General features: G+C 58.0%; 39 protein-coding genes and 1 pseudogene. 18 read left to right on the top strand and 22 right to left on the bottom strand.

Translation table 11 applies throughout. The features are described 5' to 3' along the window. Positions 1–32: 32 nt before the first annotated feature. The 12 genes from BF99_RS0110310 to yjgA form a co-directional block, all read right to left on the bottom strand. A complete protein-coding gene (locus BF99_RS0110310; RefSeq protein WP_025770800.1) occupies positions 33–1,286 on the bottom strand; it encodes an MFS transporter in 1,254 nt (417 codons plus the stop codon). Between the two features lie 48 nt (positions 1,287–1,334). Further along, complete coding sequence (locus BF99_RS0110305) at positions 1,335–2,312, bottom strand: pyridoxal-phosphate dependent enzyme (protein ID WP_025770799.1); 978 nt, start codon at positions 2,310–2,312, stop codon at positions 1,335–1,337. A gap of 153 nt (positions 2,313–2,465) precedes the next feature. Further along, on the bottom strand, positions 2,466–3,551 hold the full coding sequence (truD, locus tag BF99_RS0110295; protein WP_197019103.1) for a tRNA pseudouridine(13) synthase TruD: 1,086 nt from the start codon (positions 3,549–3,551) through the stop codon (positions 2,466–2,468). Between the two features lie 84 nt (positions 3,552–3,635). Continuing rightward, the gene (gene ispF, locus BF99_RS0110290; protein ID WP_025770796.1) at positions 3,636–4,112 is read right to left on the bottom strand and encodes a 2-C-methyl-D-erythritol 2,4-cyclodiphosphate synthase; all 477 of its coding nucleotides are present in this window, start codon (positions 4,110–4,112) and stop codon (positions 3,636–3,638) included. Between the two features lie 134 nt (positions 4,113–4,246). Continuing rightward, the gene (gene ispD, locus BF99_RS0110285) at positions 4,247–5,032 is read right to left on the bottom strand and encodes a 2-C-methyl-D-erythritol 4-phosphate cytidylyltransferase (RefSeq protein WP_025770795.1); all 786 of its coding nucleotides are present in this window, start codon (positions 5,030–5,032) and stop codon (positions 4,247–4,249) included. Then, a complete protein-coding gene (locus BF99_RS0110280) occupies positions 5,025–5,312 on the bottom strand; it encodes a septum formation initiator family protein (RefSeq protein ID WP_025770794.1) in 288 nt (95 codons plus the stop codon). The genes ispD and BF99_RS0110280 overlap by 8 nt, the downstream gene beginning before the upstream one ends. A 70-nt stretch (positions 5,313–5,382) precedes the next feature. Next, positions 5,383–6,771 (bottom strand): phosphopyruvate hydratase, encoded by a 1,389-nt coding sequence (eno, locus tag BF99_RS0110275; RefSeq protein ID WP_025770793.1) that lies wholly within the window; start codon positions 6,769–6,771, stop codon positions 5,383–5,385. 165 nt (positions 6,772–6,936) lie between these two features. Continuing rightward, positions 6,937–7,818 carry a 3-deoxy-8-phosphooctulonate synthase gene (gene kdsA, locus BF99_RS0110270; RefSeq protein ID WP_025770792.1) on the bottom strand — a complete coding sequence of 294 codons (882 nt, stop codon included), beginning with the start codon at positions 7,816–7,818 and terminating at the stop codon, positions 6,937–6,939. Next, a complete protein-coding gene (locus BF99_RS0110265) occupies positions 7,815–9,608 on the bottom strand; it encodes a CTP synthase (RefSeq protein WP_025770791.1) in 1,794 nt (597 codons plus the stop codon). The genes kdsA and BF99_RS0110265 overlap by 4 nt, the downstream gene beginning before the upstream one ends. Positions 9,609–9,711: 103 nt before the next feature. Continuing rightward, positions 9,712–10,989 carry a metal-dependent hydrolase family protein gene (locus BF99_RS0110260; RefSeq protein ID WP_025770790.1) on the bottom strand — a complete coding sequence of 426 codons (1,278 nt, stop codon included), beginning with the start codon at positions 10,987–10,989 and terminating at the stop codon, positions 9,712–9,714. A gap of 331 nt (positions 10,990–11,320) precedes the next feature. Further along, positions 11,321–11,938, bottom strand: a complete 618-nt coding sequence (locus BF99_RS0110250; RefSeq protein ID WP_025770789.1) for a GNAT family N-acetyltransferase — start codon at positions 11,936–11,938, stop codon at positions 11,321–11,323. Between the two features lie 394 nt (positions 11,939–12,332). Further along, a complete protein-coding gene (gene yjgA, locus BF99_RS20700) occupies positions 12,333–12,947 on the bottom strand; it encodes a ribosome biogenesis factor YjgA (RefSeq protein ID WP_025770787.1) in 615 nt (204 codons plus the stop codon). Between the two features lie 174 nt (positions 12,948–13,121). On the opposite strand from yjgA, the gene pepN reads away from it, so the two are divergent. After that, positions 13,122–15,833: an aminopeptidase N gene (gene pepN, locus BF99_RS0110230; protein WP_025770786.1), complete on the top strand. Its 2,712-nt coding sequence runs from the start codon at positions 13,122–13,124 to the stop codon at positions 15,831–15,833. Positions 15,834–15,974: 141 nt separating this feature from the next. After that, a complete protein-coding gene (locus BF99_RS0110225) occupies positions 15,975–16,268 on the top strand; it encodes a hypothetical protein (RefSeq protein ID WP_025770785.1) in 294 nt (97 codons plus the stop codon). 952 nt (positions 16,269–17,220) lie between these two features. Here the strand turns inward: BF99_RS0110225 and BF99_RS0110205 are convergent. The 7 genes from BF99_RS0110205 to BF99_RS0110165 form a co-directional block, all read right to left on the bottom strand. Then, positions 17,221–18,585 carry a glutamine synthetase family protein gene (locus BF99_RS0110205; RefSeq protein ID WP_025770784.1) on the bottom strand — a complete coding sequence of 455 codons (1,365 nt, stop codon included), beginning with the start codon at positions 18,583–18,585 and terminating at the stop codon, positions 17,221–17,223. 284 nt (positions 18,586–18,869) lie between these two features. Next, positions 18,870–19,919, bottom strand: coding sequence for a TRAP transporter substrate-binding protein DctP (dctP, locus tag BF99_RS0110190; protein ID WP_025770783.1), 1,050 nt, complete (start codon positions 19,917–19,919; stop codon positions 18,870–18,872). Positions 19,920–20,014: 95 nt separating this feature from the next. Continuing rightward, entirely contained in the window at positions 20,015–21,340 is a 1,326-nt protein-coding gene (locus BF99_RS0110185) for a TRAP transporter large permease (RefSeq protein WP_025770782.1), read from the bottom strand. Then, positions 21,337–21,912, bottom strand: coding sequence for a TRAP transporter small permease subunit (locus BF99_RS0110180; RefSeq protein ID WP_197019102.1), 576 nt, complete (start codon positions 21,910–21,912; stop codon positions 21,337–21,339). Before BF99_RS0110180 ends, BF99_RS0110185 begins: the two co-directional genes overlap by 4 nt. Before the next feature lie 5 nt (positions 21,913–21,917). Further along, a complete protein-coding gene (locus BF99_RS0110175; protein ID WP_038098024.1) occupies positions 21,918–22,733 on the bottom strand; it encodes an N-formylglutamate amidohydrolase in 816 nt (271 codons plus the stop codon). 140 nt (positions 22,734–22,873) lie between these two features. Continuing rightward, positions 22,874–23,749, bottom strand: coding sequence for a phytanoyl-CoA dioxygenase family protein (locus BF99_RS0110170; RefSeq protein WP_025770779.1), 876 nt, complete (start codon positions 23,747–23,749; stop codon positions 22,874–22,876). Positions 23,750–23,847: 98 nt separating this feature from the next. Continuing rightward, entirely contained in the window at positions 23,848–24,738 is an 891-nt protein-coding gene (locus BF99_RS0110165; RefSeq protein ID WP_025770778.1) for an HpcH/HpaI aldolase/citrate lyase family protein, read from the bottom strand. A gap of 588 nt (positions 24,739–25,326) precedes the next feature. Between BF99_RS0110165 and BF99_RS0110155 the strand changes: the two genes are divergently transcribed. From BF99_RS0110155 to BF99_RS23755, 5 genes and pseudogenes are all read left to right on the top strand, one after another. Continuing rightward, positions 25,327–26,553, top strand: a complete 1,227-nt coding sequence (locus tag BF99_RS0110155) for an AAA family ATPase (RefSeq protein ID WP_025770777.1) — start codon at positions 25,327–25,329, stop codon at positions 26,551–26,553. 176 nt (positions 26,554–26,729) lie between these two features. Next, positions 26,730–28,211, top strand: a complete 1,482-nt coding sequence (locus tag BF99_RS0110150) for an N-acyl-D-amino-acid deacylase family protein (protein WP_025770776.1) — start codon at positions 26,730–26,732, stop codon at positions 28,209–28,211. Between the two features lie 94 nt (positions 28,212–28,305). Next, positions 28,306–29,415, top strand: a complete 1,110-nt coding sequence (locus tag BF99_RS0110145; RefSeq protein ID WP_025770775.1) for an MrcB family domain-containing protein — start codon at positions 28,306–28,308, stop codon at positions 29,413–29,415. Between the two features lie 567 nt (positions 29,416–29,982). Then, positions 29,983–30,315 (top strand): annotated as a pseudogene (locus BF99_RS24000) (AlbA family DNA-binding domain-containing protein); the annotation flags it as partial. 282 nt (positions 30,316–30,597) lie between these two features. Beyond that, positions 30,598–31,758, top strand: a complete 1,161-nt coding sequence (locus BF99_RS23755) for a Fic family protein (protein WP_231471360.1) — start codon at positions 30,598–30,600, stop codon at positions 31,756–31,758. A 164-nt stretch (positions 31,759–31,922) separates the two neighbouring features. Here BF99_RS23755 and BF99_RS0110130 read toward each other — a convergent pair whose 3' ends face one another. Continuing rightward, positions 31,923–32,144 (bottom strand): CoA transferase, encoded by a 222-nt coding sequence (locus tag BF99_RS0110130; protein ID WP_025770773.1) that lies wholly within the window; start codon positions 32,142–32,144, stop codon positions 31,923–31,925. Positions 32,145–32,325: 181 nt separating this feature from the next. Here BF99_RS0110130 and BF99_RS0110120 point away from each other — a divergent pair, with 181 nt between their 5' ends. Continuing rightward, on the top strand, positions 32,326–33,324 hold the full coding sequence (locus tag BF99_RS0110120; RefSeq protein ID WP_025770772.1) for an AAA family ATPase: 999 nt from the start codon (positions 32,326–32,328) through the stop codon (positions 33,322–33,324). A gap of 12 nt (positions 33,325–33,336) precedes the next feature. Further along, the gene (locus BF99_RS0110110; protein WP_038098022.1) at positions 33,337–35,985 is read left to right on the top strand and encodes a S8 family peptidase; all 2,649 of its coding nucleotides are present in this window, start codon (positions 33,337–33,339) and stop codon (positions 35,983–35,985) included. A gap of 30 nt (positions 35,986–36,015) precedes the next feature. Here BF99_RS0110110 and BF99_RS0110105 read toward each other — a convergent pair whose 3' ends face one another. Beyond that, positions 36,016–37,221, bottom strand: coding sequence for a CaiB/BaiF CoA transferase family protein (locus tag BF99_RS0110105; protein ID WP_025770769.1), 1,206 nt, complete (start codon positions 37,219–37,221; stop codon positions 36,016–36,018). 781 nt (positions 37,222–38,002) lie between these two features. Between BF99_RS0110105 and BF99_RS0110085 the strand changes: the two genes are divergently transcribed. The 9 genes from BF99_RS0110085 to BF99_RS0110040 all read left to right on the top strand — a co-directional run bounded on the left by BF99_RS0110085 (position 38,003) and on the right by BF99_RS0110040 (position 48,310). Next, positions 38,003–39,067 carry an AbrB family transcriptional regulator gene (locus tag BF99_RS0110085; RefSeq protein WP_025770766.1) on the top strand — a complete coding sequence of 355 codons (1,065 nt, stop codon included), beginning with the start codon at positions 38,003–38,005 and terminating at the stop codon, positions 39,065–39,067. A 164-nt stretch (positions 39,068–39,231) separates the two neighbouring features. Continuing rightward, on the top strand, positions 39,232–40,401 hold the full coding sequence (locus BF99_RS0110080; RefSeq protein WP_025770765.1) for a mechanosensitive ion channel family protein: 1,170 nt from the start codon (positions 39,232–39,234) through the stop codon (positions 40,399–40,401). Between the two features lie 111 nt (positions 40,402–40,512). Further along, the gene (gene leuS / locus BF99_RS0110075) at positions 40,513–43,164 is read left to right on the top strand and encodes a leucine--tRNA ligase (RefSeq protein ID WP_025770764.1); all 2,652 of its coding nucleotides are present in this window, start codon (positions 40,513–40,515) and stop codon (positions 43,162–43,164) included. A gap of 27 nt (positions 43,165–43,191) precedes the next feature. Further along, the gene (locus tag BF99_RS0110070) at positions 43,192–43,800 is read left to right on the top strand and encodes an LPS-assembly lipoprotein LptE (RefSeq protein WP_025770763.1); all 609 of its coding nucleotides are present in this window, start codon (positions 43,192–43,194) and stop codon (positions 43,798–43,800) included. After that, positions 43,787–44,974, top strand: coding sequence for a DNA polymerase III subunit delta (gene holA, locus BF99_RS20690; protein WP_025770762.1), 1,188 nt, complete (start codon positions 43,787–43,789; stop codon positions 44,972–44,974). Before BF99_RS0110070 ends, holA begins: the two co-directional genes overlap by 14 nt. 260 nt (positions 44,975–45,234) lie before the next feature. Next, positions 45,235–46,473 carry a glutamate-5-semialdehyde dehydrogenase gene (locus BF99_RS0110055; RefSeq protein ID WP_051482871.1) on the top strand — a complete coding sequence of 413 codons (1,239 nt, stop codon included), beginning with the start codon at positions 45,235–45,237 and terminating at the stop codon, positions 46,471–46,473. Between the two features lie 11 nt (positions 46,474–46,484). Beyond that, complete coding sequence (gene nadD, locus BF99_RS0110050) at positions 46,485–47,159, top strand: nicotinate-nucleotide adenylyltransferase (protein WP_025770760.1); 675 nt, start codon at positions 46,485–46,487, stop codon at positions 47,157–47,159. Then, positions 47,143–47,577, top strand: coding sequence for a ribosome silencing factor (rsfS, locus tag BF99_RS0110045; RefSeq protein WP_081759208.1), 435 nt, complete (start codon positions 47,143–47,145; stop codon positions 47,575–47,577). Before nadD ends, rsfS begins: the two co-directional genes overlap by 17 nt. Positions 47,578–47,635: 58 nt before the next feature. Next, on the top strand, positions 47,636–48,310 hold the full coding sequence (locus BF99_RS0110040; RefSeq protein WP_025770758.1) for a Maf family protein: 675 nt from the start codon (positions 47,636–47,638) through the stop codon (positions 48,308–48,310). A gap of 115 nt (positions 48,311–48,425) precedes the next feature. On the opposite strand, the gene BF99_RS23390 is transcribed toward BF99_RS0110040, so the two are convergent. Beyond that, positions 48,426–52,761 (bottom strand): hypothetical protein (locus BF99_RS23390; RefSeq protein ID WP_025770757.1); only part of this gene is annotated, 4,336 nt, incomplete at its 5' end.

The raw sequence follows: 52,761 nt of genomic DNA, 5'->3' as shown, positions 1-52,761 counted from the left end.
CACTATTCGATATAATTCCCTTTCGAAAGGCTTCAAGTCGCGCGAGGGGTGTGGGACTCGCGCGCTTCGGGCGAGACTGACGATTGTGCGGGGAGGACGATTCTCCCCTTGTTCGGCAGCAACAATACCGCGATGAAGATCATGCCGGCGGCGATCGACATCACCGCAAAAAGGGTGCCGAAGCCCTTGGTGGCATGGATCCAAGCGATCAGCGGCAGGGTCGTGGCCATCACCGAGAAATTCACGATATAGCGAATCGAGTAGGCCCGGCTTCGCCACTCGCTGCGAGCGATACGTCCGATCAAAACATCGTTGATCGGGATTTGCCCGAAGACCGCCAACATGAAGGCGGTCGACACGAGCAACGCCATCGGGCCGGTGAGATTGATCATCAGCAAAAGAAAGAGGGCTTGGGTGGCGGCCACGAAGGCGAAGATGGTACGCACGGAGTGGCGATCCAAGAGATAACCGATCACCAGCTGGGCGAAGGAGGCCACGGCGAAAATCACGAAGGCGTAGGTTCCGATCTCGGTGGCGGAGGCGACGAAGCCTTCGAGCCTCTCTTCGAGGATTTCGGGCAGGGCGAAGGTGCCGCTTTGATAGTTGAGACCGCCGATGGCGGTGGTGAAAACGATGATCGCAAAGACCCGCACCAAGGTCTTGGGGTCGATGGCAATGGACTCGGCTTGGGCGGCGGGCTTGGAAATGCCCTCTCGGAGATCGGATCGGTCTTGCTTGGGCTTGCGCAAAAAGATCCCGTAGGCGACTCCGATGGCGATGGTGATGATCCCGGGCACGACGAAAGCGCTGCGCCAGCCGGCATTGTCGATGAGAAATCCGGTGATCAGCGCCGCGCACGCCACCCCGAGATTGCCGAACACGCCGTTGATCGCAAGCGGGATCCCGGTATGCCGGCGCCCTTGCACCACCATCGCCAACCCCACCGGATGGTAGATCGCGGCGAAGACCCCGATAGCGAAAAGCCCGCCGGCGATCTGCAAGGGAGTTTGGGCCAAGGCGGTGGCGATCGAGCTCGCCCCGATGCCGACGAAAAAGATCACCATCATCCCTTCCCGGCTCCACTTATCCGCGATCCAGCCCACCGGTATCGAGGCCAGGCCGAAGGCGGCGAAACCCGGGGTCGCCAAGGGAATCAACTCCGAATACTCCATCCCCCACTCTCGGGAAAGGCGCAAGGCGGCGACGGTTGCGAAGATCAACATGAAAAAATGATCGAGGAAATGCCCGATATTGAGGAAGAGAAAATGAATGCGGTCGCGGTTCATTATTCGCCTCGAATCGCTCTTTCGACTTGGTAAGGGGCGGGCGGGGGATCAAGACATCGATGGCGCCGATGGCGACCATGGCAGGGCATCGAGATCGACATTGCCCCCGCTCAAGATCACCCCGATGCATCGGCCGCGCAAGTCATCCCGGCGCGCCGACAGCGCGGCCAGAGCCACCGCACTCGAGGGCTCGACGACGATCTTCATCCGCTCCCATAAAAAGCGCATGGCCTCGATGATCGCCGCTTCGGAGACGGTCACGATCTCATCGACCCGATCGTGGATGATCGAAAAGGGGATCTCGCCGATCCCGGCGCGCAGCCCGTCGGCGACGGTCGATACCGAAGCCGAAGGATCGACGATCCGTCTGCCGGCGGCGAAGGATCGAGCGGCATCGTCGGCCTGCTCCGGCTCCGCCCCCCAAACCGATATCCGCGGGCTTGCAATCGAGGCCGCAAGCGCCGTCCCCGCCAATAATCCACCGCCTCCGACCGGGGCCACCAATCGATCCAGATTCGGCACCTGCTCCATGAACTCCAAGGTCGCGGTGGCCTGCCCGGCGACGACCTTGGCATCGTCGTAGGGATGCACCACAATGCGCCCCTCGTCCTCGACCATGCGGGCGATGGCCTCCTCCCGGGCCGCCTGGGTCGGGGCGCATTCGATCACCTTCGCCCCATAAGCCTGTACCGCCGCGCGCTTGGCTCGATTGGCGTTGGCGGGCATGACGACCTTGGCGTCGGTCCTTGCCATTCCCGCAGCCAGGGCCACCGCGGCCCCGTGATTCCCCGATGAATGGGTGACGACACCGCGGGCCAAGGCTTGTCGATCGAGACCCAATATCGCATTGAGCGCTCCTCGAAACTTGAAGGCCCCGCCCTTTTGAAAATTCTCGCATTTGAAATGCACCTTGGCCCCTACCCACGCATCGACGCTGCGACAATCGAGCACCGGGGTTCGATGGGCTTTGGCCGAAAGACGAGAGGCGGCGATCCGCACGTCTTCGATGGTCGGCGATTCGTTCAATGATCTTCACCTTGGAGGTTGACAAAGCGTTCGGCCCGAGAGCGCCGTTCCGAGAGCGCATCGCAAAGACAGGCTCGAACGTCGATTATCCACAGGTTCCGGCCTGCAAGCGACGATCGGCGCCATGGCGCTCTTATATCGCCGGGGATCCGATCAAAGATGGCCGGGGCCTTGCACCTTTCGGCCTCTAAAGGCTTCGAGAGCGAAAAGGGACCCGATGAGGACGGTGGCATAACTACCCGGAGGCAAATCGAAAGAAAGATGCGCCCGATCGCCTTCCAAACGCACTTCGAGATTCCGGGCGAAGACCCGCAAAGCCCGGCGAGCCTGATCGACCCGCTCTCGCTCCAAGCCTCGGCAAAGGGCCCAAGAATCGGCGACGATGCGATCCTCGACTTTTAGGGCCTTGCCTTGGACAAGCCGCCGCCCCCTTCCCCATAAAGGACCGGTGGGATGGATCTCTCCGGCTGAAAAGCGCTCGATCATCGATTCGTCGATCTCCGGCGCCGAGAAAACGCTTTTTCGCCCTTCGAGCATCATCACATCCCCGGGCAGCAGATCATCGGCACCCTCGGTGCGCGCTGCAAGCACCCGATTGAAAACGAAGGACCGGGCGGCGGATAGGGCAAGGGAACGCCGGAAGCGATCTTTGATGCGCCGACGGCGGATCAGCAGATCTTCGGCCAAGCGCAGATTGGATCCATCGATTCCGAAGCGCTGAGCGCCGAAATAGTTCGCCATCCCCCGTTGCCGCAACCCTTCCAAGCGCCGCTGAAAGCGATCCTCGTTTTCGATGAGAACCTTGCGCAGCACGATCTCGAAGCGATTGCCGAGCAAGGCTCCCCGCCGGAGTTTGCGCGAATGCGATGTCGCCTCCAGTACCGACAAGGCATCCGATTGCAGCCGCTCCCACGCCGGATGGGGACGATTGGCAAGGTCTACGCTGAACCACTGCGTCGCCACCGACACCCGATCTTTCATGCCCGCAAATCCGACCGCCGAAGGGGGCACCCCCGCCAATCGGGCCAGCGCATCGGCGACCTCGATGGTATCGAGGCGACGCTTTTCGATCTTCAACCACGCATGGGATCCGCTTCCTTGCGCTGTGAATTTCGGGATCTCGACGACCCGAAAATCCTGCGCATCGTCGGATAGCCGAGCCCTTGCCGGGGGCGGTTCGCCCGCGATCGATCGCCCGAAAGAAAACGAGGGGTCGGTGCTCGGCATGAGGGATTGCATCTTTCGCATCGCCTCTTTCGGTGGGCGAGGGAACGGGGAATCAAGACCTGCGGATCGAGAGGAACGATCGATGGGAATCGACACTCAAGAACGAGCCCGGATCAGGACCACCGCATGCGCTGCGATCCCCTCTTCCCTCCCGGCAAAACCCATTCCCTCAGTGGTCGTGGCCTTGATATTGAGGGCGGATTCCGAGATCCCCAGATCCGCTGCGAGCCGGCGACGCATCTTTGGCAAATAAGGCGATAACCTGGGCACTTGGGCGATCAATGTGGCATCGACATTGGCCGCCTCCCACCCGAGATCGCTCAGCATGGCGACCGTCCGGCGCAGCAAGATCCGGCTGTCGATATTTTCGAACCGACTATCGCTATCGGGAAAATGCCGACCGATATCGCCTTGTCCCGCCGCCCCGAGCAAGGCATCGCATAGGGCATGGATCAGGACATCGCCATCGGAATGCGCAGCCAATCCTCGATCGAATTCGATGGCCACGCCGCCGAGGGTGAGGTCGGTCTGCGCCGAGAAGCGATGGGCATCGTAGCCGTGGCCGATTCGAATGGCAGTGGTCGATTGCATGGCGCGCAAGGTCGAATGGAGATGTTCGAATGACGAGAATCGAATGACGAAGATCGAATGGCAAGGATCGAATAGGGAGACGGCGGATTCGCTCGAGGCTTTTCGCTCTCACTCACTTAAGAAGGGCTCGTCTTCGATGCTTGCAGCAGCGCGGCGCAAAGGGCGAGATCATCGGGCCATGTGATCTTGGGGTTCGGAGCCAGAGCCCGAACCAGTAACGGATTCGCTCCGGCGAGTTCCATCGCCGTCGCTTCGTCATTGATCTCCTTCCCCGCCGCCAAGGCCCGATGGTAAGCGCGGTACAAGGCATCCATGGGAAAGACCTGCGGGGTCAGTGCGCACCATAGCCGGCTTCGATCCACCGTGGCCTCTATCCTCGACGCCCGAGTCAAGCTCTTGGTCTTTCGATGGGGAAGTGCGCTTCGCTTGAGGGTATCGCGCACCGGCTCGGCGAGCACCGCACCGCTCGGATGGTTTCGGGCGGCTTCCACCACGCGCTCGATATCGCCCAAGGACACGCAAGGGCGCACCGCATCGTGCACCATCACCGGATCGTCGGGGGCGCCGAGGGAGCGAAGACGCTCCAACGCCGCCATCACCGAATGCGCCCGCTCCGCTCCTCCATCGACCCGCATCAACCGCCCCGCCGTCGGTGGTTCGATGGATTGCGCCATCGCTTCGAAATCGGGATCGCAAGCGGCGGTGGCCACCGCGATTCCTGCAAGGCCGGGGGTTTCGAGCAGGCGGGAGAGAACCCAGGCGATGACCGGCCGACCGGCCAGAGGAAGATACTGCTTGCGCTTTTCTCCCCCGAAGCGATCCCCGCTCCCCGCCGCCGGAACGATCGCCCAAACTCGCTGCGCCGCCCCGGACACGCTCGGCCTTTTCGAAGGATCACTCATCCACGATTCGATAGAAGATCTCGCCTCGACGGATCATCCCGAAATCGTGGCGGGCCCGCTCTTCCACCGCATCGGATCCTTCTTTGAGCTCGTGGACCTCGACCGAAAGCCGCCGATTGCGCTCATCGAGCCTGTCGTTCTCCTCTTCCCCTTGGGCAAGCGCAAGTTCGAGGCGATGCAGCTCGCGCATTCCGTCATCGGCAACCCACAGGCGATACTGCAACGCCCCGGTCAATGCCAGCAAGGCAACGATGATCGTCCGAAAAAGAAACATCGACATCGGTGATGGATCCCCCAAAGCCCTTTTTTTGCAAAACCGGCATCGGCAAGATTTGAAATATCCGTATCGTTCAGCGCATTTCAAGCGCCCCCCGAGGGGCGAATGCCGCCATGCGGGGATAGTACGCGCCTTCGGCTTTCGCAAGATCCTCTTCGATACGAATGAGGCGATTGTATTTCGCCACCCGATCCGAGCGGGAAAGCGATCCGGTCTTGATCTGCCCGGCGGCGGTGGCCACGGCAAGGTCGGCGATGACGGTATCCTCGGTCTCCCCCGAGCGATGCGAGATGATCACCGTGTAGCCCCCCGAACGAGCGGTCTCGATGGCCTTCAAGGTCTCGCTCAACGTCCCGATCTGATTGAGCTTGATCAGGACCGAATTGGCGATGCCCTCTTCAATCCCCCGAGCGATGGTGGCGGGACAGGTGACGAAAAGATCGTCTCCGACCAACTGAATCCGATCCCCCAAGCGATTCGAAAGAATTCCCCAACCCTCCTTGTCATCCTCGGCCATGCCGTCCTCGATCGAGACGATCGGATAGTTTTTCGCCAGATTTTCGAGCCAAGCGGCGAATTCCCCGGCGTCGAGGATTCGACCCTCGCCTCGAAGGTGGTAACGCCCCTCCTCGTAGAACTCGGAGGCGGCGACATCCAATGCCAGATGGACATCGCTCCCGGCGGCGTACCCCGCTTGCTCGATGGCTTCGAGGATCAGCTCGATCGCCTCTTGAGAGGATGCGAGCGCCGGCGCAAAGCCACCCTCGTCCCCGACGGCGGTGGTCAGACCGCGCTGCGTCAAAGCCGCTTTGAGCGTTTGAAAAACCTCCGCCCCGCAACGAACCGCTTCTCGCAGATCGGCAGCGGCCACGGGCACGATCATGAACTCTTGAATATCGAGAGGGTTGTCGGCGTGGGCGCCGCCGTTGAGGACATTCATCATCGGCACCGGCATCGTCTTGGGATTCGAGGCGGTGCCCGCAGATTCGCTATCGCCTTCGCTATCGCCCCGGGATTCAGGCGATCGATCATCCGATCCATGGCGCGCAAGCGAGCGATAAAGGGGCAGGCCCTCGACTTCGGCCGCAGCTTTTGCGCAAGCAAGGGAGACCGCAAGGATCGCATTGGCGCCGAGAACGCTCTTATTGGGACTGCCGTCGATCTCGCACATCCGCTCGTCGATCAGCGCCTGATCGAAAACATCCATGCCACCAAGGGCCGGGAGGATCGTTTCGCGGATATTGGCAACCGCTTTCAGCAGTCCTCGCTTTTGATAACGCGCCGGATCCCCGTCTCGCAACTCCAACGCCTCTCGCCGACCGGTGGAGGCGCCGGAAGGCACCGCCGCCCGACCGCGAAATTCGACGCCGGCGGCATCTTGCACGAGCACGTCGGCTTCCAAGGCGGGATGACCGCGCGAATCGAGAATCTCGCGCGCCACGATATCACGGATGATGCTCACTTTGACAAGGACTCCTTTGAAAGGGAATTTTGAAATGCAGCGACGAGAACGCCCCATTCCCGACTCGGGCGGAATCGATGGTTCGAAAAGGACATTCAAGAAAAAGCATCCGAGAAACAATCAGTCCGGGATGCAAGTATCTCGATGAAAAAAATCACGGCCATATCACCGGCAGCCTTCTGCCTGCAGCCTTCGAGGGCGCAAATCATCCTCGGGCCGAGAGCGGGATTTGACCACCTCGTCGATGGCGATCAAGGATTCGAGCAAGGCTTCCATCCGATCCAAGGGCCAAGCGTTGGGGCCGTCGCTCAAGGCGCGATCGGGATCGGGGTGGGTTTCCATGAAGAGACCGGCCACTCCGGCGGCGACCGCAGCGCGCGCCAACAAGGGCACGAATTCGCGCTGCCCCCCGGAGCGCGTTCCCTCGCCGCCGGGCATCTGCACCGAATGGGTGGCATCGAAAATCACCGGGCAGCCGGTATCTCGCATCACCGCCAACGCCCGCATATCGGAGATCAGGTAGTTATAGCCGAAACAGACCCCACGCTCGCAGACCATGATTCGCCCGTTGCCGACCGCCTTGGCCTTGGCCACCACCTGCTGCATATCCGAGGGTGCAAGAAACTGACCCTTCTTGATATTGACCGGCTTGTTACAGCGGGCGGTGCGCTGGATGAAATCGGTCTGACGACATAGAAAAGCCGGGGTCTGGAGCACATCGACCACCGCCGCCACCTCGTCGAGCGGGGTATCTTCGTGGACATCGGTGATCACCGGCAATCCCATCTCGGTTCTCACCCGCTCGAGGATCCGAAGCCCGGCTTCGATTCCCAAACCACGGAAACTCTCGTGCGAACTGCGATTGGCCTTGTCGAATGAGGATTTATAGACGAGATCGATGCCTTGACGCTCGGCGATACGGGCCAAGGTCGCAGCGCTTTCCAAGGCCAAGGATTCCGATTCGATCACGCAAGGCCCGGCGATCAGGAAGATCCTTCGATCGTTGCCGACCTCGAAGGGACCGATATCGACGAGGCGATCGTTCATCGATCCGAACTCGTTCGCCGCTTAGGGGTCATCGATCGCATCTTTGGCTTTGGCTTGGGCTTCGGCGGGCTTCTGTGGGCGCCGGCGCTCGACTTCTCTTCGGCTTCGGATGGCGTCTTGGCGATACCTCGCCCGTCGCCCGGATCTTTCTCGACATGAGCGCTGCGAGCGGCTCGATAAACGTTCGCAGCCTCGACGAAGCCGCGAAAGAGCGGATGACCGTCTCTCGGGGTGGATCGAAATTCGGGGTGGAACTGACAGCCGATGAACCACGGATGATCCGGCAGCTCGACCACCTCCACGAGGGTGCCGTCGGTGGTTTTGCCCGCAATCCTCAATCCCGCATCCTGCAGGAGATCCATATAGGTATTGTTGAACTCATAACGGTGGCGATGGCGTTCGCTGATGATATCCTGCTCGTAGAGGGAGCGAATCCTCGATTTGCGCCGCAGCCGCACCCGCTGCGAACCCAAGCGCATCGTCCCTCCGAGATCCGATTCCCCGTCCCGGCGCTCGACCGTGCCGTCTTTCCCCGTCCATTCGGTGACCAGCGCGATCACCGGATATTCGGTATCGGGGTCGAACTCGGTGCTGTTGGCGCCTTCGAGCCCCGCCCGGTGGCGGGCGTATTCGATCACCGCCACCTGCATCCCGAGGCAGATCCCCAGATAAGGCAGATCGTTCTCTCGAGCGTAGCGGGCGGCGAGGATCATGCCCTCGATCCCGCGCTCACCGAAACCGCCGGGCACCAAAATCGCATCCATCCCCGCCAGACAATCCGTTCCTTTTCGCCCGACGCGCTCGGAATTCACATAGCGGATATCCACCCGAGTGCCGGTATGAATGCCGGCGTGAATCAAAGCCTCGCTGAGCGATTTATAGGATTCGGGAAGATCCGTGTACTTCCCCACCAAGGCGATGCGTACCTGTCGTTTCGTATTTTCCAGCCCCGCCACCACCGCATCCCATTCGGTGAGATCGCTCGCTGCGGTCTCGAGCCCGAACTGTCCCGCCACCAGATCGTCGAGCCCTTGCTCGTGCAGCATGCGAGGAATGCGATAGATACTGTCGGCGTCGACGCAGTTGATCACCGCCCGCTCCGAGACATTGGTGAACAGGGCGATCTTGCCGCGCTCCGCCTCCGGCAAGGGTTGGACGGAACGACAAAGAAGAATATCCGGCTGGATGCCGATCGAGCGCAGCTCCTTGACCGAATGCTGGGTGGGTTTGGTCTTGAGTTCGCCGGCGGCATCGACCCAAGGAACGAGGGTGAGGTGGATGAAGAGCGATTGCCGCTCGCCGAGTTCGATCCGCATCTGGCGAATCGCCTCCAAGAACGGCAGGGATTCGATATCGCCCACCGTCCCCCCGATCTCGACCAGACAGACCTGCGAATCCCCCGCCCCTTGCCGAATGCAGGCCTTGATCTCGTCGGTGATATGCGGGATCACCTGCACGGTATTGCCCAAATACTCGCCCCGCCGCTCCTTGCGCAGCACGTTCCAGTAAATCTGGCCGGTGGTGAAGTTATTTCCCCGGCTCATGCGCGGACGAATGAAACGCTCGTAATGACCGAGATCGAGGTCGGTCTCCGCTCCGTCCTCGGTAACGAATACCTCGCCGTGTTGGAGAGGATTCATCGTCCCGGGGTCGACGTTGATATAGGGATCGAGCTTGACGAGGGTGATGCGAAGCCCTCGCGCCTCCAAGATGGCGGCAAGAGAAGCCGAGGCGATCCCCTTGCCGAGTGATGAAACGACGCCGCCGGTGATGAAGATGAAACGTGACATCTTTATAAGAACCCGCCTTGGAAGGTCGCGAACCGACCTCTCGGACGGGAGCGAAGATTAACAAAACTCGCCGACAACGGCAAGCCAAGACCCGAACGACGAGTCAGGAGGGAACGATCCCGAGCATGGATTGCCCGGGGGCGCGAGGGTCTTTGTAGCGAACACCGTCTTTCATGACCATGACGATCTTGTCGGGGTGTTGCAAGAGGCCGACATCCACCGTCGGATCGCCGTCGATCAGCAATAGATCCGCAAGATAGCCGACCTCGATGCGACCGATCCGATCCGCCATGCCCATCAATTCCGCACCCACCGACGTAGCGCAACGCAAGGCCTCAGTAGGCGAATAGCCGAAATAGTTGACGAAATGCTCGATATCGCGCGCATTTTGCCCCATGGGAGTGAGGGCGAAACCGTAGTCCCCCCCGATCACCACCCGCAGACCGCGCTTGCGGATCTCTTGATAGGTCGCAACGCAGGCATCGAATTTGCGCGGTAAGTGAAAAGCCTCCACATCCGCCTTCGACATCCCGTAGGCCTCTCCTTCTTTGACGCAGTTATGCACCAAGCCGAAGGCGGGGCCGACGAAGCAGGTTTGCTTCGCACTCTCGAGCATATCCAATGCCTCCTCGTCGGCGAAATCGCAGTGGTAGATGCAATCGATGCCGTATTTCACCGCCATCTTCACGCTTTGAGACGAGCGGGCATGGGCCACGGAGGTCTTGCCGAAACGCCGAGCGACCTGAACGAAGGCCTCTAGCTCGTCATCCTCGATCGGGGTGATCTCGGCGCGGGCATGGGCCACGAATTCATCTCCGGAGATATTGATCTTGAGATTGTCGACGCCGTCGCGAACGCATTCTCGAGCCACCCGACGCATTTCCGAGACGCCATCGGCGACAAGACCGAAACTCTCCTGATAAAGATGTCGTTTTCGCTCGTCCCCCAAGCCTGCGGTCACGGTGATCTCGGGGCTTGCAGCGCGGATGCGAGGACCGACGATGATCCCGGAGTCGACGGCGTTTCGCGCGGCGACCCCGAGCAGAGGCTTGGCGGAGGCGGCTTCGAAGATCGAAGTGAATCCGTGATCGAGCAACAGTTTCAGATTGCGCGCATAAAGCAGTGCATGCTCTTCGGGGCCGATCGCCCCCAGATCCGGTGGGCTGACGATGCCGGTGAAGCTGGGATGGCAATGGCCTTCCACCATGCCCGGCATCAAGGTCATTCCGGTACCGTCGATACGATCCGGCGGCAACTCGTTCGGTGTCGACTTGCCTTTATGAATCGCTTCGATGGAATCGCCCTCGACGACCACCGTCGCATCGAAAGGCCGCTCCACATCCGCATCCCAAACCTTGGCGCCGACGATTGCCAAACCCATGGTTTTTCCTCCTTATCCATTCATCGAACCGGATTGGATCGAATCGGATCGAATCGAACCGGATCGAGTTCGAACGAGCCCGTCGACGAATCCTCGCCGCCGAAACCCTCGCTTGTTTTTTCGATTGTCGGATGGTTATACGAGATCCCCCGCGCGAATATCCCGAGCCGAGGATGCGCAAGATCGCCGATATTCTAAACAGAGTATGAAAGGATTGCTCGTCGAACGCACATCGCCGTTCAAGCCGCTCGATCCGCCAACCGACGAGGGCGGGTATCCATCCATCGGCATCGTTATTCCAAAGGACCTACCCCGAGGGATTGACAAGACTTCAAATATTCTGCGTACCTTTCATCGATCGTCGGATGTCTTTTTGCATCGTCGACAATCCGGAAAAACCAAGGATGCTTGCAAGCCATGCAAGATCCACCCTCTTGATAACGACGAAGCCTTGGCGCCGATAAAGCCGGTAGGCTCCTTCGTTGGCATCGACGACATCGAGCCGGATAGTTCCATAGCCTCGGGTTTCGGCGTAGGCGGATAGCTCTTCGAGCAACCCGGTGCCGATTCCCTGCCCTTGCATGGCGGGATCGACCGCAATGCCGTCCATCAGCAATTCCCGGGGGTTCGGTTTGCGCTCGAAAAAGGCGAAGACCGAGATCGCCCTAAGCATCCCGATCCAACCCAGATGACGACGAAGGATCGACACGGTGATACCGCTCGTTAAGGATCCTCCACGGTGATGGAAGCCCGCCAACCCGACGACCCGGCCTCGATACATGGCGGCGATCGCCCGAGAAGGGTCGAAGCCCTCGGCCAGCACGGCGAGCCGTTGCGCCTTGTCGGGGATCGCGACCGCTATCTTTTCGCCGAAGGCAGCATCGTAAACCCACGCCGAGCGCTGCCGATCCTCGTCGGCGAATCCGATTCGATAACAAATGTTCGCCACCTTTTTCCATGCTCCCTCGTTCGTAAAGCTCCCGATAAAGGGCTTGCCTTGCCCACCCGATTCCCTTGTGGCAAATCGATATGAAACTATCCATGACGACACCTGTAAAGAGATACGATCTTTGATACGATCTTTTCGACATCGAGCGTCTCATCCACTCGCTTAGATCGCCGCCGACGAGCGTCGATATTCATACTCTCCGGCCGATGGATCGACAGGATCGGCTTGTTCGAACGATCCCTGTAAAAGTATAAGAATTCGCTATCGAATCTCTCCATATAAATCCGTTATATGAACGATAGCCGGCAGATATCGACAACCGACTCGAAAGCATCGCTCTATCGATCATCTCATCGATCTATCATGGCCGTTTGATCCAAGTCACCAGTTTGGGTCAGGTCTCCAAGCCGGATCGCACGAGAAAGCGAAAGAGCCGTCTTCGATGTTTATCACCTCCCTTTCGAGCGGCGACTTCTTGTTCGACTTCCTGTTCGACACCCTGTTCCACATCCTGCCCGATCTCTTCTTGTCCGGCCGCTTCGGCTTTTCGCTCCCGGCGAGCGGCGAGGATCAGCTGTCGTAGATGCTGCATATCGATATCCTGGCTGCGCTCATGCAGATCCGAGAGGGCTTCGTCGCCCTCGAGCAGCGCTTGGAGCAAGCGCTCGAGGCGAAGATGGCGCGCTCTTTCCCGCCAGCCGGGATTGCGCACCTCCTCCAAGGCTTGGGCCACCGATTCCTCATCCCCCTCCCGCAGCAAACGACCGATATAGCGAATCTGCCGCCGACGGGCGATGCGCACCAGACCTTGGGCATCGGCGATCGCCGCCTTGAGCGCCGGCCATAGCGGCAGGCGCGCAAGATTCGCCGCCGAAAGGTCGATCAGCGCCTCGCCCAAGGCCTGCGAGCGATGCGCATCTCGCTTGCGTTGCGATTTCGACGGCGTCGATGATGGCACGGGCGATGGCACCGACGAGTCGGCGGCGGGTCGGATCGCTTTACGAGGCATCGACGTTCAATCGCATCGAAAAAGGGTCGAAAGCCCGGCACGCTGCGCAACGCAAAGCGTACGACATCCGCCCACCCGGCGCCTCGCTCATCGATGAAGCGCCGGCTGAAAGGAGAAACGGTATCCGCAATATAATCATCGTTCTTTATTTCCCCATCCCGAGAGACCTTGACCATGGATTTCGTCGCCGAGACCAACGATTCCGCCGAGCCTGCGAAAGCGACCGGCACCAGACTCGAAGATTACACCCCGCCGCCCTTTCTCGTCGATACGGTATCGCTCGATTTCGCCTTGGATGATGAATGCACGCAGGTGCACTCGTCGATGAGCATCCGACGCAATCCCGCTGCCGCTCGCCATGCGGATTTGGTGCTCGACGGAAAGCGGCTGAAAACCCTGTCGGTGCACCTCGATGGGCAAGCCCTTGCCGACAATCGCATCGCGATCGGAGAAGAAACGCTGACCGTGCACGATGTCCCCGATACTTTCACCCTCGCCACATCGGTGGAAATCCAACCCGGGAGCAATAAATCCCTCGAAGGACTTTATGCATCATCGGGCAATCTATGCACCCAATGCGAGGCCGAGGGCTTTCGTCGCATCACTTGGTTCTTGGATCGACCGGATGTCATGGCCCGCTATCGAACGCGGCTAATCGCGGATGCAAATCGCTATCCGATATTGCTATCGAACGGAAACGATGTCGAGCGCGGCACCTTGGATGATGGCCGCCATTTCACCGTCTGGGAAGATCCCTTCCCCAAGCCATGTTACCTCTTCGCGCTGGTGGCGGGGCGACTCGAATGTATCGAGGATCGTTTCAAGACCCGATCGGGACGCGATATCACGCTTCGCATCTATGTACAAAAGCATAATATCGATCGCTGCGATCATGCGATGGATTCCCTCAAACGCGCAATGCGCTGGGACGAGGAAGTATGGGATCTGGAATACGATCTCGATACTTTCATGATCGTCGCCGTGGACGATTTCAATATGGGGGCGATGGAAAACAAAGGCCTCAATATTTTCAATTCCCACTATATTTTGGCGCGCCCCGATACCGCCACCGACCGGGATTTCGCGGCCATCGAAAGCGTGGTCGCCCATGAATACTTTCATAACTGGACCGGCAATCGCGTTACCTGTAGAGACTGGTTTCAGCTCAGCCTCAAAGAGGGATTGACGGTTTTTCGAGATCAGGAATTTTCCGCCGATATGTCATCCCGAGCGGTAAAGAGAATCAAAGATGTGCATATCATGCGCAACCATCAATTCGCCGAGGATGCAGGTCCGATGGCGCATCCGGTGCAGCCCGATGAATATCAAGAGATCGGCAATTTCTATACCTTGACGATCTACCATAAAGGCGCCGAAGTCATCCGCATGATGCACGCGCTGATCGGCCAAGAGGCCTTCAAAGCCGGGATGCGTCTTTATTTTCAACGACACGATGGTCAAGCGGTCACCATCGACGACTTCGTGAGATCGATGGAGGATGCCTCCGGCACGGATCTGAGGCAATTTCGGCGCTGGTATCGCCAAGCCGGAACCCCGACCCTCGATATCCGCACCCGTCATGACGAGGCGCGCTCGGAATATCGCATCGAAGTGCATCAGCACACCCCTGCAACCCCGGGGCAGCCGGAAAAATCCCCGCAACATCTACCGCTGCGCATCGCCCTTTTTGCAAAGGACGGTCGCCCCTTGCCGCTTCATTGCGAGGCCGCCGCTTTGTCCGGGGAGTCGGAAGCGACGCTCGATATCAAAAACGAGCGCGAGGAGTTTCGTTTTTCGAATATCCCCTCCCCTGCGGTGCCTTCCATCCTGCGCGGGTTCTCGGCACCGGTGAAGATCGAGATCGAACGCAGCGACGACGAACTCGTTTTCCTGATCGCCCACGAGAGCGACCCTTTCAATCGCTGGGATGCGGCGCAGGAATATGCGATGCGTCTGATGCTCGAGAGGATCGAGGATCCAAGCCGAGACAGCGCCCCGGGAAAAGCGCCGGAGAAAGAAAAGGACTCGGCCGCCGATTTCATCGACGCCCTTCGTCGCCTGCTTTTGGATCGGAAGATGGATCCGGCGCTGATCGCCGACGCCCTCACCCTGCCCTTGGAATCGAGCATCGCCGATCGCATGACGGATCGGGGACAGCGCATCGCCATCGATGCCATCCACGAGGTGAGAGAGGGTCTTCGCTTGCAGATCGCCTGCCAACTCGCCGACGATCTTTCGAGCGTTCGCAAAGCCTGCCACAGCGAAGCACCCTATCGCTTCGTCGGGGTCGACGTCGGTCGGCGCAGCCTCAAGAACCTGTGTCTCGACTATCTGATGGAGCTGAACGATCCGAAAACGCGCAAGGACTGCATCCGGCAATTCGAAAGCGCGAACAATATGACCGATACCTTGGCCGCCCTTCGATGCCTTGCCAACGATTCCGAAGGAGAAGCGCGCGATCCCTTGATCGAATCCTTCCACGATCGATGGAAAAACGATCCCTTGGTCATCGATAAATGGTTTTCGATACAAGCCACCGGCCGCCGCCCCGACACCCTCGAGCGGGTAGTCGAATTGATGGCCTACCCCACCTTCGACATCACCAACCCCAACCGGGTGCGATCTTTGATCGGCGCTTTTTGTCACGCGAACCAGCATCGTTTCCACGATATCTCCGGCGAGGGATATCGCTTTTTTGGCCGATATGCATTGGAGATCGACGGCTTCAATCCGCAAGTCGCCGCCAGACTCTTCCAAGCCGCAAGCCGCTGGCGCCACCTCGACGATCACCGCAGCGACCTCCTCCGCCGAGAACTCGAGCACGCCCTCGAATCCCCCGACCTCTCGAAGGATAGCCACGAGGTGATCTCCAAAACTCTGGCTTGATCGATATCTCGATCGATACCGACCCGCCTGAACGAGGACGATCGATCCATCGAATCGAGAGGATACAAAACTTACGAGTTTTCGATCGATCACACACCGGATGTTGCGTCTTTCGGAAAATAGATCGGTGTCCCCACCACCTTGGCCGCATCCGGGGAGGAGGGCCACCAAGGGCGTCAGAACATCCCCTGCACCGTCTACTTCGACTGCGGTGCGCAAAAGGATCCGTCTTCGAAGGCCCGCTCCCCGATGCGACCGGCTCGAGGAACGAAGATGCTCGATGCCGAGGATATCGTGCGCCATACCGGCGTGTCGTGGGCCGGCAAGGGGCGTTTGGGTTGCGCCTTGCGCAGCGAGCACACCATCGGCACCCAAGTTTGGACCTATTCGGGGGACGGAGTGTTGGTCAACAACAGCGCTCGCAGCGGGGAATAATCGTCATCGGATGATCGATATCGACATGTCGATGACGGGGTATCGATGACGGCACTGCAAGCCTGGCAGGCATCGATTCGATGATATCGACCCGCCCGCAAAGGGCGGGAACTCGCCGGTCGATGATGATTGCACCTGCATTTCGAATCGAAATCCGACCATCGGCTCAACTGGGCCGAAAGACCCGCATATCGCCCTCGGATCTCCGAGCGCACCCGATTTCGGCATGATTCGGAGGCGATATCGTGAAATCGTCCGTGATCGAAAATCTGCGAATAATGGCTTATCGACTCGAAATTCTTCCGTTTTTGCCCCTTTATGACAGATTTCGAGAGATTCAACCCTTGACATGAAAAATAGAAATAGGAATACTATTTATCAATATATCACATTTTATATTTTTGTCAAATATCCAACGAATCGGCTTTTTCTCCGTCTTTCGGGTCTTTCAACAACGCCGATCAGTATCCGATATTCGATGAAATGACGCCGATATCTCACGATAAAGCGATGAAATGCCGACAAAATGCCCATATCCATCGAAAAAGTGACTGACGGTGCTCGCCAAGTTGCGATTTTCGCTCTTTGCGCGCCAAGAAGGGCTTGCTCGCCGAGCCATGTCAGAGTATCGCACCGGCAATTGCAGCGGGCACTCGGCGAGCGAGGGGATCGGCTCGATAGGTGATCTGTTGGACGAGATCCGGAAAAAGCGTATCGCAGAATCCATGAGGGATGGGAATCTCAGTGCGCCATTTGACCGGCGTCGTTTGAGATGCGCAATTCGAATGCAGGTCGAGGGGTCAATGACCTTTGTCGAGCCCCTCCTTCGGGCTCGAACGAGAGCCATCCCTGCGAAATACCTCTTGCGGGGAAGGACTCGCTCGATAGGCAACCCCCTTATCTTCCTTATTGATCCCTCCCCCATGCTCGTCATTGCCCCCCTCCCCGCTCGTCATGCCCTTTCGAAGCCTCGGGCGACCTCCCAATCGGTCACGACTCGATCGAACTCCTCCTGCTCCCAGCGAGCGCAGCGCCGGTAGTGGTCGATGACATCATCCCCCATCGCGCGGCGCAGCATCTTCGAGCCATCGAGAGCATCGATCGCCTCTTGCAGGGTGCGAGGGATATCCGCCACATCCGGGTTATCGTACATATCGCCGGTTGCCGGGGGCGAGGGCTCGAGTTCGCGTTCGATGCCTTCGAGGCCTGCGGCCAGCAGGGCCGCCTGTCCGAGATAGGGATTGAAATCCGCTCCGGGAATTCGGCATTCGATCCTTATGCCGGGGGTATTCGCTCCGCATAGCCGAAAACCGGCGGTGCGGTTATCCACCGACCAAGCGGTCTTCGTGGGGGCGAAGGTGCCCTTTGCGAAGCGCTTGTAGGAATTGACATAAGGGGCGAAGAACCAAGTGCATTCACGCGCATGAGCGATGATTCCGGCAAGGAAATGGCGCATGGTCTTGGACATGGCGTATTTTCGGCGAGGGTCGTGAAAGGCATTGCCCCCGGCTCGCCACAAGGATGTATGGATGTGGGCGGCGCTGCCGACACGTTCATGATGCCATTTGGCCAAGAATGTCGCCGCATGCCCTTGCTGCCAGGCGATCTCCTTGGTGGCGTGTTTTGCGATGGTGTGATGGTCGGCGCAAGTCAAGGCAGGCGCATAGCGTATGTTCAACTCCTCTTGACCGGCTTCGGCTTCGCCCTTGGAGTTCTCGACCGGGATACCGGCGGCATGGAGGTGATTGCGCAACGGGCGCATCACATGCTCTTCCTTGGTCGTTTGGAGGATATGGTAGTCCTCGTTATAGCCGCTGATCGGCTCCGGATCCCGGTAGCCGGAGCGGCGGATCTCGTCGAGGGGATTGCGAAAGAGGAAGAACTCGAGTTCCGTCGCCATCATCGGCGAGTAACCGGCGGCTTCGATGCGGGCGACCTGCTCTTTCAGGATCCGCCTCGGCGAATGCGGTACGGGTTCGTGGGTATGATGATCGAGGATATCGCATAGCACCATCGCCGTGCCTTCGAGCCAAGGCATGGGGCGAAGGGTCGAGAGGTCGGGGCGCATCGCATAATCGCCGTAGCCCGCCCGCCAACTCGTCGAGGCATAACCCTCCGGGGTTGCCATTTCCAGATCGGTCGCAAGGAGATAGTTGCAGCAATGGGTCTCTTGATAGGCGCTTTCGATGAAATTCGAGACATGAAAGCGCTTGCCCATCAGGCGACCTTGCATATCGACCATGCAAACCAGCACGGTGTCGATGGTCCCTTTCCTCGCCTCGTCCTTCAATCGCTCGAATGTCAACGGTTCGGTCATGGCATGGCCCTGTCGTTCGTTCCATCGGGATAAAAACTCAATCATCGCTTCTTTCTATCTGCCCCGAACAGTCCGAACGCAGGCAAGAATTGCTTGAGCGAGGGCTTGGATGATCGATTGGTCGATCCCTTGGTTTGATCGCATCGAGAATCGTATCGAACGGAAAAATTGCCGATGCCTTCGAGCAAGATCGACATCGCCGGAAAAAACCGTCGGCATCGGGGCGAAGGGTGCCGGATCGGCACCCTTCGCCTTGTTCTTTCGATCGCGCGGATGGCGGATGATCAGCCGTAGCGATAGGGCCGGCCGGCTTTTTGCATGTCGGCGTTGTATTTGCGGAAGATCTCCACGACCTTGGCCTTCGTCGGCGATTCCTTGGCGATCTCGTCCCAAAAAGTCACTGCGGCGGCCTCGACTTGGGCCCATTCCTCGTCGGGAATGGTAGTGAGTTTCATCTTGGTTCCGTTGACGCGCAGGTTGGCTTCGCCGCCCCAATACCACCACTGGCGGTAATAGTGACTTTGGTCCATGCACACCATCAAGAGATGCTTCAAGTCTTCGGGCAGTTCGTTCCAGCGCTCCATATTGGCGAAGAAATGACCGATCCAAGCCCCGGAGATATTGTTGGTCAAGAAATAGTCGGTGACATCGGCCCAACCGACCGTGTAATCCTCCGTGATGCCCGACCATGCGATGCCGTCGAGTTCGCCGGTTTGGACGGCGACCTCGATATCCTCCCAAGGCAAGGTGACCGGAATCACTCCGAATTGGGCGAGGAAGCGGCCGGCGGTGGGGAAGGTGAAGACTCGCTTGCCTTTCAGATCGGCTAACGCGTTGATCGGCTCCTTGGTGGCGAAATGGCAGGGATCCCACGCCCCTGCCGAAATATGCTTGACGCCGACTTTCGAATACTCGGCATCCCAGATTTCTTTCAACCCGTATTGATTGAAGAGCACCGGGACATCGAGCGAATAGCGGCTGCCGAAGGGGAAATAACCGCCGAATACGGTGACCTCGGTGGGAGAGGCCATCGAGTCGTCATCGGATTGAACGGCGTCGATCGTTCCGCGCTGCATGGCTTGGAAGAGTTCGCCGGTGGGCACGAGCTGGTCGGCGAAGAAGAGCTCGATCTGCATCCGATCGCCGGCGATCTTGTTGAAGGTATCGATCGCCGGTTTGACGACATGTTCGGCCAATGCGGCGCCGGCGTAGGTTTGCAGGCGCCATTTGATCGTCGTCTGGGCAATTGCCGGGGCGGCAAGACCGGTGGCCGCTCCGGTGACGGCGGCGCCCTTGATGGCCGCCCCTTTGATGAAATCGCGTCTCGTGGTCATTCTCCGCTCCTTTTTCTCCGGGTTGTCGAAAAGGTGATTGAAATGTGATCTTAGAAGTGATCGGGCACGAGGATCGCCCACGCCCCCGTAGCGACTCATTTTCCGTAAATAGACTCAGGTAGCCATAGCACGATCTCGGGAAAAGCCATCACAAGGGTCAATCCGAAGATCATGACGACCACGAAGGGAATGATCGATCGGTAGATATCCGCGATGCCGATCTCCGGAGGCGACATGGCGCGCATCAAGAAGAGGTTGTAGCCGAAAGGCGGTGTCATGTACGCGATCTGGGTGGTGATGGTATAGAGCACGCCGTACCATATCAGATCGAAACCCAAAGCGCCGACCAGCGGAATATAAAGCGGGGCGACGATCACCAGCATCGCCGTATCGTCCAAGAAGGTCCCCATGGCGATGAAACTCAGCTGCATCAGGATGAGGATCATGAACGGCGACAGGCCGAGCCTTTCGGTGAACAGTCCTTCGATGGCCTTGACCGCACCCAGCCCGTCGAAGACGGCGCCGAAGGCGAGCGCGGCGAGGATGATCCACAAGAACATGCAGGTGATGCCGAGGGTCTTGCGTACCGAGGACTCGAAGACCCGCCGGTTCATGCGGCCCTTGAAGGTGGCGGCGGCCAGCGCCGCCAGAGCCCCGATCGCCGAACTCTCGACCAGCGATGTCCATCCATTCACGAAGGGGATCATCATCGAGAAGAAGATGAACAGGGGCAACAGGCCGGATAGGAGGAGCCGGTATTTCTCGGCCTTGGGCATGGCCCGCTCGTGGGCGCCGAGCGCAGGACCGAGCGCAGGCTCGATGCGGCAGCGTATCCAGATATAGACGATGAAGAGCGTCGCCATCATCAGGCCGGGGACAATCCCCGCAAGCCAGAGTTGGCCCACCGGCTGGCGCGCGATCATCGCATAGAGCACCAAGACGACCGAGGGCGGGACGAGGATGCCGAGCGAGCTCCCGGCTTGGATGACACCGGTCACCATGCGCTTGTCGTAGCCGCGGCGCAGGAGTTCGGGAAGGGCGATGGTGGCTCCGATGGCCATCCCGGCCACCGATAGACCGTTCATCGCCGAGATCAGCACCATCAACCCGATGGTGCCGATGGCGAGCCCGCCGTGGATCCCGCCCATCCAGACATGGAACATGCGATAGAGATCATCGGCAATGCCGCTCTCCGAGAGCACATAGCCCATGAAGACGAACATCGGAACGGTCAGCAGCGGATACCAGCGCATGACCTTGATGGCTTGGGCAAAGGCCAGATCGAAGCCGCCGCGATCGCCCCACAGAGCGAGGGCGGCGATGACCGCAACGAAGCCGATGGCACCGAAGACACGCTGTCCGGTGAATAAAAGCGCCATCATGGATACGAACATCAACAGGGCGATGGCTTCGTAGCTCATGTCTCGATCGCCTCGAGCGCCTCGCCGCGCAGCCGCAAGATGTCCTTGAAGAGCTCCGATAGCGCTTGCAAGAGCATGAGCGCGATGCCGATGCACATCACGACCTTGATCGGCCAAAGATAGGGGCGCCAGATCGTACGGCTGCGTTCGAGCGTTCCGACCTCTTCGCTGCCAAGGGCGATACCTGCGAGAAAGCCGAAGGGCTCGGAGCCGAAATGGCCGAGCGAATAAGCGGTGGAGCCGACCGCACCCCACAGCAGCACCGCCAGATAGACCAGCAAGAAGAGCGCGGTGATGCCGTCCACGAGGGCTTTCTTGCCCGCCGACCAACGCTCGTAGAAGAGATCCATCCGGACGTGAGAGCCCATCTGGATGGAATAAGGGCCGCCGATGAAGAAGTAGGCGATGATCGCGAACTGAGCGGCTTCGAGCGTCCACAACGAGGGGACGCTCGCGATCTTCGTGAAGGAGGACCAAAGCAGGATCCCGATCATCGCGAAGATGCCGTACATCGCGAAGCGGCCGATGCGGTAATTCATGGCATCGATCCATCGGATGTAGGCGCGCAGCATCGGGGTCATCCGCTCGCCTCTTCGGCGGTGCGCTCTCGTAGGGATTGCATCGCCGTGCGCAGCCAGTCGGCGAGCAGGTCGGCGATGAAGGCGATCGACTCGGGGTCTTCGAGCAGGTCGTTTCGCACCTCGATCATGGCGTTGGCCACGCCGTTGGCAAGGCCGTGCACTTGAACGGTATGGGTAACGCCGTCGACCGGGGCATAAGGCTCGTTGCGCCTTGTGATGAATCTCTCGGCGTGATCGATCGAGGCGAGCATCGCATCGGCAAGGCGCGTATCGCGATCGTGCAAGATGCCTATTTCGACCTCGCGGTGCTTCCCGTCGTAGACCGGGGTGAAACTGTGAATGGTAACGAGCGCCCAATCCCGACCGAAGCGGGCGTTGAAAGATCGCGCCGTTTCGGAGATCGCCGAGCAAAAGGGCGTGTAGGCAATGGCCTTGCGCTGTCGGCGGCGGGCATCGTCGAGACCGGCATTGCCGGGGATGAAACGGTGATCGCTCGTCTCGACAATCGCATCCGGGGCATCGAGGGGGCGATTGCAGTCGTAGACCAATCGGGAAATCTCGCTGCGGATCAGCGGGGCATCGAGGCGACGGCCAAGCGCTTCGGCGAGGGCGCCGGCTCCGATATCCCAAGCGATATGGGAGGCGAGCGCATCCTCATCGAGACCGAGGTTGCCGAAGATGGCCGGGATATGGTTCGAGGCATGCTCGCATACGAGCAAAAAGGGGCCTGCGCCCGTCGGGTTGACGACGCTCAAGGGTCGTTCGCTATGGCCGATCTTCCGATCCGGCAAGGGCTTGGCGGGCAACGACATGGAGGGTCTCGATCCTGATTCGATAGGCTTGGGCAAGGCCCGAAGAGCGTCTTCGAGCGAAGGCGAAGCGGCTGGGGTGGTGATCGCAGCGGCGACCCGCGTCGATGAAAAGATCGTGTCGATGAGGTCCCGTAGAGGCCCTACCCCAAGGTGCGATCGGGGTGCATGCCGTCGACATAGCCCATGAAGGGCGGATGGATCGAATAGCCGATCAACTCTCGAGCCCGTTTGGGCATGCACCGGATCGTATCTTGCGGGGTTGCCAGCAGAAAGTTCTCCAGCGGTCGCATCCAGCCCACGCAATACTGCGGGGTGATGATCATACGCGAGGCATCGGAACGGTTGGCTCCGCCGCGATGCCAGACCATCCCCTTGAGCAGCATCAGCGAACCTGCGGGCATCACGGCCTTGATGGCGTCGGGGCGGGCATCGGGATCGCCGCTTATCTCCTTGCGCCCGAAATAGGAATCGGCGGTGGGCGCCCCGCCGATTCGATCTTCGAGCCAGCGATGACTGCCGGGTAGATATTCGGTGGCTCCGTTATCCTCGGTGGTATCGTCGATGGCCCAAAAAGCGCTGACCTGCAGCGGGGCGCGCGGTCTGGGCAATCCGCAGTGCAAGTCGTCATGGTGCCAAGGCTGGACGGTCTCGCCCGGATGCAAATTGATCGCCAAGAGCGCGGATAGCTGGCAACTAAGACCTAAGTCGGCCTCGGCGAAGGCCAGCGCCAAGGGGTGGATCGCAAGATCGGAGAAGACTTGCGATTTGGCCATCATGGCGTAGACGCGATTGGTCTTGATGCCCTCGAAATCCCCGCGACCCTTGATATCGGCTTCCAGATAGGGCGCCAACGCCGTGCGAATTGCGTCGAGTTGTCGCTCGTCGAGCACGCCCTCGAAGCGAATGCAGCCGGTCTCATCGTATTCTCGATAGGCTTCGGCGAATGTGCGCCCGCCCAGCCACTTGGCAATGTCTTGCTCGCGCACGGGCTCGATCGGGTGGTCGGCAAGGCTCATCGAAAAACCTCCTCTTCGTTCTTTTTTATCGGCGGACTCAAGATCGGTGGTCTTTCAGATCTTGGCGAGCGGGTCTCCCCCTCGCCCATCGCCGCTCATCATCGGTGGATGATATCGGGCATCGTCGATCTTTGCTGCGCGATATCGACGATGCGGCGCGCCCGCTCCACGATAGGGTAGTCGATGAACTGCCCATCCAAGCGGATCGAGGCGCTGCCTTCGGCTTCGGCGGACTCGAAGGCGGCGATGATGCGGCGGGCGTGGGCGACCTCCTCCCCGTCGGGGGTGAAAAGGGTGTTGACCGGATCGATCTGCTCGGGATGGATGCATAGCTTGCCTTGAAAACCCAGATCGCGGGCGCGACGGGCGGAAGCGCACAACCCTTGCGGATCTCCCAATCGGGCAAAAACGGTATCGACCGGCGCTTCCAAACCCGCCGCCTTCGATTCGATCACGATCCGGGTTCGCACCGAATCAAGTTCATGCTCGTCCCTCGTCCAGCGCATCCCGAGGTCGAGGGTGAGATCCGCCGCCCCGAAACTGAGCCTGCGCACTCTGGCCAAACCGCAAGCGGCGATCTCGCGCAGCGCCGAAAGGGAGGCGGCGGTCTCGATGATCGGCATGAGATCGATCCCGCCCTCGACGAGCCCGCGCTCTCGCTCCAAAGCCCGAAGCAACCAATCGACCGCCACGAGCTGGGCTGCGGATTCCACCTTCGCAAGGACGATACCGTCGAGACCGGCAACCGCCACCGCCCGCAGGTCGTCGACGCAAAAAGGGGTTTCGAAGGCATTGATGCGGACTCGAGCGCTCCCCTTGCGCGGTCGGGACAAGGCCTTCGCCACCTGCGAACGGGCGAGGATTTTCTCGTTGATCGCAACCGCATCCTCGAGATCCAGGATCACGCTATCGACTTCGAGATCCAAGGCTTTTTCGACCCGACGCGGATGGTTGCCGGGCGCGAAAAGCATCGACCGAAAAAAAGACATCGAACCCTCCCCTTTTTTTCACGATCTTAAGGGTCGAACGAGGCGAGATTCGAAAACACCCGATCGGATCTCGGCGATGATATACCCGAAGAAAAAGAGCGCCTGCGAATGATCGGCGAGCGGGCAGCAAGCGATGACGAATCCCGTAAGACTATAAAAACGATCGCCTCCGATTTACGAAAACCCTTCTCGGCAAATGGTCGGCAAATCGAAAAATGCCGGCCATCGGGATTCGAGTTTTCTCGATATTTGCGGACAAACACCAAGATATCGACGCCCCCTTCGAAGACCGAACGCCGGCACTTTTATTGACGATCGATGCGCCCATTATCCATCTCTTTTCGAAATCTCGGCCGGTTCGTCCGCCCCCTACCCCGAAGACCCCGCCCCTCCGTGTCGGTTCTTGGCTTCACCCGCTCGACAAGGCACCTCGCTCTTTATCACACCGATATCATCTTTCAACCGGAAAACACTCCATTTGTGAGATGAATTTATCATCTAAAATCGTATTTTTGCGATTTTTTCGTTGATTTTTTGACTTGGAGTCATTATTATCTCACCTAAATATCGAACTCGGAGAACGACACCATGATCCACCGAATCGAGATCGAGAACTTCCGATCGATCCGGGAGCGCCAAATCATCGACCTCACGGTCGGGGCCAAGGTCCCTTCGGAGCCCGGTCGATTGGAGCCGATCTTCGATGGCGCCGAGAGGCGAGCGCCGAGAGTCGTCGCCATTTACGGAGCCAACGCCTCGGGGAAGACGAATCTGCTGCATGCCTTGAACTTCGTCGGTTGGTTCGTCAGTTCGAGTTTCGCCAAGGAACCCGGGGGGAGATTGCCTTACGAAAAATTCTTTACCCGGGAGATGGAGGCGAGTCCCACTCGCTTCGAGATTCATTTCAGCGGACCTGCGAATCTGAAAAAACCCGAAGGCTCTCCTACCTGCCTTTATAAATACGAACTCGTGCTCGGCCCTCGAGATGAAGGACAAGCCGATCGCGTGCTATCGGAATCGGTCAAATTTCGTCCGGAAAAGAAAGGGCGATTTCGTCGGGTTTTCGAGCGCAACGAAAAAGGTCACGTTTCCACCGCTTCGGAGATGAAACTGGGATCGAAAAATCCGCTTTTGGCTTCGGCATTCCAACGCCCCGACGCCAGCATCATCTCCATCATGATACGACTCAATCATGATATCGCCCAAGCGATCGGCAGTTCTATCGGGTGGGTCACTTCGAATCTTCGAGTCCCCGGATGGCTCTTCGGTGGCTTGCCGCCCATAACGCCCTTTGCATATCGCGATCAAGAAAATCTCGATAGTCTGAATCATGAACTTCGTCGCGCCGATTTCGGAATCGAAGAAGCCATCTTCGAACGAGAAGAACGGTCCAAGAACACTCGCCTCGAGTTCAAGCATCGGGGTTTGGATAAAAGGATCGATTTCTTGGAAGAAAGTAGCGGAACGATCAAATTCATGAATTACTTCCATATTTTCAACAGGATGTTCATCGAGGGCGGATTGGCGGTGATCGACGAAATCGACGCCTCGCTCCACCCTCTTCTGATGCGGGAAATTCCGCGCTGGTTCGCCGACGATGATCGCAATCGCAAGGGTATACAGCTATGGATGTCCTGCCAAGATCCCACCTTGTTCGATGATCTCCTCAAAGAAGAGATCGTTCTATGCGATAAAAACTCTCAAGGAGCGAGCGAGATCTACGGACTCAAAGAGATCGATGGGGTTCGTCGGGATGAGAATTTCAAGGATGTCTATCTCATCGGGGCTTATGGCGGCGTACCGCAGTATGGATAAATATCAATCATGTCACGAAAAAATAACATCAACCGAATTGTTTAAATTGCCTGCGAAGGCACCCCCTTGTTCGTCGGGCTTGCTCGTTGAAACCAAGGATGTAAGGCAAAATAGATGCTTGCGAGCCCTCCTCGTCATCCACTGCCCCTTCACCTTTCCATCGGAGTGTCATCGATATGAATCTGAAATCGACTCCCCGCAATCCTCGATGCGATCTCCTGATCCACTCCGGCGACGTCATCGACGGCACCGGTGGTCCCCGAGCGCATCTGGATATCGCCATCGAAGGGGATCGGATCGTCGCCGTCGGTGAGAACTTGGACGAGCGCATCGATGCGGGAAACAAGATCGATGCATCCGGATTGATCGTCGCCCCGGGATTCATCGATGTCCATACCCATGATGACCGGGCGGTGCTCAGCACTCCGGATATGACGCCCAAGATAAGTCAAGGGGTCACCACGGTGATCACCGGCAATTGCGGGGTGAGTCTGGCCCCCTATACGGGGAACGCTCCGCCGCCGCCGATGAATCTGTTGGGCGGGGGTGATTGGTATCGCTTCTCGACCATGCGCGAATATATGGCGGCGGTGGCCGACGCCCCGCCCGCTCTCAACCTCGCTCCGCTGGTCGGTCACAGCGCGCTGCGAGCGACGACGATGGGAGACGATCTTTCCCGTGCCGCCCTTCCCGCCGAAATCGAAAGGATGGAAGCGCTGCTCGACGAGGCGCTGAGCGCCGGATGCATCGGAATGAGCACCGGGCTCGCCTATCCCCCGGCCTTCGCCGCCCCGACCGATGAAATCGTCTCCCTCGCCTCCCTTGTTGCGCAATACGATGGCATCTACACCACGCACATGCGCGACGAGGGTGCCGGGGTGCTCGATTCCGTGCACGAGACCCTCGATATCGGCGAGCGGGCCCAGGTGCCGGTGGTGATCTCGCACCATAAATGCGTCGGGCGCAAGAACTGGGGGCGAAGCCGCGAGACCCTTGCCGCGATTGCCCGAGCGCGGGCTCGGCAAAGGGTGGATCTCGATGTCTATCCTTATGTGGCGAGTTCGACGGTGCTCTTCGCCGATTGGCTGAGCAAGGCCGAGCGGGTGCTGGTGACTTGGTCGACCCCGCATCCGGAACTCGGGGGGCGCGACTTCGAAGAGATCCGCCGGTCTTGGGACTGCAGCGCCGAGGAAGCGGTGGAGCGTTTGAGCCCCGCAGGGGCGATCTACTTCCAGATGGACGAGGAAGACCTTCGGCGCATTTTGAAATTCCAGGATGCGATGATCGGATCGGACGGTCTGCCGCACGATAGCCATCCCCATCCTCGACTTTGGGGGACCTTCCCCCGAGTCTTGGGGCACTACTGCCGCGATTCGAAGTTGTTCACGCTCGAAGAGGCGGTGCACCGCATGAGCGGCGTTCCCGCCCGCGTCTTCGGTCTCGAAGGGCGAGGGACGATCAAACCCGACGCTTTCGCCGATCTCGTGCTCTTCGACGCCGACAACATCCTCGACGAAGCGGACTTCGCATCCCCCGAACGCCCCGCCCGCGGCATCTACCAAGTCATCGTCAACGGCGAGCAGGTCCGCCGCGGCTACGAGTGGACCGGCGCTCGACCCGGAAAAATCCTCAAGCGGAAAAAACCCAACGGGGCATGAGCGGTATCATCGATGGGCGATGATGATTGGCGATCATCGGCAATCTATACCGACCCGTCCCGGCTGAAATCTGCGCATCGGGAGTCACCTCGAAATGATCGATGTCATTCAAAGAATCGCGAAACTGCAAACCCTCTACTCACATACGAATACCCATGAAATGCAAGAGCGGGGTGAATTGATACGCAAAGATCTTCCCGGAAAACTGAAAAAACACCTGCCAAGATTTTCGAAATCCTTGGGCGAATTTTCAAATGACCTTCGCATCAAAGGAAGCGATGGAAGCGGCAACAAGATACAAACCCCTTGGGTGAGGATCTACTGCGAATCGCTCTCGCCCTCTTCCATGAAAGGTTTTTATGTAGTCATTCATTTCTCAACCGATGGAGCGGCCTGCTTCGTTACTCTCGGATGCTCGGCGACGACAAGAGATAAAAAAAAGAGAATTCCAGTACAAAATCCCGATGAAGAGTTGAATAGAAGGAAAGACTGGGCCAATCACATATTGAAAAAATACGAAGCCGATCGATCCGTCTTCGTCGATACGATCGATCTGCGCTCTGAAAAACCATTGCCCCTTTCGTTCGAAAAAGCGACCTTGCTGTGCAAACGATTCGATATCGATTCGATCGTCGAAGCCGATTTCGTCGATGCAATCTGCGCTGCGCTGGATTGCTTATTCATCATCTATCGATCATACAGCGTCTTCGGTGATCTACCTGCATCGGATATCGCAGCGAAGAATATGGAGAGGATGATCAACCCCGGCAAAGCGATCGATCGCCATCGTCAAGGATACGGGTTGAATGGAGCCGAGAGGAAAGCCGTCGAATTGCGCGCCATGCAAGTAACGAAAGAATACTTGGAAAACGAGGGATTCGAGGTCGAGGATAAATCCAATACCGAGCCCTTCGACTATCTCGCCATAAAGGGCGAGTTGATAGTCAAAGTCGAGGTCAAAGGGACAACGAGCACCTTGGCCGACTGCGTCATGATGACGGCCAATGAGGTCGATCTCCATTCGAAAGAAAGCGGAACGACAGCCCTTGCCATCGTCACCTGCGTAATTTTCGATCGTCGAGGGGACAATCCTCAGTGTAGCGGCGGAGACTTGGAATACATCCACCCTTGGCAAATCGACCAATGGACATTGGAACCCAAGGCATATCTGGTGAAAAGACCATTGAAAAAGAATTCAACATAATCGTTTTCAAAAAACACATCCTCGAACGGACGAATGGCGATACGAGAAAAGTCATATCCGAGACTCTCGATGGCCGGTCCATTCATTCGGCAATGATGGCATGGCAATGCCGATAGGAATGATCGATCAAGCTCCAACGCTTACCCACCTGTGCCCCCGAACTCGAAAGAAACCGAAGGAACGAAAATGTCTTCCGACCTCGATCCTTTCACGAATTCGATATCCGACGGCAAGCAAGCAGCACCCGCCCCCGATGCTTCATAGGCCGAGAATACGATGTGGCATAAGGGAATCAGAGCGAATTCCCCCAGAAAATCAAAGATATGTACCCATCATGTACCCACTATGTACCCACTATGTACCCACTATGTACCCACTATGTACCCACTATGTACCGACCATGTACCGACCATGTACCGACCATGTACCGACCATGTACTATCCACCATATCCTCCATCGTGTACCATTGAATCAAGGACATCCGATAGCCAACCAAGGCTGAAAGCGGTGGGAGCGTCAACACCGGTAGTCAATGAAGGGAGATATCCGTGACCAAAGACGAACTCATGGAGAGACTGAAGGGATACGAATGGACCGATCTCGAATGTAAGGAGGCGGGAAAGGACATACCGAAAAATATCTATCCCACCGTCAGCGGCTTTGCCAATACCCGAGGAGGATGGATCCTTTTTGGAATTGCCGAGGAACAGGGTCGATTTCATATCAAAGGGATCGATTCGACAAAGATCGATCGTATCAGCGGGAATTTTTTGAATACTCTGCGTAGCGGACAAAAGTTGAATCGATTCATCGACGCCGAGCCCGCAGTATACGATATCGATGGCAAGAAAATTCCCGCCTTCTTCATCCCGGAAAGTGACAGGCACTTAAAACCCGTCTACCACAGCGAAAATCCGAGAAATACCTTTATCAGGCGCGGGGGTCGCAATGAAAGGGCCACCGATAGAGAACTTTTTTATCTAACGAGGGAAGCCGTCGATCAGCATTGGGATTCTCGAGTCTTCGATGAGGTGGATGCGGCTAGCGCGATCGACGAAGAAACCATTCGTTGGTATATCTCTTTATTTCACACATTGGAACCCCAACAGCAGAGGATCGATGATCCGGTGGAATTTCTGAGGAAATGGAATTTTCTACGAGATATCGAAAACACCCCCAAGTTGACATACGCCGGGATTCTTCTCTTCGGTACCGATCAATATGTGCGCCGGATTCTCTTTAGACCATTGCTGGATTATCAGCGAATCGATCGCCGCCATGATCAATGGAATAGCTATGAGCGCTGGGACGATCGATACCTTTTCGAAGAGAATCTCTTCAAGACATGGAACGGATTGGTTGCGAAATACCGGCGTATCGCGGATCATCCTTTTCGGCTGGATCCCACTACCCTACGCCGGGTAGACGATCCCCCTGATTATGTCGCTTTTCGTGAAGCGGTTATCAATCTACTGCTCCATCAGGATTATGGAGATCCCCATCGAACTGCATCTTTGAAATTGTTCGTTGACCGATATGTTTTATGGAATCCCGGCGAAGCCTATACAGATATCGATAGGATGTTCGTCCCGGGAAAAGGGAGTGTCCGTAATCCCACTTTGGTGGATTGCTTTCGGCGTATCGGTCTGAGCGATCAGGCGGGAACCGGAATGAGTGCGATTTTTCATAACTGGTATGAACTGGGCTACCGCCACCCTTTCATCGACAATAATAAGCAAGATAAATCTTTCGAGATCGTTATGGATAAGGCTTCCCTTTCCACTCGAAAGGCTCAATATCTTAGTGCGATATCCGGTATCGAATTAACGGTCGAGCAATCACATTTTTTATCTTTGGCCTTCGAAGGGAAATATCTGAAAACGACCGATGCCGCCATGGCTCTCGGAGGGCAATTGCATGCCGCTCACCGAGTATTGAAGGAATTGGTCTCCATGGATCTACTGAGAAAGGAAACCGATAATATCCATTGTCTGACGGAATCCACCCGCTCTCTTATGGATGAGGCGATGTCGGGGGATTCGAGCCTCGAAGAACCCGACCATATTCCTAATGTCGCGATCAAATCCGAATCGGGCACTCCAAATATCCCTCCCACCATGTCGACGATGATCGGGTTGCTATCAAGGGATGAGAAAAGCCGTGATGAGTTGATGCTTGCGCTCGATCTCAAAGACCCGGCCAGCTTCCGCAGCAACTACCTGCAGCCGGGCTTATCCCTCGGCATCATCGAAATGACCATCCCCGAAAAACCTCGCAGCAACAGACAAAAATACCGTCTGACAGAATTGGGTAGAAAAATCCTGGGCGAACTCGCACAATGATAGGACTGCCAGCATCAATGTATCGCGATATCGCCGATGCGCGGATCCGGTATCCGAGCGAGGGTATCCTAGGACCAGAATTGCTCCTCTTCGAAGATGTCTTCGATGCTGTATATCGGCCCGCAAGGAACGTCCCTTCGGCGCAGCGAAGAACGACGGTCTTTCTATCGAGGCTCTCGGTCCATGCTCGTACTGCTTGCGTCGACTTCGTCCCGATTGGCAAGGCGCGACTCTTTGAGGCCGAATCTCGAGGGATCGGCGAGATCCGGCTCGCCCATGACTTTGACGAGGCGGGCGAAGGCGAAGATGGGATCGTTGGTACAGACGATCGCCACCCGTTTTCCGTCCGCGCAAGGGTAGTGGCTATGAGGACATGTATCGACCATGTATCATCAAGCCTTGTCGATACTCGATCCTGCAAATCGGATGGTTGTTCGAGATCGAAACCCATCCGGGAAGTCGGCTGACATTGTAAAATTCAATCGGATGATCACCGATTTCGTTTGTGAATAGAACGATTTCGTTTGTGAATAGAACGATTGTTCCACCACCGAGGGAATGCGAACCATGGCAAGAGCGGATCTGCTCACTCGTCTCGTTCAATCGGCTATGCGAGAGGATAAAGCGTCCTTCAGAAAGGTCGTCGAGGCCATCATCAGCGAAGAAAGAAATAAGCAGCACCGGGTCTTGGCCGATCGATTGGAAGAAACGCTTAACAATCCTCCGGCCGAGTCCCATACGCTCAATGGTAGTCATCGGGGGCGGATGATGGATCGCTGGAAAACGCAGAGCCTTTTTCACGAGTCGACGCCGCAAAGAAAGATCTCCGATCTCATCCTGCCGGATGAAGTGATGGATATCTGTCAGAGTCTGATTCAAGAGCAACTTAGAGCCGATCTGCTCCGCTCCTATAATATGGAACCGAGAAATCGCATACTCCTTATCGGCCCCCCCGGGAACGGAAAGACTTCCTTGGCGGAAGCCATCGCTTATGAGATGACTGTTTCCTTTCTTGTCGTTCGCTATGAAAGTGTTGTCGGCACATTCCTCGGCGAAACGTCTCTTCGACTGAAAAATCTATTCGAATACGCGTCCGCGCGGCGATGTGTCCTCTTTTTCGACGAATTCGAAACTCTCGGCAAAGAAAGGGGGGACCTCCACGAAACCGGGGAAATCAAACGGGTGGTGAGCTCGCTCCTGATGCAGATCGACAACCTCCCGAGCCATGTCACGGTGATCGGGGCGACCAATCATGCAGAACTTTTGGATCGCGCGGTATGGCGTCGCTTCCAAGTTCGGGTGAATCTTCCCGCCCCGACGCAGTCAGGCTTGAAAGAATGGCTCGAGAAATTCGAACAACGAATCGGGCTTTCCTTGGGCCATTCACTGGCTTCTTTGGCAAAACGTCTTAGTGGATCGAGTTTTTCCGAGGCCGAGGAGTTCGGCATGACCGTTTTCAGAAAATACATTCTCGATCAGCCCAATGGCGATATGAGAAAGATCGTATCCGAGACTCTCAAAGGATGGTCCACCCGATCTGTGAGAGTGGCACAGCAATGTCGATAGGAATGATTCGTGATGAACGAGCGCCCGATTTTAGTATTCCCAAGCCCGCAAGAGGCCGATAGGACGAGACGACCTTTTGGCTCCGGTGCTCCCCAAAAGCCCGATATCCAACGACAGGCAGAACGCCTGTCTCCGATGTTTCAACGCCTACAGGACGCCTTCGAGGCGAAAAGAGTGGATGCCTTGCAAAATCCTTCAGGGACGGAACCCGAGGAAACATTGGTTATCGAGATTGTAGGCAATAGCATCCCGGGCTTTTTCAACGCTATCAGAAAAGTCGAGGGGCTTGAATGGATGGGCGAGATGGAAGTCGATGATATTGTGCCTGACGGTGATTTCTACCACGAGGATCAGCATGAAAAAGAACTGAATGGACATCTCTATTTCATAATGTCCGATCAAAGAGCGTTGGATGAAATTATCTCTTTATGGAATCGATATTCCAAAAATCCGAGTATGAAATTCGAACGTGGACTAGAAAAATTTAAATCTCTCTTTCGTTTTGCAAAGGATATTCGTCGGTGGGATGTGAAAGATAGACTTGGAAACACCGGCGCTCTCGATATTTGGCGAGATCAAATTGAGCATGATGGTGAAGGATTGATCAAATTCGAAATGGAACTCTGGTTTCGAGGCGACAATTCGACTCGTAAAAGAGCCGAGAACAATATTCGATTCTTCGTAGACCAAGCAGGTGGCAGAGTGATCGGTCAATCCGTTATCGAGGAGATCGCCTATCACGGAATGCTGGCCGAGATCCCCGCAAAGGCGATGCACGATATTATCGATCTAGAGGAGATCGAGTTGGTTCGATGCGAGGAAATTATGTTCTTTCAAGCCGTCGGTCAGATGGCCATCGGATATCCATCATCTGAAGAAATTGATGAGAGCGGAGAGGATAGAGTATTGCCTTTGTCCGACTCTCCGATGCCGGAAGGCGATCCGGTGATCGCTATCCTTGATGGACTTCCGCTTGCCAATCATCGGCTTCTCGCAGATAGATTGAATATCGATGATATCTATAATCGAGAGGGTAATTATCAAGCGAATCAACGCAAGCATGGAACGGTAATAGCGTCTTTAATCATCCATGGCGATCGGAATAATACCGAAAGCCCTTTATCTCGACCGGTATTTATCCTCCCTATCATGAAACCCGATACTCGATCGTCCGATATGCGAGAAAGCGTTCCGGATGATCATCTGATCGTCGATCTCTTTCATATCGCAGTAAAAAAAATGCTCGATAACGAGCGAGGAGAAGGGAGCGCCCCCTATGTGAAAGTGATCAATCTTTCGATATGCGATATCAATCGACCTTTCAATCGATTCATGAGTCCTCTGGCTAAACTGTTGGACTGGCTGAGTGCCAAGTACAGCGTACTTTTTATCGTCAGTGCCGGTAATCATACGAAAGACATTGCATTGGGAATGTCTTGGAAGGAATTCGAAGCCATGGATAATCGCCAAAAAGAAGACAGGATCGTCAAATCAATCATGGATGATATTCGGAATAGGAAAATTCTCTCTCCGGCAGAAACTATCAATGGTCTCAGTATCGGATCTTTACATTATGATAATTGTCAAGACTACTATGAGGGTAATAGGTTCGATCCTTTCGAAAATCTATTGCCTAGTCCAATTTCTTCTTTCGGTGGAGGTTATAGAAGATCGATAAAGCCTGATATCATCTTTCCCGGAGGAAAGCAACTATATATCAGACCCGCCAAGTTATCGGAAGAATCCATCGAAATATCTCAGTACACCAGAAGTCCGGGGAATAAATCCGCCTGTCCCGGAGCGAATTCTGGATCGACAACCGAAGAATCCTTTAGTTGCGGAACCAGCAACGCGACCGCTTTGATCAGCCGAGCGGCGGGGGTTTGCCATGAATCTCTAACGAAAATATTCGACGACAATCAACTGGATGATATGAGGATATATGAAGCCCCCTTGCTGAAAACCATGCTCGTTCACGGCAGTTCCTTGGGAGAAGCCGGTGATAACCTGCTTCGAGTGCTTCAATCTATCCATGCACCTCGGCCATCTGATTTCACTTTCGGATCGACAAAGCCACCGGGACGCAAAGGTAGAAATCGAGATTCCAAAAAATTCATACGGCAATGGATGGGATATGGAATCCCGGATATCGATCGAGTTCTGAATTGTACGGAACAAAGAGCGACGCTCTTGGGCTTTGGTCAACTCAAAGATGGCGAAGCCCATATTTTCAGCCTACCCTTACCCCACCCCATCGATCTACTTCTTGAGAAATCGCTACGCTTCACCATCACTTTGGCTTGGTTATCCCCTATTGCTTCAAAAACTCAAAGATATCGCAGAGCCGGTTTATGGTTCGAACTGCATGGCGACCATAAGAATTCATTCAAACGATGCAGTATGAGCGCCGACGACTGGCAGGCGGCAAGGCGAGGAACCGTCCAGCACGAGATTTTCGAAGGGTCGAATAAGCCCACTTCATTCGACAATGACAATATCGAGATCAAGGTCAACTGTCGCAAGGATGCGGGAGAAATCATCCATCCCGTTGCCTACGGCTTGGCGGTATCCATCGAAGTCAAAGATGGTATCGATATTCAGGTTTATGATGAGATTCGGGAGAGAATTGCCCAGCGCCCGGCCCTCGGCATAGAAATCTAAGCGACGCCGGACTGTCGGTTCGGCGATCTTTCAAATCACCCCATCCCTTTCCAAGGCGGCGATCTCTTCTAAGGAAAGGCCGAGTTCGGTTTGATAGATGTCGCGGTTGTGGGCGGCAAGGGGTTGGCCGAGATGGCGGATCTCGCCCGGGGTGTCGGAGAGTCTCGGAATCGTTCCTTGTATCGCGACATCGCCGATGCGCGGATCCGGTATCCGAACGAGGGTGTCGCGGGACCAGAATTGCTCTTCTTCGAAGATGTCTTCGATGCTGCATATCGGGCCGCAAGGAACGTCGCCTTCGGCGCAGCGAAGAACGACGCTCTTTCTATCGAGGCTCTCGGTCCATGCTCGTACCGCTGCGTTGACTTCGTCCCGATTGGCAAGGCGCGACTCTTTGAGGCCGAACCTCGATGGGTCGGCGAGATCCGGCTCGCCCATGACTTTGGCGAGGCGGGCGAAGATGCGATCGTTGGTACAGGCGATCGCCACCCATTTTCCGTCCGCGCAGGGGTAGTGGCTATGAGGAACGGCGGCGTAGGTTTCGGTGCCGCTTCGTTCGCGGATGGTGCCGGTTCGATCGTAGACGGCGGCGATCTCGTCGAGGAAACGAAATACGCCGTCATGCAGCGCCATATCGATGGATTGGCCGCGCCCGGTCCGCTCTCGCGCCCGCAAGGCCAACATCACTCCGAAGGCTCCGTAAAGGCCGGAAAGGTAATCGGCCAAGGTGGTGGAACCCGCAATCAGCGGTGGGGTGTGGGGCATCCCCGTAAGATAGGAAAGTCCCGCGTAGGCTTGGGCGATGCGCGCAAAGCCCGGGAGGGCCGATTTCGGTCCGGTCTGGCCGTAGGCGGAAATACGCAGCATGACCAGTCTCGGATTGATCGATGATAGGTCGGCAAAACCGATCCCCCAACGCTCCAAGGTGCCGGGACGAAAATTCTCGACCACCACATCCGCGCTCGCCACCATCTTTCGGAAAAGCCCCGCCCCGCGATCGCGCCTCAGATCGAGGGTGATGCATTTCTTGTTGCGGGCATCGTTGAGCCACCACCAGCTATCCCCGGCATCGCTCGGGGTGCCGAGCCGACGCAGATCATCGCCCTCTTTCGGACGTTCTATCTTGATCACCTCCGCTCCGAATTCCGCAAGGCAGGCGGAGGCGAAAGGGGCGGCGACGAAGGTGGCGATATCGAGCACCCGAATATCGTCCAAGGGTTTGATGGTCTCTTTCACCCGAATACCTCCTGTTCCATTGCGATCCATCGATCTTGCCCGGCCGGAGTCTTCAAGGGGGATGGATCGCAAAAAGAAGAGGATCGATCACGCTCGAAAAAATGGCCTGATCGCTTTCGACCGGAGAATGTCCATCGTTCCGATGCCCGGTGGCAGATCCATCGTGGCCGTTGCCGATCGATCGAGGGCTGCGAGCAGGGGCTCCTGACTAACAGCCGGCGGGATTGACCGGCGCGGACCCGTTGCCGATATCGCATATCTTCGAGCCTGACGAATTGCCGAAAGGTCGATGCCGATACTGCGTTATCGATCTCGATGATTTCGATCATCTTGTCTCGAAAATCCTGTCTCGAATACGGGCGATCCCGTCGATTTCAGGACGAGGCGTTCGATGATGCGCCCGAGGGGGCGTATAATTGCCGAAAAATCGATCCGCCGATCGTCGACGGCGGCGAGGATCCTCCGATTCCGACTTTCGAACGCTCGATCTCGCCACGCTTTGCTTTCGAAAAAACGACCGAGGCCGCCACGATCGAGAGGGCTGATCGGTCGCTCTTTGCATCGGGACTTCGGGCGATCGAAGGCCCCCGAACGCTTTGCGGCCAAGGGCTTCGGGCTACCCATCCAAGCCCGGGGCCGCTTCGGGTCGATCGCTTTTGCCCGCCGGTCGAATGAAATGATCCCGCACGAGACGTGCTTTGCGATCCATCGCCGCGGCCCGCGACTGCCGTCGGCGATTCGCACCGAATGAATCTTTTATATCCCGGCGATATCCCTGTCGATGGAATTTCTCTCCCCGCTTTGGTGGTTCATCCTGCTTCGCACCATCGCCATCGGTGCTGCGGGAGGTGCGATTTTCGCGTGGCTGAACATGCCCTTGCCATGGATGATCGGGGCGATGGTCGCCACCACTTCATGCTCGCTCGGCGGGGCGAGAATGAGGATACCGATCCAGATGCGCTCGGTGATGATCGCGGTCATCGGGGTGCTGCTCGGTGCCAGTTTCACCCCGGAGATCTTCGAAAAAGCGGGCGAGTGGATGTTATCGCTGCTCTGCTTGATGCTCTATCTATCCCTGCTGATCGCCGTTCTCTTCGTTTATTTTCGCAAGGTGGCGGGCTTCGATGTCCCCACCGCCTATTTTTCCGCCACCCCCGGGGGATTGGCGGAGATGGTCGTTGCGGGGGCGGCCGCCGGAGCGGACGATCGCGTCGTCGCCCTGATCCATGCCTCGCGCGTGTTGTTGGTGGTGCTGATCATTCCTTTTTGGTTTCGCATCACCACCGGAGTGATCCCCGAACCCTCTTCGATCGGACCGTCGATCGTCGATATCGAATCCCTCGATATGCTGATGTTGGCCACTTGCGCCCTCGTGGGATCGGTCATCGGAAAGTTGATCCGCATGCCCGCATGGCAACTCGCAGGACCGATGCTCGCAAGCGCGGCGGTGCACGCCACCGGTATCACCGAATCCGCCCCGCCTTGGGAAATCGTGGCCATCGCCCAAGTGATCGTCGGCTCGTCCTTGGGTTCGCGTTTTTCCGGGGTGTCGCTGCGCAAGGTGCGCAATATGATCGCGCTATCGTTGAGTTCGACCGCCGTGATGCTCGCTGCGACCGTCGGCTTTGCCTTCGCATTGCAAGAAATCACGGGGATCGATTGGCATTCCATCGTGCTCGCCTACTCTCCCGGCGGATTGGCGGAGATGAGCATCATCGCCCTCTCCTTGGGCATGGATACCGCATTCATCGCCGTTCATCATGTCTTTCGCATCAGCCTGATCGTGATGGCCGCTCCGATCACCTTCAATCTATTGGCCAAACTCGGTCGATCCGGCGGCGATTGATGTCTTTCGCAACCGGTCTTGGGGGATATCCGGCATAATCACCCTTTTAAATGTCGTGTTCGATGTCGTGGCTATCGAGCATTGAAAAGCCGGCGCTGCGATTCGAACGCGAAAACCTCGTCTTTCAATTAATCGCCGATCGAAAAAACGCGAACAAAACACCGATGGAACCGAGTGCATTCATAGAGACCCTGGACAAGTTCGGTATCGGATCTTGGGTCGTACAAATATTCATCGTCATCTTCCTGACCGCGCTGATCGGGCTCGGGGCGAGGTTGACGGTGGGCAAGATGCGAAAGGCTCTGCAGCGTACCCCGAGCGTCTGGGACGAGAGTTTTTTCGAAGCCTTGGGCGCTCCGCTGCGGGTCTTTATATGGATCGTCGGAGTCGCCTTCGCGATCCGCATCATCCAAGCGGAGACCGAGACGATCCTCTTGGAAGCGATCATCCCCCTGCGCGATGTGGGGATCATCGCGACCGCGGCGTGGTTCGCGGTGCGCTTCATCCGCATCGCGGAAAAAGAGATCATCGCCGACAAAAAGGCCAAGGGAGAAACATACGATCGCGCCACCTTGGATGCCATCGCGAAACTGCTGCGACTCTCGGTATTGATCACCGCCTTCCTCGTGGCTTTGCAAAATCTGGGATTCAGCATTTCCGGGGTGTTGGCTTTCGGCGGCATCGGGGGGATTGCGGTGGGTTTCGCGGCCAAGGATCTGCTCGCCAACTTCTTCGGGGGGGTGATGATCTACCTCGATCGTCCCTTCGCCGTCGGGGATTGGATCCGATCCGCCGATCGGGAGATCGAAGGGGTGGTCGAAGAGATCGGCTGGCGCCGGACGCTGATCCGAAAATTCGATACCCGTCCCCTTTATATCCCGAACAACGCCTTCGCCAATATTTCGGTGGAAAACCCCTCGCGCATGAAAAATCGCCTGCTCAACGAGACCATCGGCATCCGCTACGAGGACGCTCCGGTGATGGGGAAGATCGTGGCGGATGTCGATGCGATGCTAAAGGCCCACGAGGATATCGATACCGATAATTTCCTGATGGTGAACTTCAACGCTTTCGCCCCTTCTTCGCTCGACTTTTTCATCTACTGCTACACCCGCACCACCGCTTGGGCTCGCTTTCATACGGTGAAGGAGGATGTCCTGCTGCGGATCATCGATATCATCGAAGGTCACGGAGCGCAAATCGCCTTCCCGACCTCGACTTTGCACCTTATCAAGGAAAACGATGATTCGGATCACCCTCCCGCTCGGCGGATCTCGGCGAAGAGCCGACAATCCGCCGATCAGCCATCTTTGCCGATCGATGCCGATCGATGAGAAAGGATCGCCATCGGCTTGTCGCTCGATTCCCACTCCCGCCTTTTCCGGCAAGATCTAAGATCGCGGGATTTTTCGCCCCTCACCAATCCTTAGGAAGCCGCAACGATGATGGACGAGCGCTATACCCCCGAACGGGTGGAAGAGCAAGCGCAGACTTATTGGGACGAACATCGATCTTTCGATGTCCGAGAAGATCCCTCTCGCGAGAAATTCTATTGCCTGTCGATGTTTCCCTATCCCAGCGGCAAGCTGCATATCGGGCATGTCAGGAACTACGCCATCGGCGACGTGATCAGCCGCTACCAGCGCATGCGCGGACGCAATGTCTTGCAGCCGATGGGCTGGGATGCCTTCGGCCTGCCCGCGGAGAATGCGGCGATCACCAATCAGGTGCCTCCGGCTCTTTGGACGCGGAAGAATATCGAGGATATGAAGCGGCAGCTGCGAAGACTCGGCTTCGCCTACGACTGGAATCGGGAATTCGCCACTTGCGATCCCGATTACTACCGTTGGGAGCAGTGGCTTTTCACCCGCCTATTCGAGCAAGGGATCGCCTACCGCCGGGAATCGGAGGTCAACTGGGATCCGGTCGATGAGACGGTGTTGGCCAACGAGCAGGTCATCGACGGCCGCGGTTGGCGCTCCGGCGCCTTGGTGGAGCGCCGACGGATCCCGCAATGGTTCTTGCGCATCACCGATTATGCGGACGAGTTGCTCGACGAGCTCGACAATATCGACTGGCCCGATGCCGTCAAAACGATGCAGCGCAACTGGATCGGACGCTCGGTGGGCACGGAGATCGACTTCGATATCGCCGACGAGCCGGATCTGGATCCCTTGCGGGTTTTCACCACTCGCCCCGATACCATCTACGGCACGACCTTCATGGCGGTGGCCGCAGATCACCCCTTGGCCGTCAAGGTCGCCAAGAGCGATGACAAGGTGGCGGCATTTATCGATGAATGCCGCCGCGGCGGTACTTCCGAGGCGGAGATCGAGACCGTGGATAAACGCGGCTGCGATCTCGGCCTGCGGGCGATCAATCCTTTCAACGGCGAGCGGATTCCGATCTGGGTCGCGAATTTCGTCCTCATGGGCTACGGCACCGGAGCGATCATGGCGGTGCCCGCTCACGACGAGCGCGATCACGAATTCGCCCGCCGCTACGGTCTGCCCATCCGCCAGGTCATCTCTCCCCCGAAGGGGAGCGACGAGATCGTGGATGTCCAAAGCGCCGCTTGGACCGGCAAGGAGGGCATCGTCATCGACTCCGGGGGGTATTCGGGGCTGGGCTTCGATGAATGCTTCGAGGCCATGGCGAAATGGCTCGAGGAGAACGATCGCGGCGTGCGCCGCGTCAACTATCGCCTGCACGACTGGGGGGTCTCGCGCCAGCGCTATTGGGGATGTCCGGTGCCGATCGTCCATTGCGAGTCTTGCGGGATGGTCAAGGTGCCCGACGAGCAGCTACCGGTGGTGTTGCCCGATGATGTGGATCTCTCCGGCGGCGGTTCGCCCCTCGCCAAACTCAAGGAATTCGTCGATACGACCTGTCCGATATGCGGCGGACCGGCGCGGCGCGATACCGACACCTTCGATACCTTCATGGAATCCTCTTGGTACTTCGCCCGCTTTTGCTGCGCCGATGCCCATAGCGCCAAACTGGACGAACGGGCGGACTACTGGCTGCCGGTGGATCAATATATCGGCGGGATCGAGCATGCCATCTTGCATCTGATGTATGCCCGCTTCTATCAAAAACTGATCAACGAGGCGGGGTTGAGTCGGGTGCGCGAGCCCTTCTCCAGCCTGCTGACCCAAGGCATGGTGGTGGCGGAAACCTTCTACCTCGAAGAGGAAGGGAAGATCCGCTATTACGCTCCCGCCGAGGTGGATGTCGAGCACGATGCCCGCGGACGCAGTGTCAGTGCCCGAACGCGCAGCGACGGCAAGGCGCTCTCCATCGGCCCCGTCGAGAAGATGTCGAAATCGAAAAACAACGGGGTCGATCCGGAGGATATGGTCGCTCGCTACGGTGCGGATACCGTGCGACTCTATGTGATGGAAACCTCGCCGCCGGATCAGATGTTGGAATGGTCGGGAAGCGCGGTCGCCGGGGCCGCCCGCTTCCTGCGTCGCCTTTGGCAAGTGGTGCGCACCCATACCGAGCAGGAGGGATCGACGCTCTTGCGATTCGAAGACGGCGCGCCGGGCATCGACTTGGGCTCGCTGGACGAAAATGCGCGATTTCTTCGCTGCCGCACCCACGAGACCATCGCCAAGGTCAGCGACGATGTGGGGCGGCGCTATAAATTCAATACCGCCTGCGCCGCTTGCCGGGAACTGCTGAACGAGATCGCCACCTACGAAGCCCGATGCGAACGAACGGGCTCGGATGAGGGATCGAGAGATATCCGGCGGGCGGTGATCCAAGAAGCGCTCGAAGCCATCGTCTTGATGCTCGCACCGGTGATCCCCCATATCTGTCATGTCCTTTGGCAGGCTTTGGGGCATCGAGAGGCGGTGATCGACGCCGCTTGGCCGACGGTGGACGAAAGCGCCATCGTGCGCGACGAGATCGATCTGGCGGTGCAGGTCAATGGCAAGCTGCGGGCCCAAATTCGGGTGGCGGCCGATGCGGATCGGCCGACGATCGAGGCCGCAGCGACGCACAACGCCAATGTCCTTCGCTTCATCGAGGGCAAGGATGTAAAGCGCGTGATCGTCGTGCCCGGCAAGATCGTCAATATCGTGGTGTAGCCGATCTCGATGAACAGGACTGCGACGATGCCGATCGAAAAACCACGAGCCGCCCGTCAACGCACCATGCGCTTTTCGAATCCGCCCGCGCCCGCCTTGCGGCGGCGATCCGCAGCATTGGTCGGAGTGTTGATCGCCGCCCTCCTTTGCACCGGGTGCGGCTATGCTCTTAGGGGCTTCGAAGCGGATCGAGGGCTCGATATCGAGGCGATGCGGGTATCCGGCCCCGATGCGATCCGAAGCGATATCGTCGGGATCCTCGAGGGAATGGGGGTGGCGACGGATGTGGTGACGGATACGGCGACGCAAAATCGCATCCCGCATCTGCAGATCCTCGATGAGCGTTGCCATCGCGAGAATCTGATCATCGATATCGGAAGCGGCAAGGAGCGTGATTTCGCGGTCGTATGTCGGCTGCGCTTTCGGTTGATCGGGATCCGAGGCGAAGCGATCATCCCTTCGCAGATCTTGAGCCTTCGGCGGGAATCCCGCCACGATCCGCAGCGCCTGCTCGCCACCGAGTGGGAGGAATCGACGCTGCGAGACGATATCAGGCGAGATGCCGCCGCCGGCATCGTACGCCGAGTGCAAGCGGCGTGGGCGGCGATGCGCGCGCAAGGCGATGCGCCTGCATGAAGATACGCGCCGCATGAAGATACGACCCGACGCTCTGGCCTCGCGCCTACGAGGCAAGCCTGAGAGTATCTATCTCGTCCACGGGGCCGAACCGCTGCAACGCGAGGAAAGCCTGGACGCCATCCGGGCCGCAGCCCGAGCCAAGGGCTTCGACGAACGGATCGTCCTCTATGTCGAGAGCGGTTTCGACTGGAACGCGCTCAAGATACAGGCGACCAGCCGTTCGCTTTTCGCGCAAAAAAAACTGATCGATTTGAGGCTTGCCGGGGGCTCGCCGGGGAAGGAAGGGGGACAAACGCTCACGTGGTATGCCGGCTCTCCGCCTTCGGATGTGATCCTGCTGATCTCGTGCGATATTCGTCTCGACCGCCGAGCCACTTCCACCCGCTGGTTCAAATCCTTGGAAAGCGCGGGGGCGGTGATCGAGACCTTCCCGATCCGAACCCACGAACTGCCCGGCTGGATCATCGCTCGCGGCAAGGTCAAAGGAGGAGCGATCGAGCGCGGGGCGGCCGAGGTGCTGGCCGAGCGCAACGAGGGCAATCTTTTAGCCTGCGCTCAGGAGATCGACAAACTTCTGCTGCTGGGCAAAGGGGCGAGTCATGAAGCGCAGGCGAACGAATCGGGCGACGATGGAGCGATAAAACATCAAGGCTCGCCCGATGGTCGCTCCGTCGATCCCGAAGCCTTGATCGTCATCACCCTGGACGATGTGATGAGCAGCGTCGTCGACAGCGCCCGTTTCGGGGCTTTCGATCTGCTCGATAGCGCGCTCGAGGGCAAAGGCGAGCGCACGATGCGAATTCTGCGCACCCTGCGCGACGAAGGCAGCGAGCCGATCCAGATCCTGGCCTCGTTGACTTGGGGGATTCGCGGGGTCTGCGCCGTCGCCAAAAGAGTGGAGGGCGGAGCCGGGATCGACGAGGCGGCCCGCAGCGAACCCGGTTGGTGGGCCAAAAAACGCCTTCTCGATCTCGCTTTGCGCCGCATCCCCCGCCGAGGCTGGATCCGGCTTCTCGGGGTCGCCGAGGGGGTGGATCGAATCATGAAGGGATCGCCGAGCCGATCGGGGGCGATCGTCCGCTGGTCTCGCGCCGATGCTTGGTGCGGACTCGAGCGTTTGGTTCTGGCGATGTGCAATGTCAAACTGCGCCATCGACAACCCTACTCCTGATCGACTGTCGAACCAGTGGGTGCCCGCGTTTTCGAAGGCGGAATCGAAATCCGGCGATTTGGCGAGTTCGCCGAGCCGAATTCGCAAAGCCGAATTCCCCGAAGAGAAGAAAACACGATAGCCTCTCCCATTCGATGTTCGAAGAAAGAATCGCTTTTCGCTTGAAGGATCGAACCATGACCGATACCGGCGTTGCCCATCGAGATACCTTGGCCGCTTCGAAGCGCAAGGACGCCCCCATCGACGATATCGATGACTATATGCTCGATCTCGGGCTTCGCGCCCGAGCGGCGGCCAAGGAGATCGCCCGCAGCTCGACCGAGGCGAGGAATCGCGCACTACTCGAGATCGCCGATCGAATCATCGGCATGGTCCCGGATATCCGCGCCGCCAACCGCATCGATCTCGAACGGGGCAAAGAGCGGGGCCTCTCCCCGGCGCTGCTGGATCGTCTCGAGCTGACCCCACCCCGTATCGACGGGATGGTCGAGGGCTTGAGACAAATCGCCGGTCTGCCGGATCCCGTCGGCGAAATCGACGAGCTGCGGATGCGACCCTCGGGTCTGCAGGTAGGAAGGATGCGGGTGCCGCTCGGCGTCATCGGCATCATCTACGAATCCCGACCCAATGTGACCGCCGACGCCGCCGGCCTATGCCTCAAATCCGGCAATGCGACCATCCTGCGAGGCGGATCCGAAGCCCTGCAATCGAATCTCGCCATCGCCGATTGCATCGAATACGGGCTCGAAAAAGCGGGGCTGGGGCGATCGGGAGTGCAGATGGTCAAGACCGGAGATCGGGCGGCGGTGGGCAAGCTGATCACGATGGACGCCCACGTCGATGTCATCGTGCCCCGGGGCGGCAAGGGATTGATCGAGCGGATCCGCCGCCAAGCCACGGTGCCGATCATCAAGCACTTGGACGGCAACTGCCATGTCTTCATCGACGACGGGGCGGATCCCGAGATGGCGATCGACGTGGCCTTCAACGCCAAGACCTTCCGCTATGGCATCTGCGGAGCGATGGAAACGCTGCTGGTGGACCGCGGTATCGCCCGCGAGATTCTGCCTCGCCTGGCCGCTCGATTGAGCGCTCACGGAGTCGAGATCCGCGGCTGCGAGGGAGTCCGGTCGCTGGTGGAGGACGCTCTGGCGGCAGATGAGGACGATTGGAGGAGCGAGTATCTGGCTCCGATCCTCGCCATTCGAATCGTGGGCGGGATCGACGAGGCCATGGAGCATATCGCCGCTTATGGATCCGGCCACAGCGATGCCATTGTGACCTCGGATCTGGCACGGGCGCGACGCTTCATGCGCGAAGTCGACTCCAGCTCGGTGATGGTCAATGCCCCGACCTGCTTCGCCGACGGCTTCGAATACGGCTTGGGGGCGGAGATCGGGATCAGCACCGATAAATTGCATGCCCGAGGCCCGGTCGGTTTGGAAGGGTTGACCACGCGCAAGTTCATCGTCCTCGGCAACGGACAGGTTCGCAGCTGACGAAAAAGCGCGTGCAGCCCCCCTCCTCTTCGCTCCCTTGCGAGGTCATCGGCATCCTCGGCGGGACTTTCGATCCGATCCACTGCGGGCATCTGCGCCTCGCATTGGAAATGCGTCTTGCGCTGGGCTTGGACTCGGTGCGCATGATGCCCGCTCCTCGTCCGCGACTGCGATCCGCCCCTCAAGCGGATGCCGCCACCCGCATGCGCTTGCTCGAAGCGGCGGTCGAGGGGATCCCCGGGCTCTTGGCCGATGACTGCGAGTTGGATCGCGAGGGACCCACCACCACCATCGAGACGCTGCGCTCGCTGAGGGTTGAATTTCCCTCGGCTTCGCTGTGCCTGATCCTCGGCATGGATGCCTTTTCCCGCTTGGACACTTGGATCGAGCACGAGGAAATCATCCATCTCGCCCATATCACCGTCGCCCATCGCGCCGACAACGACGCCCTTGCGCGTGAACGCAAAATCGAGACTCGCCTTTTGCGCGAGCATCGCACCGATGATGCGACGGTGTTGCGTGCGCATCGGTCGGGCTTCGTACTGGTGCGCGATATCCCCGTCCTCGATATCTCATCCTCCCGTATCCGGGACCATTGCGCTCGCGGGGAATCCATCCGCTTCCTCGTCCCCGATCGTGTGCACGATATCCTCATCAAGGAGGGACTTTATGCCGCCACTCCCTGAGTCGACGACACCGGTCGATGATGCTCGCATCGATGAATCGGCGATTGAAAAAGCGGGACTCGATCCGCTCTCTCGGCTGGTCGTGGACGCTCTCGAAGATCGCAAGGCGAGCCGTATCACCGTCCTCGATGTCCGGGCGCTGACCGATATCACCGATACCATGGTCATCGCCTGCGGCCGCTCCACCCGGCAGGTACGATCTCTGGCCGAGAACGTCATCGAAAAATCCAAGGCCGTCGGGCATCGGCCGATGGGGGTCGAGGGACTGCGCGAGGGGGAATGGATCCTCGTCGATCTCAACGACCTCATCTTGCATGTGATGCTGCCGGAGACCCGGGATCTCTATCAGTTGGAGAAACTCTGGGGGGCGAGCGCTTCGCCCGAAGAGACTCGACCGGAGTCGAGCGCTGCGTCCTAGCGCCCCGAGACGGGGGCACGGACGTGAACCGAACGAAGCGACGGAAAGCGAACGAACGATGCCATCGGAAACGGCGAAGGGGCAAGCACTTGGCGGCAATGGTGCCACAGAGCGGGTGCCCCAAGATGGGAGAAGATGGATCCGTCTCGCCTCGCGCTCCCCGAGGAGGTACGAACTTCTGACTCGGATCGGAATCGAATGCGAGGTGATCGATGCCCCGATCGATGAGATTCGGCGATCCGGTGAAGCGCCGCGGGATTTCGTCGAGCGGATGGCTCGCGAAAAGGCCTTGGCGGGGCTCGAAGCCTTGGGGGGATTGGCCAAGATCGAGGGCACCCTCGAATCGATTCCCCTGCTGGCTGCGGATACCGCGGTGGTGTTGGGCGATCGAGTGCTCGGAAAGCCTCACGATATCGACCATGCGCGCGAAATGCTGCAAGCACTTTCCGGCAGGATGCATCGGGTGATCAGCGCGGTGGCGGTGATCGCGGATCGGCAAGGGCCGCAGATTCGTCTATCCGAAAGCCGCGTCTGGTTCGATGAGATATCCGACTTCGAATGTCAGGACTATGGCGCATCCAAAGAGGGATTGGACAAGGCCGGGGCGTACTCGATTCAAGGCCGAGCCGCGATCTTCATCACCCGACTCGATGGCAGTTACTCCGGGGTGATGGGTTTGCCTTTATTCGAAACGGCACAGTTGCTGCGCGAGGTCGGCTTCTTGCCCCGATAGCGAAAATCGAGTTTCGAAAGATCGGGCTTCGAAAGGGAACTTTGATAATCCTCACCGGAAGCGCATCGATGGGGCGAATCATCGGATCCCCCAAGCGATCTCGGAGATCGATGCTTCAATCGGTTTTTTCAGGCTCCCGGTATATGCCGCTCGCACTGTTGTTGACCAAAGCGCGGCCGCCGCCGGTTCGGGTCAGAACCTGCACGCTCATGGGGTTGTCGGATTTCACCTCGCAGGAGAGCCCCATCCCCTGCCAGCGATGCCCGATCATCCGAGCCAACTCCTCGGTTTGCAGATGCCTCGTATGCATCCGCCCGATGAACCCGAGCACCCCTGCGTATAGGGTCCCGTCATCCCCGTAGCATTCGAAGATCACATCGTTGCAGTCACCGGTCTTGCCTTCGCAACGAAGGCGAATATTGCTCAGATCCGAATCCATCGGCGAGGGTATCGACTCGATATCCACTTGGTGATATGTCTTGCCCATCACATCTTGGGCCTCGACGCTGCGAAGCGCTTGACTGTTGTTGACCAACACCCCGTCCCCGGAGCGCGTGAATATCTGTGCGCTGATCGTTTCTTCGGATCTGGCATCGCAAACGAGACGGCCTTCACCGCTCCAATCATCGCCGACGATATCGACGATATCCGAAGTGCTCAACGACCTGGCGCCCAACGCCGGCAGCGGAGGATCCAAGCGACCTCGATAGATCGTGCCGCTTTGAGCCGTGCAATCAAGATAGACATCGCATTCCCCGCTTCGTTCCTTGCAGTGGATACGAAGGGATGCCTGATCCTCGGAATCCAACGGGGGGATGGCGGGGATCTTGGCTCTGGCCTCCCATGACAAGGAGGGATCGGGCTCGACGGTGATGATCGCAAACGGCATCGTCAGTTTCGAATATTCCCTCGCTCCCGAAGCGGAAATCGATATGCTCGTTCGATTGTCGATATCGTCGGCGTCATCGACGGCGCTCACGATCACCGCCTGCACGCGATCCCAATTCGAGGAGGTGAAGAGAAGTTTATTTTGGTAGCCCACCGCCTGCGCATCGGTATCGATCTTCACACTCGAATTCGCCGGCTGCATCAATGACAAGATCACTCCGGCGCCGGGGCGGGTCGCCAATCTCACCGTGAAGGTGCCGCTGCTCCCCTCGGTCACCGTCACCCCCGTCGAAGGCGATAGTAACAAGCCGGGGGATGGCTCGTCATCCATCACCGATACCGCTATCTCGCCGGTGATACCGCCATAGTCCCCGCCCGAAGCCGTCAGCGATATGATCGCCAGATCGTCATCGGCATCCGGATCATCGGCGGCGTAGGCGGTAACGGTTCGAGCCGCATCCCAGTTGGAGGAGGTGAAGACCAACGCACTTTGCATGCCTTGGGCCCTTGCATTGGTATCGACCCTCACATCGGGGTTCGACTGCGACAACATCACCTTCACATTCGTCGCCGGCCGGGTCGCCAGTCTCACGGTGAAAGTACCGTCGGTACCCTCGGCCAAGGTCAGATTGCGCGTAGATAGGATCAAGCCGCCGTCGAAGGAATCGTTGTCGATCACCGACACCGACACCTCGCCGGTGACACCGGAATACTCCCCTCCCGATGCACTCAGGTAAATGCTGGTTTCCTCGTCTTGGTCACCGCCGTCTTCGGCGGCGGAGACGGTCACCGCTTGGGCCTCGTTCCAATCGGATGCGGTGAATGTCAGGTGGGTCGGGGTGGGTTCGAGGTAGGCATTCGAAGGCCGTTCCACGACGACCGTTACATCCACGCTCGGCGATGATGTGAGCCTCACCTTGAAGGATGCCGAGCCTCCTTCGGCGACGATCAGCGGGCTACCCCCCGATATGACCAAGGAACGCTCGGGAGTCGGCAAGGCGGGTGGCGTATCTTCGTCATCCACGGTGACCCTCACGCGGCCGACAACGCCGTCGTATCCGCCTCCCGAAGCGGTGATGGAAATATCCGCGAAATCGTCTTCCTCGTCATCGTCTTTGGCGGCGACCACCGTCAACGCCTGCGGCGTATTCCAGTCGGATGCGGTGAAGGTCAATGCATACTTATCGAGGTACACATCCTCATTGTCGGGCCGGGCAACCTTGATCGCCACATCGCCCGATGGCTTGGTCGCCAGTTCGACGCTAAGGACGGCGACGGCGTTCTCACCCAGGCTCACCCTCGATTCGGAAAGCACCAAGGCGGCGGTGTCGTTGTCGGTTACGCTGATCGGCACATCGCCGGTGACGTCGGCGTAGCCGCCTGAGCCGGATGCACCGCCGGAAACGGTCATCTTGATCGTCGCCCGGTCCTCGAAGGCATCGTCGTCTTCCGCCGCCCTCACCTGAAGCCCTTGCGCTATCTCCCAGTTATCGGTCGTGAAATCAAGCGCGGTTCTATCCACCATGACGTCGGTATTCGACGGTTGTTCCAAGTTCACCGTTATATTTTGGATCGGCCGGGTCGCCAACCGCATCTTGAACATGGTCGAGGCCCCTTCGGCGACGACGACCGGAGATTCAAAAAGCACGAATCCCGGTGAAGCCGATGCCCCGAACTGACCGACATCCTTGATCGATATCGGCAAACTACCGACGATATTGTCGTAGCCGCCTCCCGAAAGCGTCAATTCCACCCTTGCGCTGTCATCTTCGCTATCGGCGTCCATCAATGCGCTCACCCTCACCGACCGATAAAAGTCCCAGTCGTCGGTGGTGAAGATTATCAAGGCTTTATCCACCGTCACATCGGGATTGCTCGGCTGCGCCAGCACCATCTTGACATTCCCGCTCGGCTTCGCCGCCAACCTCACATTGAAGGAGGCACTATCGCCTTCGTCGATATTCAAGGGGTTCGGCGCGATCATCAATCCCACCGTATCGTTATCCATCACCGTCACCGATACTTGGTCGGTGACATCCTCGTGATCGCCTCCCGATGCGGTCAAAGAGATGCTCGCGCTGTCATTCACGGAATCGCCGTCCTCTTCCGCCCGCACCTGTATCCTCTGGGGGGTATTCCAAGTCTCGGACGTGAAGAAAAGCGAGGTCCTGTCCATCTTCACTTCGGTATTGCTCGGCTGCGTCAGCGTCACCGTCACACCCGAGTTCGGCCGCTTGGTCAGACTCACCGTGAAAGAACGGGTTTCACCTTCCACGATGCGCAAATCGGTCGACGAAAGCATAAGGCCCGGGGTGTCCCCGTCACTCACATCGACGCTCACGCTGCCACCAATGCTGTCGTAGCCGCCCCCCGAGGCGCGAAGCGCAACGCTCGCACTTTCATCGACGATATCGTCATCGCGGGCCACGCTCACCTCCACTCTTTGGGAGACACTCCAAGTGTCGCTCGTGAAGGTAAGGGAAGTCCGATCCACCTTTACGTCGGTATTGCTCGGCTGCGTCAGATTCACCGTCACGTCCGCGTTCGGCTGCGTCGCCAATTTCACGGTGAAGCCGCCGCTTTCTCCTTCGTCGAGATTCAATGTCCTCGGTGCGATCAGCAGGTTCGGCTGATCGTTATCGAGAATCGTCACCGGCAGGCTCTTCGAGGAAGCGGTGCCGTAATTGCTCCCCGAGGGCGTCAAGGTGATGGTCGCGCTGTCGTTCCCGTTATCATCATCCTCGGCCGCGCTGACCTTCACCGCCTGCCTTTGGTTCCAGTTCGAGGACGTGAAGGTCAGCGATGTCTTATCCAAGGTCACGTCATCGTTGGTCGTGCCGCTTTGCGCCACATCCACTGTCACGTTACCGCTCGGCTGGGTATCCAATACCACCATGAAGGTTTCGTTCGCTCCCTCGTTTACGCTCAATGAAGTGTTCGACAGCGTCAATCCCGGCGTGTCGTCATCCGTTATCGAAACCGTGACGTTCTTTGGGGAAACATTACCGTAGTCGCCCCCGGCAGCGGACAGGGTGATGGTCACACTGTCATTCTCGTGATCGTTGTCATCGACCGCGCTGATCTTCACCTCCTGCAAGTCATCCCAGTTATCCCTCGTGAAGGTCAAGGTGGATTGATTCACCCTCGCATCGCTATTGCTCGGCAGCGCCAGTGTCACCTTCACCTCGGCGCTCGGCTGGGTTTCCAAACGCACCGAGAAGGTATTGCTTGCACCCTCGCTTCCATCCTCGGAATCGCCCTCGGTGATCGACACCGAGGTCGTAGAGAGGTTGATGTCCGGCATGTCGCTGTCATCGACCGTTATCGACACTTCTTTACGAGCGACATTATCGTAGCCTCCGCCGGTGGCGCTCACACCGATCTTCGCGGTATCTTGAATCGCATCGTCGTCATCGGCCGCCCGCACCGTGACCGTCTGCTCGTCATCCCAGTTCGATGTCGTGAACTTCAGCGTGTTCTGTCTGTTGGGTGTGACCGAGTCGGTGTCGTCGACGGTGATGTCGGGGTTGGCGGTGCCGAGCTGGGCGATGGTCACCGTGACA

It is taken from the genome of Thioalkalivibrio sp. HK1, assembly GCA_000583135.1.
Lineage (GTDB): Bacteria > Pseudomonadota > Gammaproteobacteria > HK1 > HK1 > HK1.
This window is presented reverse-complemented; position numbering and strand designations above follow the sequence as displayed.

Coding starts and splice junctions, on each gene's coding strand:
- BF99_RS0110310 (WP_025770800.1), bottom strand. CDS start 1,286: ATGAACCGCGACCGCATTCATTTTCTCTTCCTCAATATCGGGCATTTC.
- truD (WP_197019103.1), bottom strand. CDS start 3,551: ATGCAATCCCTCATGCCGAGCACCGACCCCTCGTTTTCTTTCGGGCGA.
- ispD (WP_025770795.1), bottom strand. CDS start 5,032: ATGAGTGATCCTTCGAAAAGGCCGAGCGTGTCCGGGGCGGCGCAGCGA.
- BF99_RS0110280 (WP_025770794.1), bottom strand. CDS start 5,312: ATGTCGATGTTTCTTTTTCGGACGATCATCGTTGCCTTGCTGGCATTG.
- kdsA (WP_025770792.1), bottom strand. CDS start 7,818: ATGAACGATCGCCTCGTCGATATCGGTCCCTTCGAGGTCGGCAACGAT.
- BF99_RS0110265 (WP_025770791.1), bottom strand. CDS start 9,608: ATGTCACGTTTCATCTTCATCACCGGCGGCGTCGTTTCATCACTCGGC.
- BF99_RS0110260 (WP_025770790.1), bottom strand. CDS start 10,989: ATGGGTTTGGCAATCGTCGGCGCCAAGGTTTGGGATGCGGATGTGGAG.
- yjgA (WP_025770787.1), bottom strand. CDS start 12,947: ATGCCTCGTAAAGCGATCCGACCCGCCGCCGACTCGTCGGTGCCATCG.
- pepN (WP_025770786.1), top strand. CDS start 13,122: ATGGATTTCGTCGCCGAGACCAACGATTCCGCCGAGCCTGCGAAAGCG.
- BF99_RS0110205 (WP_025770784.1), bottom strand. CDS start 18,585: ATGACCGAACCGTTGACATTCGAGCGATTGAAGGACGAGGCGAGGAAA.
- dctP (WP_025770783.1), bottom strand. CDS start 19,919: ATGACCACGAGACGCGATTTCATCAAAGGGGCGGCCATCAAGGGCGCC.
- BF99_RS0110185 (WP_025770782.1), bottom strand. CDS start 21,340: ATGAGCTACGAAGCCATCGCCCTGTTGATGTTCGTATCCATGATGGCG.
- BF99_RS0110180 (WP_197019102.1), bottom strand. CDS start 21,912: ATGCTGCGCGCCTACATCCGATGGATCGATGCCATGAATTACCGCATC.
- BF99_RS0110175 (WP_038098024.1), bottom strand. CDS start 22,733: ATGTCGTTGCCCGCCAAGCCCTTGCCGGATCGGAAGATCGGCCATAGC.
- BF99_RS0110170 (WP_025770779.1), bottom strand. CDS start 23,749: ATGAGCCTTGCCGACCACCCGATCGAGCCCGTGCGCGAGCAAGACATT.
- BF99_RS0110165 (WP_025770778.1), bottom strand. CDS start 24,738: ATGTCTTTTTTTCGGTCGATGCTTTTCGCGCCCGGCAACCATCCGCGT.
- BF99_RS0110155 (WP_025770777.1), top strand. CDS start 25,327: ATGATCCACCGAATCGAGATCGAGAACTTCCGATCGATCCGGGAGCGC.
- BF99_RS0110150 (WP_025770776.1), top strand. CDS start 26,730: ATGAATCTGAAATCGACTCCCCGCAATCCTCGATGCGATCTCCTGATC.
- BF99_RS0110145 (WP_025770775.1), top strand. CDS start 28,306: ATGATCGATGTCATTCAAAGAATCGCGAAACTGCAAACCCTCTACTCA.
- BF99_RS0110130 (WP_025770773.1), bottom strand. CDS start 32,144: ATGGTCGATACATGTCCTCATAGCCACTACCCTTGCGCGGACGGAAAA.
- BF99_RS0110120 (WP_025770772.1), top strand. CDS start 32,326: ATGGCAAGAGCGGATCTGCTCACTCGTCTCGTTCAATCGGCTATGCGA.
- BF99_RS0110110 (WP_038098022.1), top strand. CDS start 33,337: ATGAACGAGCGCCCGATTTTAGTATTCCCAAGCCCGCAAGAGGCCGAT.
- BF99_RS0110085 (WP_025770766.1), top strand. CDS start 38,003: ATGGAATTTCTCTCCCCGCTTTGGTGGTTCATCCTGCTTCGCACCATC.
- BF99_RS0110080 (WP_025770765.1), top strand. CDS start 39,232: ATGGAACCGAGTGCATTCATAGAGACCCTGGACAAGTTCGGTATCGGA.
- leuS (WP_025770764.1), top strand. CDS start 40,513: ATGGACGAGCGCTATACCCCCGAACGGGTGGAAGAGCAAGCGCAGACT.
- BF99_RS0110070 (WP_025770763.1), top strand. CDS start 43,192: ATGCCGATCGAAAAACCACGAGCCGCCCGTCAACGCACCATGCGCTTT.
- holA (WP_025770762.1), top strand. CDS start 43,787: ATGCGCCTGCATGAAGATACGCGCCGCATGAAGATACGACCCGACGCT.
- BF99_RS0110055 (WP_051482871.1), top strand. CDS start 45,235: ATGCTCGATCTCGGGCTTCGCGCCCGAGCGGCGGCCAAGGAGATCGCC.
- rsfS (WP_081759208.1), top strand. CDS start 47,143: ATGCCGCCACTCCCTGAGTCGACGACACCGGTCGATGATGCTCGCATC.
- BF99_RS0110040 (WP_025770758.1), top strand. CDS start 47,636: ATGCCATCGGAAACGGCGAAGGGGCAAGCACTTGGCGGCAATGGTGCC.